Below are 57,030 nucleotides of genomic sequence, written 5' to 3' on the forward strand. Positions count from 1 at the left end.
ACCCACCAGGAGCCCCATGAGTCACCCGCACCCCGAGCTCACCCTGCCGCCGGCACTCGCCGACGGCGCCCTGCGCGTCGTCGCACTGGGTGGCCTCGGAGAGGTCGGCCGCAACATGGCCGTCCTCGAGCACGCAGGCCGTCTGCTCGTCATCGACTGCGGCGTCCTGTTCCCCGAGGACCACCAGCCCGGCGTCGACCTGATCCTGCCCGACTTCGAGTACATCAAGGACCGGCTCGACGACATCGAGGCGATCGTCCTCACGCACGGCCACGAGGACCACATCGGCGCCGTGCCGTACCTGCTGCGCCTGCGCCGCGACATCCCGCTGGTCGGCTCCAAGCTGACCCTCGCGTTCATCGAGGCCAAGCTCAAGGAGCACCGGATCCAGCCCGTCACGCGCGAGGTGCGCGAGGGGCAGACCGCGACGTTCGGCGGCTTCGAGTGTGAGTTCATCGCGGTCAACCACTCGATCCCCGACGCCCTCGCCGTCGCCGTGCACACGTCCGCCGGCACCGTCCTGCACACGGGCGACTTCAAGATGGACCAGCTGCCGCTCGACGGCCGGATCACCGACCTGCGGGCGTTCGCGCGCCTGGGCGAGCGCGGCGTCGACCTGTTCATGGTCGACTCCACCAATGCCGAGGTGCCCGGGTTCGTGTCGCCCGAGCGGGGGATCGGCCCGGTCCTCGACCAGGTCTTCGCCGACTCCACCAAGCGGATCATCGTCGCGTCGTTCGCCTCGCACGTGCACCGTGTACAGCAGGTGCTCGACGCCGCGTACACGCACAACCGCCGCGTCGCCCTGGTCGGTCGGTCGATGGTGCGGAACATGGGCATCGCGTCCGACCTCGGCTACCTGAAGGTCCCGGACGGCGTGCTCATCGACCTCAAGCAGGTCGAGACGCTGCCCGACGACGAGATCGTCCTCATGTGCACCGGGTCGCAGGGCGAGCCGATGGCGGCGCTGTCCCGGATCGCCAACAACGACCACAAGGTCACGGTCGGCCCGGGCGACACGGTCATCATGGCGTCCTCGCTGATCCCCGGGAACGAGAACGCCGTCTTCCGCGTCATCAACGGCCTGACCCGGCTCGGCGCGCGCGTCGTGCACTCGGGCAACGCCAAGGTGCACGTGTCCGGGCACGCCAGCGCCGGCGAGCTCCTGTACTGCTACAACATCCTCAAGCCGCGCAACGTCATGCCGGTGCACGGCGAGATCCGGCACCTCGTGGCCAACGCCGCGCTGGCGGTGCAGACCGGGGTCCCGGCCGACCGCGTCGTGCTGGCCGAGGACGGGATCGTCGTCGACCTCATCGACGGTCGCGCGCGGATCGTCGGCGCCGTGCCCTGCGGCTACGTGTACGTGGACGGCTCGAGCGTCGGCGAGATCACCGAGGTCGAGCTCAAGGACCGGCGGATCCTCGGCGAGGAGGGGTTCATCTCCATCTTCGCGGTGGTCAGCTCCGCCGACGGCAAGGTGCTGGCCGGCCCGCAGATCCACGCCCGCGGGTTCGCCGAGCAGGACGCCGTGTTCGACGACATCCTGCCCGAGCTCACGGCCGCGCTCGAGGAGTCGGCCCGCAACGGCAACTCCGACGCGCACGTCCTGCAGCAGGTCATGCGCCGCGTCGTCGGCCGCTGGGTGTCCAACCGCCTGCGTCGCCGGCCGATGATCATCCCGGTGGTCGTCGAGGCCTGACGCCCGCTCGCACGCAGCGGGGGAATGGGGACAATCAGGTCGGACGGCGGGGATTGCCGAATTGTCTGATTGTGTGGTATGGGCTTCCGGGCCGTACGATCGCGCGAATGCTCTCCCCGCGCGCTCGCTGATCGTCCTGCGCCCGCGGGCCCCGCCGAGAACCAGACGGTGCCCCCACCCCGGCGCCGCGAGAGGTCCGCTGTGCGCAGTCGTCGCCCCGTCCTCGCGACCGCAGCCCTCGCTGCCGCGTCCGCCCTGCTCCTCACCGCGTGCGGAGGCAGCGGGAGCCCGGGCTCAGCGGCGGTGCCCGACGGCGGCAGCTCGCCCCGCTCGAGCGCCATCGTGAAGGTCGACAGCATCGCCGCGCTGGTGCCCACCGAGATCGCCGCCAGGGGCACGCTCGTCGTCGGGACGGACACCTCGTACGCTCCGGCCGAGTACCTGGACGTCGACGACGTCACGCCCGTCGGCTACGACGTCGACCTCGCCAACGCCATCGCGGTCGTGCTCGGGCTGACGGCCGACGTCCGGACCGCCGACTTCTCCAGCATCATCCCGGGCGTCGGTTCCACGTACGACGTCGGCATCTCCTCGTTCACCATCAATGCGGACCGCATGGAGCAGGTGAACATGGTCCAGTACCTCGAGGCCGGCGAGGCCTTCGCCGTCGGCAAGGGGAACCCGCAGGGGATCTCGGCCGACGACCTCTGCGGCAGGACTGTCGCGGTCCAGGCCGGCACGATCCAGGAGGAGGAGCTCGGCACGCTCACCGAGGAGTGCGAGAGCGCCGGCAAGAAGGCGATCCGGCGGCTCGCGTTCGCCACGCAGACGGGGGCGACCGATGCGCTGGTGGTCGGCAGTGCCGACCTCATGTACGCGGACTCGCCGATCATCGCCTACGCGATCGAGACGTCGAGCCAGCTCGAGCAGCTCGGCGAGGCGTTCGCCACCGCCCCGCAGGGCATCGCCGTCTCGAAGGACGACCAGGCGCTGACGGTCGCGATCCAGAAGGCCGTGCAGGAGCTGATCGACAGCGGCGGGTACGGCAGGGTCCTGACCAGCTGGCTCGTGCGCGCCAGTGAGGTCACCACGGCCGAGCTCAACCCCTCGACCGACTGACGTCGTCCGGGCGGCTCAGCGTCAGGACGGGGTGACCTGGGAGTCGCCGTCGGTGGCGAGCGCCTCGTCGACCGTCACGAGATCGACGGGCGGTGCGACGGCGTCCGCCCGCGGCCGGCGTGACGCCGCCGCCGAGCCGAGCAGGATCAGCGCGGTCGCGGCGAGCACCGTGACCGTGATCGCCTCGTCGAGCACGAGCGCGCCGAGCGCGACCGCGACGACGGGGTTGAGGTACGCCACGAGCGTCGACCGCGCCGCCCCGACCTCGACGATGAGGCGGAAGAAGAGCACGAACGCGAGCGCGGTGCACAGGGCACCCAGTCCGACGAGCGCGAGGACGGCGTCGAGGGGCGGCCACGGCTGCCGCCCGGAGGCGACCACGAACGGGAGGTACACGAGCGCCGTGATGCCGAGGCACGTGGCGGTCAGCGGGATCGCCGGCACGTCGCGCAGGGCGCGGTCCGCGATGATCGGCGCGGACGCGTAGCCGAGCGCGGCCAGGAGCACCTGCGCGACGGCCCACGGGTCCCCACCGGCCGCGCCGGGTCCGAGCAGCAGGGCGACGCCGCCGAGGCCGACCAGCAGGCCGACCCAGCGGATGGGCGCGACCGCCCGGCGGTCGCCGACGAACCGGCCCAGCACGACCGCCGCGATCGGGACCGTGGCCACCAGGAGCCCGGTGGTGGAGCTGGACAGGGTGCGCTCGGCGTTGGACAGCAGGATCCACGGCAGGACGATCTCGAGCGTCGCGAACCCGACGACCGCGAGCCAGTGCCCGCGCAGCACCCGCAGCCCGCCGCCGCGCACGGCGAACGGGAGCAGCAGGAGCGCGCCGAGCGCGGTGCGCACGAACACGACGGTGGCGGGTGTGACCTCGCCGACGGCGACCTTGATCAGCAGGTACGGGATGCCCCAGATGACACCGACCGCGAACAGCAGGATCCAGCCGCGGCGACTCACGGGCGGGCCGTGACGAGGCGGTCGGTGACGAGGCGGTCGGTGACGAGGCGGTCGGTGACGAGGCGGCGCGTGACGGGGCGGTCCGTGACGCGGGTCAGACAGCTCAGCATGGGTCCACCGTAGGACGGGCCTCCGACACTCACGGAGCCGTCCGGAAGGCGGCTCGGTGCTGGCGGGGGCTGGTGCGGAACTCTCGCGCGAAGTGCTGGCGCAGGGCGGCCGAGGACCCGAACCCGGCGGAGGCCGCGACCTCCTCCACCGGGTCGTCGGTGGACTCGAGGAGCACCTTCGCCCGCACCAGCCGCTGCCGGAGCAGCCAGCGGGCGGGGCTGACGCCGGTCCGGGCGCGGAAGTGCCGGGTGAACGTGCGCCGCGACTGGTGCACGCTCGCCGCCCAGGTGTCGAGGTCGAGCGGGCCGTCCAGGCGGGCGACGGCCCAGCCCATCGCGACCTCCACGGGGTCGGCGGACGGTTCCGCGGAGACGGGAGCCGGGATGTACTGCGCCTGGCTGCCGTCCCGGTGCGGCGCGAGCACGAGCGCGCGGGCGACGTCCGCGGCGAACGCGGCGCCGTGGTCGCCGCGCACGACGTGCAGGCAGCAGTCCAGCGCGGCGGCGACCCCGGCGGAGGTCACGACGTCGCCGAGGTCGCACCACAGCACGTCCGAGCGCACGATCGCCGACGGGTGCCGGCGGGCGAGCTCGGGAGCCGCCGACCAGTGCGTGGCGACCTCGCGCCCGTCGACCAGCCCGGCCGCGGCGACGACGAACGACCCGAGGCACAGACCCACGACGCGCGCCCCGCGGTCGTGCGCGGCGACGACGGCCGCGACGAGGGCCGCCGACGGCTCGCGTCCGACGTGCCAGCTCGGGATCACCACGGTGTCCGCCTCGGCCAGCGCGTCGAGCCCGCGGGCGACCGCCAGGTCGTAGCCGGCATCCGTGCTGATCAGGCCTGGTTCCTCGGCGCAGACGGTGACGCGGTAGCGGGGCGTCGGCGCGCTGCGGGAGCGCGCCGCGAACACCGTCGACGGCACGGACAGGTGGAACGGGCTGATCCCGGGGAACGCGACGACGGCGACCTCGTGCATGGCCCGATCATAGCGAACGGTGTCCTTTGGGCCACTGGTCGTCGGGGACCGACCGGACGACGCTGGGTTCATGACCTCGTCGATCACCGCCACCTTCGTCGGCGGACCCACGCTGCGCCTCACGTACGCCGGCCTCACGTTCCTCACCGACCCCACGTTCGACCCGCCCGGCGACTACCCCTCGGGCGGCGTCACCCTGCACAAGCTGGTGGGACCGGCCGTGCCGCTCGACGAGCTCGGGCCGGTCGACGTCGTCCTGCTCTCGCACGACCAGCACGCCGACAACCTCGACCACGCGGGTCGCGAGCTCCTCGCTTCGGTGCCGACCGTCCTGTCGACGCCGGATGCCGCCGGCCGGCTCGCGGGCGTGCGCGGCCTGGCGCCGTGGGAGCGGGTGTCCCTCAGCGAGGTGACGGTCACGGCCGTCCCCGCCCGGCACGGTCCCGAGGGTGCCGAGCCGCTCAGCGGAGTGGTCACCGGGTTCGTGCTCGAGGCCGACGGTTGGTCGACCGTGTACGTCTCTGGGGACAACGCCTCCCTGGACGTGGTCGACGCGATCGCGCGCCGGGTGCCGGGGATCGGGATCGCCGTGCTGTTCGTCGGCGGCGCCAACGTCGGGCGGTTCGGGGACGAGCCCCTCACGCTCGATGGCGCGCGTGCGGGAGCGGCGTCGGACCTGCTGCCCGGTGCGCGGATCGTCCCGGTGCACCACAGCGACTGGGGGCACTTCGTCGACCCCCTGGCCGCGGTCGAGGCGCGCTTCGCGGCGGGCGGCCGGCGTGACCGGCTGGTCGTGCTGGAGCGCGGGGTCCCCACCGAGCTCTGAACCGACCCGACCGGTCAGGCGGGCTTCACCCCGCGGAACTCCGCCAGCCGCTGGTGCTCGACGCCGACCGCCGCCCTGGTCCGTGCGGTCCACGGCACCCACTCGTCGAGCTCGAGCCCGAGCGTCTTCCCCGTGGCGCGCGGTCGCCACGTGCCGACGACCTCCCCGTCGACGAGCACGGCACCCGGGCGGCCGATCGTGGGCCAGAGCGCCTTGTGGTGCGCCGTGTCGGGCACCACCAGGGCGCGGTCGCGGCCCTGCAGGAACAGGTCGTACGGGCCGAGCAGCCGCACGACCGTCTTGTCGGGCGGGTCCGCGAGGGCGGGGACGTCGGCGTCGAGCATGGCGGCCGTGGCACCGTCGACGTCCACCTCGACGGCGTCCTGCGGCCACCGGTCCGTGACGTCCCGCAGGGGAGCGTCGAGGTACTCGGCGGCCTGCCTCGGCGTGAGGGGCCCGAGCAGGTGGAGGAGCCCGCGCAGCACGTCGACCGGCCCGTCGTCGCCGGCCGTCGGGCGGTCGAGGACCCCGACCTGCCCGGCGGGCCAGCGCGGTATCCGGCGGACCACCGGCGGAGAGGTGTCAGGCTCCAGCTCGAGCCCGGCGTGCAGGGCGGCCAGGCGGAACGGCATCTCGTACATATGCGTGGCGCTGCAGGCCGGGCACCAGCGCAGGTACGGATCGCTCATCTCGGCGGTCATCCGGGTGGACAGCGTCCCCTTGGCCATCGGCTGGTCGACCACCTCCCGCATGGTCCGCGCGACCGAGGACAGTGCGTCCAGGACCGGGATGCCGGCCGCCTTGAGCGGGCCCGAGGCGTTGATCACCCGCTTGGCCGCGTCGGCCTCGGAGTAGGGGCGCAGCGCCTGCTCGACGGCCCGCAGGTCCCGGCGGCGGTACGCGTGCGGAGCGGCCCTGACCGTCCAGGCGAGGGCGAGCTCGGTCGGCCAATGGTGCGCCCGGACCGGCACGCCCCGCACCGCCAGCGCCCAGAGGGCGCCGTCCGGCCCCGTGTCCTGCACGCCGTGGTCGAGGATCGCGGCGTCGTCGGGCGCCCGGGTGGCGACGACGTCCCGGTCGAGCTGCTGGGCGTGCACGCGGTACCGGAGCACCTGCCGGCGGGTCACGGACATCGACCCACCGTGGCACGGACCACCCACACCGGCTGGTCAGCCGCCGAGGATCCCCGGTCCGGCCGCCCGCAGCGTCCGGGCGTACCGGTCGGCGGACCCGTCCGGCAGCAGCCCGTCCAGCTCGAGCTCGACCAGCCCGTGCACCAGCGCCCAGAGCCCGAGGGCGGGTTCCTGCGCCTGAGCAGGACCGACGTCGAGGACGCGCCCGACCGCGTCGCGGAGCACGCCGAACGTCGCGCTCGCCGTGGCCGGGCCGCGCGACCCGTCCTGGAGCCCGGCACCGGTCGCGCCGAACATCACGCGGTAGAACTGGGGGTCGTCCAGCGCGTGCTGCCGGTAGGCGAGGCCCAGGCCCAGCAGGTCGGCGGCGGGATCGGCGGTCTGCGGGACCGTGGCGAGTCGCCGGGCGAAGCGCGCGAAGGCCTCGTCACCGACCGCGCGGACCAGGTCCTCGCGGCTGCCGAACAGCGAGTAGACGGCCGACGCCGACGTGCCCGCACGGGCGGCGAGGTCCCGGACAGTCAGCCCCGCGGCGCCGGCCGAGGCGACGATCGCCGACGCCTCCTCGAGCAGGCGCACGCGCAGGGCGTCGTCGTGCACGCGGGGTCGGGCCATCCGGCGAGTCTAGGGGGTTGACCAGGGTTTGCGAACGAGGTTCTATAACAGTGTTCGGAAACGAGGAGGGCACATGATCGAGCTCACGGACGCCGCCCGGGTCACGGCGGGCGTCGTCGCCCTGACGGTGGTGGCCATCGAGTCCGGCGGCGCCTTCCTGCTGCGCGTCGTGACCGGCAAGGAGCAGGCCACCGAGTTCCAGAAGAGCTTCTACCGCGCCGGTCACGCGCACGCCGGCGTCCTGGTGACGCTCGGGCTCGTCTGCCTGCTGCTGGGCGAGGCGACGTCGCTCACCGGGATCTGGCGCTGGCTGGCGCAGACCGGGGTCCTGATCGCGGCGATCGTCATGCCGGCCGGCTTCTTCTTCGCCGCGATGGGCCGCGGTCGCGAGGCGCCCAACAGGGCCGTCGTGCTGCTCGCGGTGGGCGCCGTGCTCCTCGCCGCCGGGGTCGTCGCGCTCGGTGTGGGCCTGCTGCTCGGGTGAACGCGTGGGCGACACGCGCCCAGGCACGGCTGTGTCGTCGGCAGCCCCGGCTACTTTGAGGACCATGGCGACTCGTACGTCCAACCCACGCGCCCGGTCCGGTGCGCCGACGACGTCGCGCGCCGCCGGAAAGCAGTCGGGCTCCTCCCGACCGCAGACCCGCAAGCCGGCCCCGCCGCCACACCGACCGGCGCTGCCGGTGCGGATGGTGAAGGGCACATTCATGGGGGCCGCCCACCTCGTCGGCGGCACCGCCCGCCGCGTCGGCCGGGGCGCCAAGGACCTGGACCCGTCGCACCGCCGGGACGGCCTGGCGTTCACCCTGCTCGGCCTCGCGATCATCATCGCCGCCCGGGAGTGGTGGGACCTGTCCGGTACGGCCGGGACCCTCGTGCACAACGTGGTCGCCGGGACGTTCGGCAAGGTCGGCGTCGTCGTGCCGGTCGTGCTGCTCGGGCTGGCCATCCGGCTCATGCGGCACCCCGAGCGCGTCGAGGCCAACGGCCGCATCGTCATCGGGCTGGGCGCCATCACGCTGGCGGTGTGCGGCCTCGTGCAGATCGCCGCCGGCCTGCCGGGCACCGACGACTTCGCCGCGCTGCGTGCCGCCGGCGGCATCGTCGGCTTCCTGGTCGGGACCCCGCTCGCCAGCCTGCTCACGCCGGGTGTGGCCGTCGTCCTGCTGATCCTGCTGGCGTTCTTCGGCGTCCTCGTCGTCACCGCGACCCCGGTGCACCAGGTGATCCCGCGGCTGCGCGGCGTCTACGACCGGCTCACGGGCAACCACCGCGCCCCGGCGGCCGACGCCGACGAGGTCGAGGACGACGCCCCGCTCGTCATCAACGCGCTGCACACCGCCGTGCCGGAGATCGAGGCGCCGCCGGCCAAGCGAGGACTGCTGGCGCGCCGGCGCCGGCGCGCGGAGGCCGTCGAGGAGCCGGAGGACACCCGGCTCGACGGGTACGACGGCGACGAGGCGTTCGCGCGCGCGGCCATCGTCGCCGCCGCCGAGGCCGAGGCCGAGGCGCAGGCGGCACGCGACGCGGCCCCGGACACGGTGCCGACGACGGTGGTCGCCAAGACGCCGCTCGTGGCGCCCGAGACGACGCCGGTCCCGCGGGGCGAGCAGCCCATGCTCGGCGGAGACGTCCTCTACACGCTCCCGGCCGAGGACGCGCTGGCCAAGGGTGCGCCGCACAAGGTCCGCTCGGCCGCGAACGACCGGGTGGTCGAGTCCCTCACGTCCGTGCTCGAGGCCTTCGAGATCGACGCGCAGGTCACGGGCTTCACGCGCGGCCCGACCGTCACGCGCTACGAGGTCGAGCTGGGTCGGTCCGTCAAGGTCGAGCGGGTCACCGCGCTGAGCAAGAACATCGCGTACGCGGTGGCCAGCGCCGACGTGCGGATCCTGTCGCCGATCCCCGGCAAGTCCGCCATCGGCATCGAGATCCCGAACACCGACCGCGAGACCGTGTCGCTGGGCGACGTGCTGCGCTCCAGCGCCGCCAAGCGCACCGAGCACCCGATGGTCATCGGCGTCGGCAAGGACGTCGAGGGCGGCTACGTCACCGCCAACCTCGCCAAGATGCCCCACCTGCTGGTCGCGGGCGCCACCGGCGCGGGCAAGTCCAGCTTCGTGAACTCGATGATCGTCTCGATCCTCATGCGCGCGACGCCCGACGAGGTCCGGATGGTGCTCGTCGACCCCAAGCGCGTCGAGCTGACGGTCTACGAGGGCATCCCGCACCTCATCACGCCGATCATCACCAACCCGAAGAAGGCCGCCGAGGCCCTCGAGTGGGTGGTGCGCGAGATGGAGGCGCGCTACGACGACCTGGCGAACTTCGGGTTCAAGCACATCGACGACTTCAACACCGCGGTCCGGGCCGGAAAGGTCAAGCCGCTGCCGGGCTCCGAGCGCAAGATCGCGACGTACCCGTACCTGCTGGTGGTCGTCGACGAGCTGGCCGACCTCATGATGGTCGCCCCGCGTGACGTCGAGGCGTCGATCCAGCGCATCACGCAGCTGGCGCGCGCCGCCGGCATCCACCTGGTGCTCGCCACCCAGCGGCCGAGCGTCGACGTCGTGACCGGCCTGATCAAGGCCAACGTCCCGTCCCGTCTGGCGTTCGCGACCAGCAGCCTCACCGACTCGCGGGTCGTCCTCGACCAGCCGGGCGCGGAGAAGCTCATCGGGCAGGGTGACGCGCTGTTCCTGCCGATGGGTGCGGCCAAGCCCATGCGCACCCAGGGCGCCTGGGTGTCGGAGTCGGAGATCCACGCCGTCGTCGAGCACGTGAAGAAGCAGCTCAAGCCCGTGTACCGGCAGGACGTCGCGGCGGCCCCGGTGAAGAAGCAGGTCGACGATGACATCGGCGACGACCTCGACCTGCTGCTGCAGGCCGCGGAGCTGGTGATCACCACGCAGTTCGGCTCGACGTCGATGCTGCAGCGCAAGCTGCGCGTCGGGTTCGCCAAGGCGGGTCGGCTCATGGACCTGCTGGAGTCGCGCGAGATCGTCGGCCCGTCCGAGGGCTCCAAGGCGCGCGAGGTGCTGATCCAGCCCGACGACCTGGCGGGCACGCTCGCGATGCTGCGCGGCGCCCCCGGCGAGGAGGAGGACCGGTACGCGACCGTCGACGGGGCCCTGCCGGGCGAGCCGCCGGTGGCGACCGACTACTTCGACGGCGCGGAGGAGGACGACGCCGGACAGTGGTCCGGCGGGGGTCGGTGACCGTCGCGACCTCCGGCCCCCTGGGGGTCGTCAGCACGGTGATCGCCGTCGTGGCGATCGTGGCACTCGTGGCGGTGCTCATCCTCCTGGCCAGGCAGCGCGCCCAGGTGCGCCGCGCGAACGAGCTGCTGGAGCTGTCGCGCGAGCTGCGGCACCGGTACGACGCGCTGCAGGCCGTGACCAAGGAGGGCGTGCTCGTCCAGTCCCTGTCCGGCAAGGTGCTCGACATCTCCGAGCGCGCCGCGGCGATCCTCGGCATCGATGCCGCGTCCTCGGTCGGCCGCTCGGTGGGTGACCTCCCCGTGGTGCTGGTCAACGAGATGGGCCTGGCGATGAACCCGGCGGCGGTGCTGGGCCACCGCAGCGGCGTCGCGCGCGCGGGGTGGACGGTCGACTCCGAGCTGGTCGGCGTGGCGCTGCCCGGCACCGACACCACGCAGGCGCGCATGGTCCAGGTGGCCAGCCAGCTGGTCCCCGCGGGCGACGGCGACGTAGCCGCGGTGCTCACGACGCTGGTCGACGTGACCGGGCGCCGCGAGGTCGAGGCGGCGCTGACCCGCAGCGAGATGCAGTTCCGGGTCGCCATGGAGAACGCCCCCATCGGCATGGCGCTGGTGGACCTCGAGTGGCGCATCGTCGAGGCCAACGCGGCGTTCGCGGAGCTGCTGGGCACCAGCGTCGGCGCCCTGCGCGGCTACCGCATGGAGGACCTCAGCACGCCCGAGGGGCGGCCCGCCGAGCGCCTCGAGGTCGACCGGCTGCTCGGCGGCGGTCAGCACCGGTTCTCCCTCGAGAAGCGCTACCAGCGTGCGGACGGCCACCAGGTCTGGGTCGCGCTCGACGCCGCGCTGGTGCGCACGCCGACCGGGGCACCCGACCACTTCGTCGTCCAGGTCCGCGACTCGACCGAGTCCCGGCTGCAGGCCGAGATGCTCACCCACCGGGCCATGCACGACCCGCTGACCGGACTGGCGAACCGCACGCTCCTGCAGGAGGTCCTGCAGTCGGTGCTCGAGCAGCCCGGCGTGGTCGACCGTGTGGCCGTGCTCGCGTGCGACCTCGACGGGTTCAAGGAGATCAACGACCGGTACGGGCACGCCGCGGGCGACGAGGTGCTGGTGCACGTCGCGGGAGTCCTGCGCGCCGCGACCGCGCGCCGCGGGACCGTCGCACGGCTCGGGGGCGACGAGTTCGTGGTGGTCGTGCAGGACCTGGACGGTCCGCGGGCGGTCTTCGAGGTCGCGGCGGCGATCCACTCGGGCCTCCTGGAGCAGGTCCGCGTCGGCCGTCGCCGCCTGACCGTCGCGGCGAGCATCGGCATCGCGCTGGCGGACCCCGACTCGATCGAGGGCGGTGCCCCGGGGCTGCTCGCCGCCGCCGACGCCGCGCTCTACCGCGCCAAGGGCTCCGGCCGCAGCCGCACGGAGGTCTACGAGCCGTCGATGACCATGGGCTCGGCGTCCGACCTGCACCGCGAGCTCGCCGCGGCGATCTCCAACGACCAGCTGGTGGTCCACTACCAGCCGATCGTCGACCTGTCCGACTCGCGGGTGGTCGGCTACGAGGCGCTCGTGCGCTGGGAGCACCCCACGCGCGGGCTGCTGCTGCCGGCCTCGTTCCTCTCGCTGATCCAGGAGGCGGGCATGTCCGTCGCCCTCGGGCAGCTGGTGGCCACGCGCGTCGTGGAGTTCGTCGCCTCGATCCACGACCGGACGCGCTGGGTGTCGGTCAACGTGTCGGCCGACCAGCTGGGCGACGGCGAGTTCGCGACGACCCTGCTCGGCGAGATCTCCCGGCACCGCCTGACGGCCGGGCGGATCGTCGTCGAGCTCACCGAGTCGTCGTTGGTGGCGTCGGGGACGCGGATCCGGCACGAGCTCACGCAGCTGTCCGCCGCGGGCGTCCCGATCCTGCTCGACGACTTCGGCACCGGCGTCTCGCCGCTGTCGTACCTGCGCGACCTGCCGGTGGCGGGCGTGAAGCTCGACATGTCCTTCACGTCCGGCATCCCCGAGGACCCCACCGCGGGCAAGGTGGCCCGGGCGCTCGGCGCGCTGGCCCGCGAGCTCGCGATGGTGACCATCGCCGAGGGCATCGAGCACGAGGAGCAGGCCGAGTACCTGCACCGCAACGGCTGGCGCTACGGGCAGGGCTGGCTGTACGGCAGCGCGCAGCCGGGCGACATCAGCCGCTGACGCGCTGGACCACGACGGGTGCCGGCCCGGTGGTCGTCAGGGGCGTCGTCCGCTGCGGTGCCTGGGTCCCCGCCGCGGCGACCACCCGGGCCAGGCGGTCCGCCACCTGCGCGGCGCTGAGCGTGCCCGTGCCGCCCGCGATGTCCACGAGCGCGTGCACCTGGTGCCCGCCCAGCCGGTCCACGGTCACGGGCGTCCACTCGACCCCGGTCACGCGTGCGGGTCCGGCCTCGCGCCCCTCCGCGGGGAACGCGCCCGTGCTCTCCACGTGCGCGGTGAGCAGCAGCCCGGAGTCGGTGTTCTCCACGCAGCACTCGCTGTCCTGGTTGGAGATGTAGTTGCCGAGCCCGTAGGCCACCCACATCCCCTCGCCGCGCGGCCCGCCGCTGAGGTGCTCCACCGGCTGGGGCACGTGCGCGTGGTGGCCGATGAGCAGGTCGAACACCCCGGAGTCGGCCAGCTGCTGGTCGAACGCGACCTGCTCGGGCGTCGGCTCGGTGCGGTACTCCACGCAGCAGTGGACGCTCGCGATCACCAGGTCGGCACCGGCCGCGCGCGCCGCCGTCGCCTGCGCCACCATCGCGGGCACGTCGATGAGGTTGACCGACCACGGCTTGTCGGCGTCGATCGGCATGCCGTTGGTGCCGTACGCGGCGGCGATGTGCGCGACGGTGATCGACTGGCCCGCCCGCTCGAGGGTGTACAGCTGCGGTTGCGACTGCTCCAGGGCGCTGCGGGCCGTGCCGACGTGTCCGAGGCCGGCGGCGTCCATGGCGTCCAGCGTGGCCGTGATGCCGGCGAAGCCGCGGTCGACGGAGTGGTTGGACGCGGTCGAGCAGCCGTCCCAGCCCTGCGCCCTCAGCGACGAGGCGATCTCCGCCGGAGAACCGAACAGCGGGTAGCCGCTGGGCGGGGTGCCCTCGGGCGCGACCGGCACCTCGAGGTGGCAGAGCGCCAGGTCAGCGCCCTGGACCCACGGGTCCATCGGCGCGAGCAGCGGTCCGAAGTCGTAGCCCCCGCCGGGCGTCCGCGCGTCGGCGAGGACGGGCAGGTGCGGCAGGACGTCGCCGGCCGCCACGATCGAGAACTCGGCGTCGGGGTCCGCCGTCGGCGTGGGCGTGGGGGTCGGCGTCGGGGTCTGGCTGACCGGCGGCGGCGCGGGCGTGCCCGTCTGCGCGGCGACCGTCGAGTCCCACGGCCGAAGGGCCGCCGCGACGGCGCCGAGGCTCGCGAGCACGAGCAGCAGGATCGCGAGGCCGACGACGACGGGGGAGCGTCGGCCGGCGCGGGCGTGGCGGGTCACACGCGGACTGTAGTTCGTGGACGGCCCACCTCTCGCACCCCTCTAGGCTGTCCGGGTGTCCGACGCCGTGCCTCCAGCGCCTTCTGTGCCCTCCGCCTGGAACCTGGCGAACGCGCTCACGGTGCTGCGCATCGCGATGGTGCCGTTCTTCGCCTGGGCCCTGCTCGTCGACGGCGGGCACAGCACGACCGGCCGGCTCGTCGCGACCGCTCTGTTCGCCCTCGCCGCGGCCACCGACCGCCTCGACGGCTGGCTCGCCCGGCGGTCCGGCCAGGTCACCAACTTCGGCAAGCTGCTGGACCCCATCGCGGACAAGGTGCTCATCGGCACCGCGCTGATCCTGCTGTCGTGGCTGGGCGACCTGTCGTGGTGGGTCACGGTCATCATCCTGATCCGGGAGCTCGGCATCACGGCGATGCGGTTCTTCCTGCTGCGCTACGTGGTGCTGCCGGCATCCCGGGGCGGCAAGCTCAAGACGGTCCTCCAGTCCGTCGCCATCGGCCTCTACCTCCTGCCGCTGGACCAGCTGCCGACGTGGGTGTCCGTGGTCGCGGCGATCCTCATGGCCGCCGCGCTGGTGGTGACGGTCGTGACCGGCCTGGACTACCTGCGGACCGGGCTGCAGATCCGCCGGACCGCCGCCCGGCCGCCCGCCGCCGGGTTGTGACGTGCCGGGCGCTCCCGAGCTGCTCGCGGCCGTCGGCGCCCGCGGCTGGACCCTGGGCGTCGCCGAGTCGCTGACCGGCGGGCTCGTCTGCGCGACGCTCGTCGACGTGCCCGGCGCGTCCGCCGTGCTGCGCGGCGCGGTCGTCGCCTACGCCACCGAGCTCAAGGGAACGCTGCTCGGCGTCGACGCGGCCCTGCTCGCGGCTCGCGGCGCGGTCGATCCCGACGTCGCGAAGGCGATGGCGCTCGGCGTCCGGGAGCGGCTCGGCGCCGAGGTCGGGCTCGCGACGACCGGCGTGGCCGGACCCGACCCGCAGGACGGGCACCCGCCCGGCACCGTCCACGTCGCGGTCTCCACCCCCGACGGGACCGTCGTGCGGACCCTGCGGCTGACCGGCGACCGGGCCACCGTCCGCGCCCGGTCCGTGGACGCCGTGCTGGCGCTGGGGGTGGAATTCGTGGGCCGATCGGGGTGAATCTGCGGCTCGCCCTGGGTGGCGCGCCCGGTCAGCGGGAACACTGCAAGGGGTCGCATCGTTGGAACGACCGTGATGAGCACTCGACCCCCGGCACGACGCCTGCCTTCGCGTGTCGGTGGTGCAAGGTACGGTGGAATCCTCCCGGTGAAGGGTCCGCAGCGGACTCCGGCTCCCGGGGCGGATGTGGCACGTGACGCGAGAGGGGGAGCCCGAATGGTTGTACTACGTCGAGAGATCGGCGATGTGCTGCGGGATGCGCGACAGCGCCAGGGGCGCACCCTGCGTGAGGTGTCGTCGGCAGCCCGCGTGTCGCTCGGTTACCTGAGCGAGGTGGAGCGAGGTCAGAAGGAGGCGTCGTCGGAGCTGCTCAACAGCATCTGCGAGGCGCTCGACGTCCCGATGTCGCTCGTCCTGCGCGAGGTCAGTGACCGCGTTGCAGTCGCCGAGGGTCTGTTGATCCCCGACACGGTGCCCGCGGACCTCGCGGCGTCGGTGGCCGGTGCCGCCGACTCCGGCTGGGCGCGGTCGCGGTCGGAGCTCGCAGCCATCGGCTGATCGACGGCCTCGGCCGTCTTTGCCTGATCGGGCGCGTGTGCCCGATCCACGGGGCACTTGTGGTGCGCCCGTGACGCCGGACGATGGTGTCCGCGCGTCGTCCTGCGCGGTCCGTGGACATCCGTCCGCGGGCCGTTGCTCGTTCCCGAGGAGCTAGCGCGGGCTCTGCTGGCACCGCGGGCAGTAGAAGATCGGGCGCTCCATCGGGGGCTTGCGCGCCTGCGCGACCGCGATCCGGGTGCCGCAGCGGTGGCACGGCTCGCGCAGCCTCCCGTGCACGTGCCCCGGCGGCCGTCCGTCGGCGACGGAGCGTTGCAGCTGGCGGCGGGCCACCGCGAGCAACCGCGCGGGGGCCCCGATCTGGTCGGCCGGGGTCCACGGCCACAGGCGCTCGGCGAACAGGGACTCGGCCGCGAAGATGGTGCCGATCCCCGCGACGACCGTCTGGTCGAGCAGCACCTCCGCGACCGGGGTGGAGCCGCGGGCCGCCCAGCGCCGCAGCGCCTCGTCCACGTCGACGGTCTCGCCGAGCAGGTCCGGGCCCAGGTGGCCGATCACCGTGTGCTCGTCCCGGGTGCGCAGGACGTCGAGCATGCCGAGGTCGAGACCCACGGCGGTCCACTCCGCGTTCCCGAGCACGGCCCGGACGTGCGGCGAGCGTGCCGAGGCGCCGTCGGTGTCGCTCCGCGCGATCCGCCACCGGCCCTCCATGCGCAGGTGCGTGTGCAGGGTGCGGCCGTCGTCGAACCGGGTGAGCAGGTGCTTGCCGTACGACCGGGTCTCCAGCACGGTCCGGCCGACCAGGTCGACGGTCGCGGCGCTGGGCCAGCGCAGGTCCGACCGCGTGACCACCCGGTCGGCGAGAGCGAGCTGGAACCGGTCGGCGGTCCGGCGCAGGATGTCGCCCTCAGGCACGGGCCCGCTCCGTCACGACCGGACCCGCCGGCGCCGGGCCGTCACGACCGGACCCACCGGTCAGGCCGGGCGGTCACGGCCGGTCCCGCAGCCGCAGGCCCCGCGGGGTGGTCGCGAACCCGGCGGCGACGAGCGCCTGCCCGAGCGTGCCGTGCAGGGCGCCGGCGAGGACCTCGACGCCGTCGACCCGCACGATCGTGAGCTGGCCGCTGCGTCGCGCGCGCACGGTCGACGCCAGGCCGTCGGCGGCCGCCGTGAGGACGCGGGCGTCGGTGGTGAACGACAGGACCGTGCGGCCGCCGCGCTCGAGGTAGAGCACCAGGGCACCGTCGACGAGCACGACGAGCGCCCCGCCCTTGCGGCCCGGTCGGTGCCGACCCGTGCCGGCGTCCTCGGTCTGCGGCCCCGGAGCCGGCCACGGGAGCGAGGCGCCGTACGGGTTGGCGGGGTCGGTCGCGGCGAGCACGACGACCTGGTCCTCGTGGGGCGCGTGCTCGTCCGCCGACCGCTCGATGACCTGCGCGTCGACCCGGAGCCGGTCGACCGCCCCCGGTAGCGCGAACTGGGAGCCGCCGAGGCGCTCCACGAAGTAGCCGCGGCGCACCTGGCCGCCCTGCTCGAGCGCCGACAGCACGCGGTACACGTCGGCGAACCGGGCGCCGATGCCCTCGGCGGGCGCGACGGCGCGGGTGAGGATGCCGTGGCGGTCGAGCAGCTGCGCGGCGAGCGCGTGAGCCCGGAGCGTGGGGTCGACCTCGCGCGCGGGGAGCAGCGACCACCGGCCACCGCTCGCGGCGCCGTCGAGGCCGAGGGCGGACGACCGGGTGCCGGGGTCGCCGGCCAGCTGGACCGCGGCGCGCAGGCCGAGCCGCGGGCGCAGCGGACGACCGCGGGGAGTCGCGGCACGCGTCCGGTGCGCCGTGCTTCCGCTGCCCAGCCACGCGCGCAGCGGCGCGAGGCCGTCGTTGGTCACGTGGCCGGTCCAGACCAGGTCCCACACCGCCGCGGCCACGTCCGCCTGGCTGGGCGAGGCCTCGTCGGGTCGCAGCCGGCGGAGCCGCTCGGCCAGCGCGCCGAGGAACCACGCTCCTCCGCCGCCGAGGGCGTCGAGGATCGCGGCGTGCAGGGCCCCGTCGGGGGCCGGCGCGACCGGGGGGAGCGTGAGGTCGGCGACGCCCGCCGGGTGCAGCGAGATCAGGCCGTCGTGCCCGGCGAGCGACCCGTGGCCGGCCCACACCACCTCGCCCGCCGCCGTCAGCTGGTCGAGCATCGCCGGGTCGTAGTCGGTCACGCGCGCGGGCAGCACGTGGGTCTCGAGCGCCGACGCGGGCAGGACCGCGCCGGCCAGCTGCTCGACCACCCGGGCGACCCCGTCGACGCCCCGCAGCGACCCTGTCGCCGAGCTGCGGCCCGACCGTCCGACCGGCTGGACGCCCTGCCAGCGGGGCAGGAAGACCCCGAGCGCCTGCGGGGCGACCGGCTCGACCTCGGCCCGCAGCGCGGCGAGCGAGCGGCGGCGCAGCGTCCGCAGCACGTCGGCGTCGCAGAACTCGTCGCCGGTCCCGCCCAGCACGTCCGGGCGCAGCCGACCCTGGACCAGCACCCCGAGGCCGTCCAGGCGGCGCAGCGTCTCCGTCACCACGGCGACCCCCCAGCCGAACCGGGCGGCGGCCTGCGCAGCCGTGAAGGGCCCGTGCGTGCGGGCGTGCCGGCGCAGCAGGTCCCCGATCGGGTCGGGCACGACCTCGGTGAACACCTCGGGAACGCCCACGGGCAGCGCGACACCCAACGCGTCGCGCAGCCGCCCGGCGTCCTCGACCGCGGCCCACTGCTCGGCGCGCTCCGGGGCCACGCTGCCCAGGCGCACCCGGATCAGCCGGCGGGCGCCCTCGAGCTCCGTCAGCCACGCCGGCACCTGGTCACGCACCTCGGGCTTCGTGCGCTCGGCCAGCTCGGCGGCGGTGAGCGGCCCGTGGCGGCGGACGGCATCGGCGAGCTGCTCGAGCGTGCCGGCCTGGCGGTCTGGGGCACGGCCGCTCAGCTCGGCCTCGGTCCGCAGCACGGCGTCGGGGTCCAGCAGGTCGGCCAGCTGCGACTCGCCGCCCTGGCCGAGCAGCTCGGCGAGCAGCGTGGGGTCGAGGGTCAGGGCGGCCGCGCGGCGCTCGGCCAGCGGGGCGTCGCCGTCGTAGAGGAACTGCGCGGTGTAGCCGAAGAGCAGGGACTGGGCGAACGGCGACGGCTGCGTCGTGGTGACCTCGACCACCCGGATCCGCCGGGCCGCGACGTCCCGCATGAGCGTGGTGAGCGCGTCGGTGTCGAAGTCGTCCTGCAGGCACTCGCGGACGGCCTCCAGCAGGATCGGGAAGTCCGGGTACTCCGAGGCCACCGCGAGCAGCTGGGCCGACCGCTGGCGCTGCTGCCACAGCGGCTGGCGGCGGTCGGGGCGGCGGCGGGGGAGCAGCAGCGCGCGGCCGGCCGCCTCGCGGAACCGAGCCCCGAACATCGCCGACGAGCCGAGCTCGGCCCGGACCGCGTCCAGCACCTCGTCCGGCTCGATCAGCAGGTCGGCCATGTCGATCGCCGGACCGGTCGAGTCCGCCCACGGGTCGTCCACGCCGAACCCGAGGTCGCCGCCCGCGTCGAGCATGTCGGGCAGGCGCAGCACGATGCCGTCGTTCGAGTGCATGGCCGCGGCGTCGACCCCGTACCGCTCGCGCAGGCGTGCGCCGATGACGATCGCCCAGGGGGCGTGCACCCGCGCGCCATACGGGGAGTGCACGACGACACGCCAGTCGCCGAGCTCGTCGCGGAACCGCTCGACCACCAGGACCGCGTCGGACGGGACCTCGCCGGTGGCCTCGCGCTGCTCGGTCAGGTAGGTCAGCAGGTTGTCCGCGGCCCACGGGTCCAGGCCGGCGCCCTCGATCCGCGCGCGGGCGCCCTCGGGGCTCAGCGTGCCCAGCTCCCGCACCCACGCGCCCATCGCCTGCCCCAGCTCGGCCGGGCGGCCGGGGGCGTCGCCCTTCCAGAACGGCAGCCGCCCGGGCACGCCGGGGGCGGGCGTGACCAGCACGCGGTCGGGCGTGATGTCGTCGATCCGCCATGTGCTGGAGCCCAGGGTGAACATGTCGCCGACGCGCGACTCGTAGACCATCTCCTCGTCGAGCTCGCCCACCCGCTTGCCGCCGCGGACCGCGCCGCCGGCACGCTCGGCGTCGACGGGCACGTCGCTGGTGGTCGCGCTGCTGGCCAGGAAGACGCCGTACATGCCCCGGTCCGGGATGGTCCCGCCGCTGGTCACCGCCAGGCGCAGAGCCCCCGGCCGGCCGCTGAGCACGTCGCGCACGCGGTCCCACACGAGCCGGGGCCGCAGCTCCGCGAACTCCTCGCTCGGGTACCGACCCGCGAGCATGTCGAGCACCGCGCGCAACGTCGCCTCGCCCAGCCCGGAGAACGGCGACGCCCGGCGCACGACGGCCGACAGGTCGTCGAGCGACCAGTCCTCCACCGCGACCATCGCGACGATCTGCTGCGCGAGCACGTCGAGCGGGTTGTGCGGGATCCGGAGGGCCTCGAGGGCCCCGTCCCGCATGCGCTGCGCGGTCACCGCCGCGGGCACGAGCTCGCCGCGGAACGTCGGGAACACGATCCCGCGCGACACGGCACCCACCTGGTGCCCGGCACGGCCGACGCGCTGGAGCCCGCTGGCGACCGACGGGGGCGATCCGACCTGCACCACGAGGTCGATGGCGCCCATGTCGATCCCGAGCTCCAGCGAGCTGGTCGCGACCACCGCGGGCAGCAGACCGGCCTTGAGCTCGGACTCGGTGCGGGTGCGCTCCGCGCGGCTCATCGAGCCGTGGTGTGCGCGCGCCAGGATGGTCGCCGCCTCCCGGGTGTCGACGCCGACGGCGGTGCCCGACTGCCCCGGCACGGCGGCCGCGCGGAACGTGGCGGGATCGGGCACGTCCGCCCCGGACCGTTCGGCCCACACCTCGTTCATGCGGGCGGTGAGCCGCTCGGCACCCCGGCGCGAGTTGGTGAAGACGAGCGTGGAGCGGTGCTGCGCGACGAGGTCGACCACGCGCTCCTCGACATGCGGCCAGATGGACGGGCGCGGGAGCTCGCCGGCCGCGGCGCCGGTCAGGTCCTCCTCGGCCGGCCCCGCGCTGCGCAGGTCGGACAGGTCCGGGACCGGGACCACGACGTCGACCACGATCTTCTTGGTCGACGGGGGCTGCACGACGACGACCGACCGCCCCCGGTCCTCGCGTGAGCGGTTGCCCCCGAGGAACTCCGCGACGGCCTCGACCGGCCGCACGGTGGCCGACAGCCCGATCCGCTGCGCCGGGCCCGGGCCCCCGGGGTGGTCGAGCATCGCGTCGAGGCGTTCGAGCGAGAGGGCCAGGTGCGCGCCGCGCTTGGTCCCGGCGACGGCGTGGATCTCGTCGATGATCACCGTGCGCACGCCCGCGAGACCCGCGCGGGCGCCCGACGTCAGCACGAGGTACAGCGACTCGGGCGTGGTGATGAGGATGTCCGGGGGCTTCGTCGCGAAGGCCCGTCGCTCGTTCGGGGGGGTGTCGCCGGTGCGGATCCCGACGCTCACGTCGGGCAGGGTCAGCCCGAGACGGGTGGCGGCCTGCCGGATGCCGACCAGCGGGGAGCGCAGGTTCCGTTCGACGTCCGTCGCCAGGGCCTTCAGCGGGGAGACGTAGACGACGCGGCAGCGCTCGACCGGGTCGTCCGGAGCCTGCCCCGTCAGCAGCCCGTCGAGCGCCCACAGGAACGCCGCGAGCGTCTTGCCGGACCCCGTGGGGGCGACGACGAGCGCGTGGTCGCCGCCGGCGACCGCGGACCACGCGCCCAGCTGGGCGGCCGTGGGCTCGGCGAACGCACCCGTGAACCACGTCCGGGTCGGCTCGGAGAAGCTCCTCAGCACCACCGGGCCATTCTGTCGGCCACCACCGACACCTGCGCGCCCCGCGGGGTGGCAGTGTGTCCCCGTGAGGCTTCGAGAGTTCTGGCAGCTGGTGGACGAGGTGCTCGGCAACGCGCACGGCCGGGAGCTCACGCGTGAGCTCGTGCTGCGGGGGCTGGACCAGCGCACCGCGATCCAGGCGCTCGACGACAACGTCGAGCCGCGCACCGTGTGGCACGCCCTGTGCGACGAGCTCGAGATCCCCGAGAACGCACGCTGGGGGGCCGACGCCCGCCGTCCGGCGCCCCCGCGGGCCTAGGAGAGACCCCTGATGACGTCGACCGGCACCCGCACCCCCACCTGGGTCCCCACCCTGCGCGACATCGGGGAGGCCGTGCTCACGCTCGTCACGACCACCCTGGGCCTCGCCGTCGCCGTGTGGCTGATCGACGGCGTCCGCGCCGACGACCCGTGGGCGGTCGTGCTCGCGGCCGCCGTCGTCGCGGTGGGCGACCTGCTGCTCCGCGCGCCGCTGCGCTTCCTCGCCCGCCGGGGCAGTGCCGCGCTGGCCCTGGGTCTCGGCCTGCTCGCGCAGGTCGCCGTGCTCTGGGCCGCGCTCTCGCTGGTCCCCGGCATCGACGTCGACAACCTGTGGTCCGTGCTCGGCGTGCTCCTGCTCACCGCGATCGTCATGGCGATCGGCCGATGGGCGATCGGCGCGAGCAACAGCGACTACGTCGTGTCCGACCTCGTGCGGCGGGCGCGTCGGCAGGCGCGCCGCGAGGGCGTCCGGGCGCCGACGGCGGGCGAGCCACGTCCGGCCGGGATGCTGGTCGTGCAGCTCGACGGGGTGGCCGAGCCCGTCCTGCGGGAGGCCATCGAGGCCGGGCTCGCGCCCAACGTGGAGCGCTGGATCAGCACGGGCAGCCACTCGCTCGAGGGCTGGTGGGCCCGGATCCCGTCGACCACCCCCGCGAGCCAGGCGGGGCTGCTGCACGGCGACTCGTCGCAGATCCCGGCGTTCCGCTGGTGGGACCGGGACCTCGGCCGGCTCGTCGTCACCAACCACCCGGAGGACGCCGCCCTCGTGGAGCAGCGACTCACCACCGGCAAGGGGCTCCTCGCCGGCGGCGGGACGGCCGTGTCCACCATGTTCTCGGGCGACGCCGAGACCGCCTTCGTGGTGATGAGCCGGTCGCGCACCAAGGGTCCGGAGGGTGGCCTCGGTCCCGGTCCGGCCTACGTGCGCTTCTTCGCCAGCCCCTTCGTCCTCGCCCGGGCGCTGAGCCTGTCGGTGGGCGAGATGTTCAAGGAGCTCTACCAAGCCCACCGCCAGCGGGTGCGCGAGGTCGAGCCGCGCATCTCGCGCGCCGGCTGGTACGTCGTGCTGCGGGGGATCACCAACGTGCTCCTGCGCGACCTGAACACCTCGCTGGTCGCCGAGGCCCTGCTGCGCGGCGCCCCGACCATCTACGTCGACCTCGTGGACTACGACGAGATCGCGCACCACGCCGGACCCACGCGGCCGGAGTCCCTGCGGTCGCTCGAGGGCCTCGACCGGGTGCTGGGCACGCTGGAGCGCGTGGTGGCGGTCGCGCCGCGCGACTACCAGATCGTCGTGCTCTCCGACCACGGCCAGGCGCTGGGTGCCACGTACCAGCAGCTCGGGGGGGAGACGCTGCTCGAGTCGGTGCGCGCGCTCATGGCGGAGCCCGCCGCGGACGGTGTCGAGAGCGACACCGGCGAGGACTGGGGCCTGCTCAACGCCCTGGTCAACAGCGCCCTGAACCTGTCCCGCGGCTCGACCGTCCTCGGCCCCGACCAGGGTCGCCCGAAGCAGCCGGCGGGTGGCGACGACCTGCCCGACGTGGTCACCGTCGGCTCCGGGAACCTCGGTCTCGTGTGGTTCCCGCAGGTGCCGCACCGGCTGACGCTCGAGGACTTCCAGGCGCGCTGGCCCGGCCTGGTCACCGGGCTCGCCGAGCGGTCGGGGGTCGGCGTCGTCGTCGTCGACACCGAGGCACGCGGGCTCGTCGCGATCGGCCCCCGCGGGCTGGTGCTGCTGGAGCAGCCGGGCGCCGAGCCCGAGGGCGAGGACCCGCTGGCGCCGTACGGCCCGCGCGGTCGCGCCGACCTCGTGCGCGCGGCCCGGCTGCCGCACACCGGGGACCTGCTCCTGATCTCGACCGTGACCGACCGCGGGCACGTGCACGCCTTCGAGGGGCAGGTCGGCTCGCACGGCGGCATCGGCGGCGCGCAGAACCACGCCTTCCTGCTGCACCCGACGGCCTGGCAGATGGCCGACGAGCTGCGCGAGCCGGTCGGCGACGACGAGATCCTGGTCGGCGCGGAGGCGGTCCACGAGCAGCTGGTCCGCTGGGCGGACGCCGCCGGTCTGCGCCCGTGACCCTGCTGGTCCGCTGGCTGGGTCACGCGAGCACGGTGCTCGACCTGGACGGGGTGCGGGTGCTCACCGACCCGCTGCTGCGGCGGCACGCGGGACTGCTGCGTCGTCGCGGGGCGGCCCCCCAGCCGGCCGACTGGCAGGGGACCGACGCTGTCCTGATCTCCCACCTGCACCACGACCACGCGGAGCTCGGCTCGCTGCGCCTGCTCGACGACGTCCCGGTGCTCAGCGCCCCGGCGAACGCGCGATGGCTGCGGGGTCGCGGCATCTCCGGGGCGCTGGGGCTGACGGACATCGAGTGGTACACGGTCCCGGGCTCCTCGCTGCGGGTCCGCCTGGTGCCGGCGATCCACGTGGACCGGCCGATGCCGCACCGGCCCAACTCGACGCACGGCTTCGTGGTGGCGACCGACGACGTCCGCATCTGGTTCGCCGGGGACACCGCGCCGTTCGCGGCGATGGCCGACGTCCCCGCGCTCGCGGGTGGGCCGATCGACCTCGCGCTGGTGCCGGTCGGCGGCTGGGGTCCGCGCCTGTCGGGCGGGCACATGGACCCCACGCAGGCCGTGCGGGCCTGCGTGGCGGTCGGCGCTCGTGCGGCGATCCCGGTGCACTGGGGGACGCTGCACGCACCCGTGTCGCGACGCCTGCCGCCGGGCTGGATGGACCGCGCGGGACCGGCCTTCGCCGCGGCCGCGGCACGCGTCGCGCCCGACCTGCAGGTGCACGTGGTGATGCCCGGGGAGCAGATCGAGGTGTCCGCGACACGCTGACGGCGTGTCGCGCGCATCGAACATCTGTTCGGCTAGTGTGGTTCTGCGGGTGAGCGACCGAGCCTCCCACAGCCCCTTCCGGCGGACGTCGGATCCACGGGGTCGAGGGTGGCCCGGTCGGGATGTCGGTGGTCGGACATAGCGTCACTCGCGACGAGACCAGCCCCCGTACCGCAGCGAACCGCTGCTCGAGACAGACGAGGTCGGACATGCCCGCACCCCAGGATCGTGCCAAGGCCCTCGAGGCCGCACTCAGCCAGATCGACCGCCAGTTCGGCAAGGGGTCGATCATGCGCCTCGGCGACGACGGGCGTGCCCCCGTCGAGGTCATCCCCACCGGCTCCATCGCGCTGGACGTCGCGCTCGGCATCGGCGGGCTGCCCCGCGGCCGCGTCGTGGAGATCTACGGCCCGGAGTCCTCGGGCAAGACGACCGTCGCGCTGCACGCCGTGGCCAACGCCCAGCGGGCCGGCGGCATCGCCGCCTTCATCGACGCCGAGCACGCGCTGGACCCGGAGTACGCCAAGAAGCTGGGCGTCGACACCGACGCGCTGCTCGTCTCGCAGCCGGACACCGGTGAGCAGGCGCTCGAGATCATGGACATGCTGATCCGCTCCGGCGCGATCGACGTCGTCGTCATCGACTCGGTCGCCGCGCTGGTGCCCAAGGCGGAGATCGAGGGCGAGATGGGCGACAGCCACGTCGGCCTCCAGGCCCGCCTCATGTCGCAGGCGCTGCGCAAGATCACCGGTGCGCTCAACCAGTCCGGCACCACGGCGATCTTCATCAACCAGCTGCGCGAGAAGATCGGCGTGTTCTTCGGCTCGCCGGAGACCACCACGGGTGGCAAGGCGCTCAAGTTCTACGCCTCGGTCCGCCTGGACATCCGCCGCATCGAGACCCTCAAGGAGGGCACCGAGGCGGTCGGCAACCGGACGCGCGTGAAGGTCGTCAAGAACAAGATGGCCCCGCCCTTCAAGCAGGCGGAGTTCGACATCCTCTACGGGGTCGGCATCTCGCGCGAGGGCAGCCTGATCGACATGGGCGTGGAGCACGGCTTCGTGCGCAAGTCGGGCGCCTGGTACACGTACGAGGGTGACCAGCTGGGTCAGGGCAAGGAGAACGCCCGGTCCTTCCTCAAGGACAACCCGGACCTGGCCAACGAGCTCGACAAGAAGATCAAGGAGAAGCTCGGCATCGGCGCCCGCGTCGACGCGCCGGCCGACCCGACTCCTGTCGTCGACTTCTGAGTCCTGGCATGACGAGTGGTACCCGACGTCGGGGGTGGAGCGGGAGCGAGCCGCCCCCGACGGGCTCGGCGGCACACGATGCCGAGCCGGACCAGGAGTCCGTGGCGCGGGCGATCGCGCTGCGGCTCCTGACCTCGTCGGCGCGCAGCCGGTCCCAGCTCGCCGACGCGATGGCCCGCAAGGACGTCCCCGAGGACGTCGCGCACCGGGTGCTCGACCGGTTCACCGAGGTCGGGCTGATCGACGACGCCGAGTACGCGCGGATGCTCGTCCGCACCCGCCACTCCGAGCGCGGACTGTCCCGACGGGCGATCGCGGTCGAGCTCCGGCGTCGGGGGATCGACGACGAGCTGGCCGGTGAGGCGCTCGAGCAGGTGGACTCCGACGACGAGGAGACCGCCGCCCGGGACCTCGTGCGCCGCAAGCTGCGGTCGACCTCGGGGCTGGACGCGCAGACGCGCGCCCGCCGGACCCTCGCCGCGCTCGGCCGCAAGGGGTACTCGCCCGGGCTCGTCGCACGGCTGGTGCGCGAGGAGCTCCCGGGGGTCGACGGCGTGGACGGCCTCGACGGCTCGGACCCGGTCGGCTGACCGTCCGGCTCCGGGAACCCCAGGTCCGGCCGGGTGGCGTTGTCGCAGGGAGTGGGTCCGCGTGAGGGAGAATGGCCCGACCGCGCACCGGCCCCGATGCGCGTCGGACGTGGCCGGACCAGGAGAACGACGTGGATGCAGGCGCGATCGCGACCATCGTGGGGCTGCTCGGCGCCTGTCTCGTCGCCCTCGTGCTCGTGCTGGTGGCTCGCCGGGAGGCGGGCGTGCAGCGTGCCCGCGCGGAGCGGGACGTCGCCTCGATCAAGGACGACGCCCGCACGATGCTGGCCGACGTCGAGCGGCGTGAGGGCCGGCTGACGGAGCGCGAGCAGGTGCTGGCCGGCGACCGGGCCGAGGTCGACGAGCTGCAGCGTCGTGCACGCGTCGACGCCGAGGCAGCGGCCGAGGCGCGCCGGGCGAGCGCTCGGCTGGTCGAGGACGCCGAGCGCGCGGCAACCGTGCGCGCGACGGAGGCGGAGCGTGCCGCGCTGGCGGAGGTCGAGTCCGTCGCGGGCCTGACCGCGGAGGACGCGCGTGCCGAGCTGACCCGACGGATCGTCGAGGACGCCCAGAACGACGCCGCCACGCAGGTGCGGCGAGCCGAGGCGCAGGCGCGGCGCACGGCGGAGGGGCGCGCCCGGCGCATCGTGACGACCGCGGTCCAGCGGCTCGCCGTCCCGACAAGCACCCAGTCCGCCCTGACCGTCCTGGCGCTCCCCTCGGACGAGATGAAGGGCCGGATCATCGGCAAGGAGGGCCGCAACATCCGGTCCTTCGAGGCGCTGACCGGCGTGAACGTGCTCATCGACGACCAGCCGGACGCGGTCGTGCTCTCCTGCTTCGACACCGAGCGCCGGGAGGTCGCCCAGGTGGCGCTCGAGGCGCTCATGGCCGACGGTCGCATCCACCCCCAGCGCATCGAGCAGGCGTACGCCGAGGCGCTGGCCGGGGCGGAGGAGCGGACCGACGCCGCAGGCCACGACGCCGCCGAGCGCGCGGGCGTGCGGGGCCTGCACCCGACGCTGGTCCGGACGCTGGGACGGCTGCGGCTCCGCACGTCCTACGGGCAGAACGTGCTCGAGCACCTGGTGGAGTCGGCCGTGCTCGCCGCCGCGATCGCCGCGGAGGTCGGCGCCGACGTCGAGGTCGCTCGTCGCGGCGCGCTCCTGCACGACCTGGGCAAGGCACTGACGGCCGAGGTCCCGGGCACGCACGCCCTGGTGGGTGCGGACTTGGCGCGTCGGCACGGGGAGTCGGCGACCGTGGTCAACGCGATCGCCGCACACCACGACGAGGTGCCGCCGGAGACGGTCGAGGCGGTCCTCGTGCAGGTCGCGGACGCGATCTCGGCCGCCCGCCCCGGGGCTCGGCGCGAGGAGCTGGACCAGTACGTCGAGCGCATCGACAAGCTCGAGCAGCTGGTCACCGCGCACGCGGGGGTCCGTCGGGCGCTTGCCATGTCGGCGGGCCGCGAGGTCCGGGTCGTGGTGGAGCCGTCCGAGGTGGACGACTATGCGCTCCCGCAGCTGGCCGTGGCGATTGCCCGGCACATCGAGGCGGACCTGGCCTACCCGGGCGAGATCAAGGTGACGGTCGTCCGGGAGATGCGCGCGAGCGCGACGGCGGGCTGACGCCCGAGCAGGTCGTCCTTGGGCCGGGGTCAGTCCTTGCCGGTCGCGACGACGAGACTCGGTGCCTCGGCCCGCGGCCGCCCGGCGGTGCGCTTCCCGACCCGTCCGGCGAGCAGGGACGCCAGCCGCGTCAACGCGTAGTTGATGACGATGAAGATGAGCGCCGCGACGACCAGCGACTGCAGGATGTTCCCGTTCCCGGACCCGAACCGCCGGGCGGCGTCGAGCAGCTCCGGGTACGTGATGATGACGCCGAGCGCGGTGTCCTTGAGGATCACGACGAGCTGGCTTGCGATCGCGGGCAGCATCGCGATGAGCGCCTGCGGGACCTCGACGATCCGCAGCGACTGACCGTCCCGGAGCCCGATCGCCAGGGCGGCCTCGCGCTGTCCCCGCGGCAGGCTGTGCACGCCGGACCGGACGAGCTCGGCGAACACGGAGCCGTTGTAGAACGTGAGACCGAGGACGACCGCGACCAGCGGCACGTCGGACGGCTCGAGCACCCGCATCTGCCCGAGACCCAGGTAGAAGAAGATCATCATGAGCAGCACCGGGACGGCGCGGAAGAACTCGACGATCGTGCCGCTGACCGTGCGCACGGCGCGCGACGCGGAGAGCCGTCCGAGCCCGAAGACGAACCCGAAGATCGCGGACGTGACGATGGAGATCCCGGCGGCCTTGAGGGTGTCGCGCAGGCCGGGGAGCAGGTAGTTGGTCCACGGGTTGGCGGTGAGGAACGGCTTCCAAAGGGCCGGGTCGAGCTGCCCCTTGGCGCCCAGCCGCGCCAGCACCCAGACGCCGATCCCGACCACGACGACGGTCGCCGCGATGTTGACCCAGACCATGCGGCGACGGGCGACCGGGCCGGGGACGTCGAACAGGGTGCTCATCGGGCCACCGCCAGACGTCGGGAGAGCGCGGTGGTCGCCAGGCCGATCGGCACGACGATGAGCACGAAGCCCAGTGCGAAGGTGAGGAAGATCGCGACGATGACGTCGGGCCGGAACTCGATCATGGTCTTCATCAGGCCGGACGCCTCGGCGACGCCGGCTGCGGACGCGACCGTCGAGTTCTTGGTGAGCGCGATGAGCACGTTGCCCAGCGGTGCCACGGAGCCGCGGAACGCCTGCGGCAGGATGATCAGCCGCGCCGCGGGCCAGAACGACAGCCCGATCGCGCGCGCCGCCTCGGCCTGACCGACGGGCACGGTGTTCACGCCCGACCGCAGGGCCTCGCAGACGAACGCGGCGTGGTAGACGGCCAGGGCGAGGATGGCGAGCCGGAAGAAGTTCGTCTCGAAGCTGGCCGAGAGCGTGAACCCGAGCTGCCCCCAGAGTCCCAGGACGCAGAACACCATGATGATCGTCAGGGGCGTGTTCCGGAGCAGCGTGACGTAGGTCGACCCGGCCCAGCGCAGGCTCGGGACGGGGGAGATCCGCATGGTCGCCAGCAGGGTGCCCAGGACCAGGGCGAGGATGCCCGCGTAGAAGGTCAGCTGGATGTTGACCCAGAACGCGGCGGGCACGTCGAACTCGCCGAACAGCGACACGAACTGCTGGAGGAAGCCGTCGTCCACCGGCGCTCCTTGCTCTCGGAGGTCCCGGGGGCCCGCGCGATCACCGCGCGAGCCCCCGGGAGGAGGGTCAGGCGCAGGCGGCGGGCGTCGGGGGGTTCAGCGCGTCGTTGGCCTTGTAGCCGGAGGCGCCGACGTTCTTGTCGAGCAGCTCCTGCCAGGTGCCGTCGTCGATCATCTTGCTGATGGCCGTGTTGATGGCCTCGCACTGGTCGCTGCCCTTCGGGATGCCGACCCCGTAGTTCTCCTCGGAGAACGGGTTGCCGACGACCTTGACCTTCCCCTTGTTGGCCGGCACGGCGGCCAGGCCCGCCAGGATGATGTCGTCGGTCGTCACGGCGTCGACGGTCCCGGCGGTCAGGGCCGTGACGCACTCGGCGTACCCAGGCTGCTCGAGCAGGTTGGTGCCGGTGGCGTAGTCGTCCTTGATGCGCTGGGCCGACGTGGACCCGGTCACCGAGCAGAGGTTCTTGCCCTCGAGGTCCTCGGGGCCGGTGATGGAGTCGTCATCGGCGGCGACCAGGAGGTCCTGCCCGGCGACGAAGTACGGACCGGCGAAGGAGACGACCTCCTTGCGCTTGTCGGTGATCGAGTAGGTGGCGAAGATCATGTCGACCTGGCCGTTCTGCAGCAGGGTCTCGCGCTGGGCGGACGGCGACTGGACCCACTCGATCTGGTCCTCGCCGTACCCGAGCTCGCCCGCGACGTACTTCGCGACGTCGACGTCGAAGCCGGTGTACTCGCTGCCGTCCTGGTAGCCCAGGCCGGGCTGGTCGAACTTGATGCCGATCTTGATCGTGCCCTCGGCGCCTCCGCTGCTGGCCGACGAGTCGCTGGTCGAGCCCGCCTCGTTGTCGTCGTCGCCGCTCGAGCAACCGGCCAGGGAGAGCGTGGCGGCTGCCGCCAGGGTGAGTACCAGTCGTCCTCTACGCATGATGTGTCCCCTTGTTGTGTGTGTGTGTGTGCGGTGTCGGTTCGTCCGGGGTCTCGTCGGGCCTAGTGGGTGAGGATCTTGGAGAGGAAGTCACGGGCGCGGTCGCTCGCCGGGGCCGTGAAGAACGTCTCGGGGTCCGCCTCCTCGACGATCTGGCCGCCGTCCATGAAGACGACGCGGTTCGCGGCCTTGCGGGCGAAGCCCATCTCGTGGGTGACGACGATCATGGTCATCCCGTCGCGCGCGAGGCCGACCATGACGTCGAGGACCTCGTTGATCATCTCGGGGTCGAGCGCGGACGTCGGCTCGTCGAAGAGCATCACCTTCGGCTGCATGGCGAGGGCACGCGCGATGGCGACCCGCTGCTGCTGACCGCCGGAGAGCTGCGCCGGGAGCTTGTCGGCCTGGTCCCGGACGCCGACGCGGTCGAGGAGGTCGAGCGCGATCTCGCGGGCCTTCGCCGGCTTGACGCCCTTCGCCTTGACCTGGCCCAGCACGACATTCTGCAGGACGGTCTTGTGCGCGAAGAGGTTGAAGGACTGGAAGACCATGCCGACGTCGGCCCGCAGCCGGGCGAGCGCGCGCCCCTCCGCGGGCAGGGGCTCGCCGTCGAGGCGGATGGTGCCGGAGTCGATGGTCTCCAGGCGGTTGATCGTCCGGCACAGCGTGGACTTGCCGCTGCCCGACGGCCCGATGACGACGACGACCTCGCCGCGACGCACGGTGAGGTCGATGTGCTGCAGCACGTGCAGTGAGCCGAAGTGCTTGTCGACGCCCCGCAGCTCCACGAGGGCGTCGCTCGGATGGTCGGTCGGCGCGTCTGAGTGGTCCCCCATTGATCGAACCTAGGGCGGAACGTCCGATCTGGCGAGCGCTTACAGTCACGATCCGGCCACCGGATCGTCAAGGGACGTGCTCGATGCGGGACCTCCGACGCGGTCGCCGTACCCTGGTAGGTGATGTCCACGACCCTGCACACCGCCCTGCCGCACGTCCCGTCGGCGACCCCGGTGGCGCGCACCTATCTGGTCAAGACCCTCGGCTGCCAGATGAACGTCCACGACTCCGAGCACATGGCGGGCATGCTCGAGCAGGCCGGCTACGTGGCCGCCAGCCCGGCCGACGCCGCGGCGGAGGACGCCGACGTCATCGTCATCAACACGTGCGCGGTGCGCGAGAACGCCGCCGACAAGCTCTACGGCAACCTGGGCCGGCTGGCCGGCACCAAGCGCGCCCGGCCGGGCATGCAGATCGCCGTGGGCGGCTGCCTGGCGCAGAAGGACCGCAACGGGATCGTCGAGCGGGCGCCGTGGGTCGACGTCGTGTTCGGCACGCACAACCTCGACGTCCTGCCGACGCTCCTGGAGCGGGCCCGGCACAACGCCGAGGCGCAGGTGGAGATCGAGGAGTCGCTGCAGGTCTTCCCGAGCACGCTGCCCACGCGCCGAGAGTCGGTCTTCGCCGGCTGGGTGTCCATCAGCGTGGGCTGCAACAACACCTGCACGTTCTGCATCGTGCCCCACCTGCGGGGCAAGGAGCGCGACCGCCGGCCCGGGGAGATCCTCGCGGAGGTCGAGGCCCTGGTGTCGCAGGGCGCCATCGAGGTGACCCTCCTCGGGCAGAACGTCAACTCGTACGGCGTCGAGTTCGGGGACCGCGGCGCGTTCGCCAAGCTGCTGCGGGCGGTGGGTGCGATCGAGGGGCTGGAGCGGGTCCGCTTCACGTCGCCGCACCCGGCCGCGTTCACCGACGACGTCATCGCGGCCATGGCCGAGACCCCCACCGTGATGCCGCAGCTGCACATGCCGCTGCAGTCGGGCTCCGACCGCGTCCTGCGCGCGATGCGCCGCTCGTACCGGTCGGACAAGTACCTCGGCATCCTCGACCGCGTCCGGGCCGCGATGCCGCACGCCGCGATCACCACCGACATCATCGTCGGCTTCCCGGGCGAGACCGAGGAGGACTTCGCGCAGACGCTGCGCGTCGTCGAGGCCTCGCGGTTCTCGTCGGCCTTCACGTTCCAGTACTCGCCCCGACCGGGCACGCCGGCGTTCGACCTGCCCGACGAGATCCCCAAGGCGGTCGTGCAGGAGCGGTACCTGCGCCTGACCGCGCTGCAGGAGCGGATCTCGCTGCAGGAGAACCAGGCGCTCGTCGGCCGGACCGTCGAGGTGCTGGTCGCCGAGGCCGAGGGCCGCAAGGACGACGCCACCCACCGGGTCACGGGCCGCGCCGCCGACAACCGGCTGGTCCACCTCGCGCTCCCCGTCGACGCCGAGGCGCCCCGCCCCGGCGACCTGGTCACCGTGACGGTCACGCACGCGGCCCCGCACCACCTCGTGGCCGACTCCGCGCTGACCGGCGGCACGTTCGCGGTGCGACGCACGGCGTCGGGCGACGCGTGGGAGCGCCGGCAGAACGGCGAGGACGAGCACAGCCACGGCAGCGCGGGCGACTCGTGCGGCACCGGCGGGCCCGCGGGTCCGGTGGTGCTCGGGCTGCCGACGATCGGGCGCCGCTGAGCGGCTAGTTGTCCGGCACGTCCGGCGGCGGGGCGCCGTCGTGGGGGAGCACGGCCTCGAGCGACGAGAACATCTGCACGCCCGTGCCCAGCCCGCACGCGAGCAGCTGCGCCAGCTGGGGCTCGGTCACGCCGGGCTCGAAGTCGGCGGAGACCTCGCTGTACAGCGCGAGCACGCCCTCCTCCTCGCGCAGGTAGGCCTTGGGCCAGATCCGTTCGCGGTTCCAGTCGTTGACCGCCAGGGACGCGATCTCGCGCTGGTCCAGGGGCAGGCTGCGGTGCCAGCGGCCGCGGACCTGCAGGATCTCCTGCTGCTCGCCCAGGAGCAGGAACCAGAACCGGCTCCCGTCCCACGTGCCGGTGAGGTCGCCGTCGTCGTCGATCACGAACCGGTAGCCCCGGCCGACCAGGTAGTCGGCGATGCGCTCGCGGGTCAGCGGACCCGGCGGCTCGTCGTCCGGTGTCGGCCGCTTGGTGGGCTTGGGCAGCCCGCCGAGCACCCGCAGCAGCCAGCCCGGGCCGCTCACGGCGCCACTCCCGCCGGGTCCGGGTACCGCTCGTCGAGGGCGTCGAAGAACATGCTGCCGGTGGACAGGCCGCAGAAGAGCATCTGGCTGAGCTGGGCGTCGGTGGCGCCGTGCTCGAGGTCGGTGGCCACCTCCGAGACGACGTGCACGCGGCCGTTGTCCCGCACGCGGACGTACGCCTTGGGCCAGATGCGGTCGGCGTTCCACTCGTTGCAGACGTCGAGCACCTCCTCGAGCCGCTCGATGGCGACCTCGCGGTGCCACTGCCCGCGGACCTGGAGGATCTCCGACTTCTCGCCGAAGAGGAAGAAGTAGAACAACCGGCCGCGCCACAGCCCGCCCAGGTCGCCGTCGTTGTCGACGAAGTAGCTGAACTGGTTGTTGGTCATCCAGGCGGCGATGCGCGCCGGGGTGACGTCCGTGGGCAGGTCGACCGCCGGTTCCGCCACGCCCAGCTCCCGCGCGAGCAGCTCGGCCACGCGGTCGTGGAGCTCGTCGTCGTCGGGTTCCGGTGCCGGCAGCCGATCGGCTGCCTCGGGCCGCGAGCGACCCGGGAACCATCGCCGCGCACGCTCCCCGAACGACCCCATGCGCACGACAGTACCGGCGGTCGCCCACACAGGGAGGCCGTCATCCGGGTGGCGCGCGGTCTCGCGTAGGTTCTGGGCATGCTCGTCCGCGCCGCTCTCGTGCCCGACACCGCCCTCCTCGTGCCCGGCGCGTCGGGGTCGGCGCAGGTGCTCGCCGGGCTGCGCGAGGCGGCGCTGCGCGCGGTGGCCGAGGTGGTCTCGGGCGACGTCGCGACGGTCGTCGTGGTGGCGCCCGGGCCGGAGCCCCGTGAGCTCACCGGCGTGGTGCTGCCGTCGCTGGCGGCCGCCGGGGTCCCGGACGAGCTGCTCGGGTGGCCGGTCGCGGGTATCCGGCTCCCGCCAGGCCCGGCCACGAACCCGTCGGTGTCCAGCGCCGTCGCCCTGCACCTGGTGGCCCGCGCCGGGCGGACCACCGGCCTGCGTGTGGTCGAGGTGTCGGGCCGGCAGCACGCGGACGACCTGGCCGCCCTCGGGGCCGCCCTCGTGGGGGACGGGCCGACGGGCCTGGTCGTCGTCGGCTCCGGGAGCGGCCGGCACGGTCCCGACGCCCCGCTCGCCGACGACCCGCGCGCCGTCGGCCACGACGCCCGCGTGCTGGCGGACCTGACCGACGCCGGCCCCGCGGCGCGGGCGCGCCTCGCGCAGGACGACCCGACGCTGGCCGACGAGCTCGCCGTCCGCGGCTGGGCGCCGTGGCAGGTGCTGCTGGGCGCGGTCGGCGACCGGCCCGTCGACGCCACCCTGCTGGCGGCCGGCACCGAGCTGGGGGCGCAGCACTCCGTGCTCGTGTGGGTCGCCGGGTAAGGTCTCGCTGTCCATCCCCTGACACCCGAGGTCCCGATGTCTGCCGACGCGCCCGTGCCCACCCTTCCGCCGCTGACGATCGACCGCGTCGCCGCGCGGCTCGACGCGCGCGGCTCCGTCTACGGTCGGGACTCCGACGGGGACCTGGTCGGCCGGTGGGACGGGCACCCGTTCTGGTTCATCACGATGGGCCGCGCCAAGGAGTACTTCCAGGTCCGCGGCCGCTGGGCGCGCCAGGTGCCCGCCACCGAGTTCGGCAACGTGCTGCTGGGCGTCAACGCGTGGTCGGAGACGATGGTCTGGCCCAAGCTCTACGTCCGCATCGAGTCCGAGCAGGTCGCCGTCTACACCGAGCACACGGTCGACTACGAGCACGGCGTCAGCGACGCGCAGCTGGACCTCCACATCACGGGCGGCATCGCCACGGCACTGCGGTTCTTCGCCAAGCTCGACGAGATGTACCCCGAGGCCGCGGCGACGCAGCCCCTCCAGCCGCAGGACGCCCCGCCGATCGCGTACGACGACCCGGCTCGGCCGACGTTCGAGTGACCTCGGTGCCGCTCGTCGTCGCCCTCGTCGGCCCGACGGCGACCGGCAAGTCCGACCTCGGGCTCGGCCTCGCGCACGCGCTGGACGGCGAGGTCGTCAACGCGGACGCGATGCAGCTCTACCGGGGCATGGACGTCGGCACCGCCAAGCTCACGGTCGCCGAGCGGCAGGGCGTCCCGCACCACCTGCTCGACGTGCTCGACGTGCACGAGGACGCCTCGGTCGCCGACTACCAGGCCCGGGCGCGAGCGGCGCTGGACGACATCGGGTCGCGGGGCAGGAGGCCGGTCGCCGTGGGCGGCTCGGGGCTCTACGTCCGCGCGCTGCTCGACCACATGGAGTTCCCCGGCACCGACGCCGAGATCCGCGCGCATCTCGAGGCGCGGGTCGAGGCGGAGGGGGCGCGGGCCCTGCACGCCGAGCTCGTCCGGGTGGACCCGGTCGCGGCCGACGGCATCGGCCCCCGCAACGCGCGCCGGATCGTGCGTGCGCTGGAGGTCATCGCGATCACCGGCCGCCCGTACTCGGCCAGCCTGCCGCAGCACGTCTACGAGGTGCCGGCCGTGCAGATCGGCCTCGACTGCGACCGCGCGGTCCTCGACGAGCGCATCACGGAACGGGTGGACCGGATGTGGGCGCGCGGCCTGGTCGAGGAGGTCGAGCGCCTGCGTGCGCACGGTCTGGGTCGCACGGCGTCGCGCGCCGTGGGCTACGCCGAGGTGCTCGCGATGCTCGACGGCGACCTCACGGCCGACGAGGCCCGGGCCGCGACCGCCGCGGGCACGCGACGGCTCGCGCGCAAGCAGATGGGCTGGTTCGGCCGGGACCCGCGGGTGCACTGGCTCGACGCGCGCGACCCGGACGTCGTCGCGCGCGCGCTCGACCTGGTGGCCGCCGCCGACGCCGGGGAGCTCGGGCCGGCCACGGACGACCCCACACCACGACGTAGCCTGGGCTCATGACCGTCGTGGCCACCCCGACTCTGCACGTGACCAAGGGTCACGGGACGCAGAACGACTTCGTGCTGCTCGACGACCGTGCGGCGAGCGTCGACCTGTCGGCCCAGCTGGTCCGCGAGCTGGCGGACCGCCGCGCGGGCGTCGGCGGCGACGGCGTGATCCGGGTCGTCGCGAGCGAGCTGGTGCCCGAGGGCGCGGCCGCGCTGGCCGAGGAGCCTGCCGCCCGGTGGTTCATGGACTACCGCAACGGCGACGGCTCGGTCGCGGAGATGTGCGGGAACGGCGTCCGGGTGTTCGCGGCCTACCTCGAGCGGCTCGGGCTGTGGGACGCCGCCGACGGCGAGCTGGCGCTCGGCACGCGCGCCGGGGTCCGGCGGGTCCGGCGCGTCCCCGTGCCGGCGGGCATCGGCGACGACGTCTGGTACGCGGTCGACATGGGCCTCTGGCACCTGCCGGGCGGCCCCGGCGCCGCACGGGCCGGTGCGGACGCCGAGGTGGAGGTCGCCGGGCTGCAGGTCGCCCGGGCAGGGCTGAGCGTGGACGTCGGCAACCCGCACGTCGTGCTCGCCCTGATGGACGAGGGGGAGCTGACCGCGGCGGACCTGACCAAGGCCCCACAGGTCACCCCGGTCCCGCCGAACGGCACCAACGTCGAGCTGGTGGTCCCCCTCGGCGAGCGGCACGAGCCCGACGGCTCGCTGCTCGGCCGGGTGCGCATGCGCGTGCACGAGCGGGGCGTGGGGGAGACCCGGTCCTGCGGCACCGGCGCGTGCGCCGCGGCGCTCGCGGTCCGCACGTGGGCGGGGGTCGGGGCGCCCGACGTGTGGCTCGTCGACGTGCCCGGCGGGACGGTGCGGGTCAGCGTGCTGCCGGACGGTCATGTCGAGCTCGCCGGGCCGGCCGTCCTCGTCGCGTCCGCGGACGTCGACCTGTCCGCGCTGACCGCCGGCCGATGACCACCCGGCTGACGACGTCCGACCTGGGCTCCGCGCTGGGCGAGCGCGCGACGGTCGTGCAGTTCTCCAGCACGTTCTGCGCGCCGTGCCGGTCCACCCGCTACGTCGTCGAGCGGGCCGTCGCCACCACGCACGGGGTGGCCTACGTCGACCTCGACGTCGCCGACCACCTCGAGCTGGGCGAGCGGCTCGACATCGACGTCACGCCCACGGTGCTGGTGCTCGATGCGCACGGAGTCGTGGTCCGGCGGGCGTCCGGCATGCCGACGCTCGCTCAGGTGCGCAGCGCGCTCGATGCGGCGGCGTCGGTGCCGTCCGGCGTCTGACGCCGCCCGCCGCCCACCCGCGGCGCCACCAGGGCCGCGCCCACGGCGAAGACCGCGGCGACCGCGAGGGCCGCCGTGAACGGGAAGCCGTCGGCCGTCGCGAACGCCAGCCCGGTCAGCGCGAGGGCGATGGCGCCGCCGATGGAGTCGGCGATCGAGAGCGCCGAGCTGTTCACCCCCTGGGTGCCCGGCGCCGAGTACGCGAGCACGAGCACCGTCAAGCGGGCGTACCCGAGCCCCATGCCGGCGCCCGCGAGCGCCCACGACGTGATGGCGACGGCCGGCGGGAGGTGCCACGCGGCGGTGACCAGCGACCCGGCCACGGCCAGCACGACGAGCACGGTGCCGATGACGACGGCGTCGCGGCTCGGCAGGCGGTCGCCGAGCCGCCCCTGGAGCCAGGCCGTCGCCACCCACGCGACGCCCGCGACGGTCAACGAGATCCCCGCGGTCGTCGGCGCGAACGCGTACCGCTCCGTGAGCAGGTACGGCAGGTAGACCTCGGCGCCGAAGAACGCCCCCGCGACCAGGCCGCGCACGGCGATCACGCTGGGCAGGCCTCGGGCGGCGCGCAGGGTCCCGGTGGGCACCACCGCGCGCAGGGCGACCAGGGCGACGGCGCACGTGCCGACGGCGAGCACGACCGACCAGGGTTCCGGCAGGTGCGAGGCCAGGTTGAGGCCGAGCACCGCCGCGGCCGCGAGGGTCGCCCAGGCGAGCCGGCCGCGCGGGGCCGGCTCGCCCGGCGTCTCGGGCGGACCGATCGCGCGCAGGGGCGCGACCAGGGCGAGCGTCGCCGGCACGACCAGCACGACGACGCCGAGGAACACCCACCGCCAGCCGAGGTGCTGCGCGACGGCGCCCGCACCGGACGGCCCCACGAGCGAGGGGACCAGCCAGGCGGCCGCGAACCACGCGAAGATCCGGGGGTGCAGCGCCGCCGGGTACAGCCGGGCGACCACGACGTACAGCGCGACGGTCATCGCCCCGCCGCCCAGGCCCTGGACCAGCCGCCCGACGACGAGGACCTCCATCGTCGGCGCGAGGCCCGTGATCGCGAGCCCCGCCGTGAAGAGACCGACCGCCGCGAACAGGGGCGCGCGCGGGCCGCTCCGGTCGCTCCACGGGCCCGCCACGACCATGCCGACGACGCCCGTGGCCAGCGGGCCGGCGAACGCGAAGGCGTACAGGGCGGCACCGTCGAGCGCGCGCGAGACGGTCGGCATCACGGTCGTGACCGCCATCGACTCGAACGCGACCATGAAGAGCAGCGCGCACATGCTCCACGTGGTGGTGCGCAGCTCCCGCCAGGTCATCGGTCGCGCACGGCGAGCACGCGGAACCCCTTCGCGCTCGCGGTCCGGTCGACCACCACGCCCAGCTCGGCCGCGATCCAGCGCTGCAGCGAGTCGGCGCCGAGGTTCTTGCCGACGACCAGCTGCGCCTCGCCGCCCGGTGCGCGCCGCCCGAGCCAGAGCGTGAGCATCGCGTGCAGGGCCTCCTTGCCGACGCGGATGGGCGGGTTGGACCAGATCGCCGCGAACGCGACGTCGTCGGGGACGCCGTCGGGGGTCACGGCGTGCAGGTTCGTCACGTCGAGCCGCTCGGCGTTGCGCCGCGTGAGGTCCAGCGCGCGCTCGTTGACGTCGACCGCCCAGACCCGGGCGCCGGGCGACTCCAGGGCGAGCGTGAGCGCGATCGGGCCCCAGCCGCAGCCGAGGTCGAGCAGGTCGCCGTCCGCCGGGGGAGCCGGCACGTGGTCGAGGAGCACGCGGGTGCCGAGGTCGACGTGATCCGGCGAGAAGATGCCGCCGGCGGTCTCCACCTCGACGTCCCGGCCAGCCAGGCGGACGCGCAGGAGCCGCCGCTCGTCGGGGGAGGCCGGCTGCGCCGTGAAGTAGTGGTCGTGCTGGCTCACGGCGCCGACGATACCCACGACCGCGCGCTCGGCCCGCAGCGAAATGCCTCGTCGGCGTCCGACCGGGCGTGCGACCCTGGAGGCACCGTACGAGAAGAGGAACCCCTTGACCGACCCGCAGCACACCACCCGCGAGACCGACGAAGCCCCGCTCGAGCGCTCTGCGCAGGACGTGGCCGACGACGTCGTGGCCCGGGTGCTCGCCAGGGCGGGGAGCTCGCTGCACGCCGGCGGGACGGTGCACTCGTCGTACGACGGCGACCAGCTCGAGCTCGAGGAGCGCACGTCGCTGCGCCGCGTGGCCGGTCTGTCCACCGAGCTCCAGGACGTCACCGAGGTCGAGTACCGCCAGCTGCGGCTGGAGAAGGTCGTCCTGGTGGGGGTCTGGGGCTCCGGCACGGTCACGGACGCGGAGATCTCCCTGCGCGAGCTCGCGCAGCTGGCCGAGACGGCCGGCTCCGAGGTGCTCGACGGGCTGCTCCAGCGGCGCCAGAAGCCGGACCCGGGCACGTACCTGGGCTCGGGCAAGGCGTCCGAGCTGGCGGCGCTCGTCGCGAGCGTCGGCGCGGACACGGTCGTCGTCGACGGCGACCTGGCTCCGTCGCAGCGGCGCGCACTCGAGGACATCGTCCGCGTCAAGGTCATCGACCGGACCGCGCTGATCCTCGACATCTTCGCCCAGCACGCCAAGTCGCGGGAGGGCAAGGCCCAGGTCGAGCTCGCGCAGCTCGAGTACCTGCTGCCGCGCCTGCGCGGCTGGGGCGACTCGATGTCCCGGCAGGCCGGTGGCCAGGTGGGCGGCGCCGCGGCGGGCATGGGCTCGCGCGGTCCCGGTGAGACCAAGATCGAGCTCGACCGCCGGCGCATCCGCAACCGGATGGCCAAGCTGCGCCGCGAGATCGCCGCGATGGAGCCGGGCCGCGTGACCAAGCGCGCGTCGCGCAAGAAGCACGCGATCCCGTCGGTCGCCATCGCCGGCTACACCAACGCGGGCAAGTCCTCGCTGCTCAACCGGCTCACGCACGCCGGCGTGCTCGTCGAGAACGCGCTGTTCGCCACGCTGGACCCCACGGTCCGCCGGGCCGAGACGGTCGACGGACGCATCTACACGCTCGCGGACACGGTCGGTTTCGTCCGGGCGCTGCCGCACCAGCTGGTCGAGGCGTTCCGCTCCACGCTGGAGGAGGTCGCCGACGCGGACCTGATCCTGCACGTCGTCGACGCGTCCCACCCGGACCCCGAGGGGCAGATCGCGGCCGTCCGGCACGTCTTCGCCGACATCCCGGGCGCCATGGACGTGCCCGAGATCATCGTGCTCAACAAGGCGGACCTGGCCACCCCCGAGGCGATCGCCCGGCTGCGCTCGCGCGAGGTGCACTCGATCGTCGTCTCCGCGCACACCGGCGAGGGCATCGACCAGCTGCAGGCCCTGGTCGCCGACCAGCTCCCGCGGCCCGGCGTCGCGGTCGACCTCGTCGTCCCGTACCACCGCGGCGACCTGATCAGCCGCGTGCACGAGCACGGCGACATCCAGATCGAGGAGCACACGGCCGACGGCACGGCGATCCGGGCGCGCGTCGACGCCGGGCTCGCCGCCGAGCTCGAGTCGGCCGCCCTGCCCCGTCCGTGAGCGTCGCCGGCCACCACTAGGCTGACGCGGTGCCCGACGCCGACCCCTCCGTCGAGAACCTGCTCGACGTCGCGGTCCAGGCCCTCGGCGGCGTCCGTCGCGACGGTCAGCACCAGATGGCCCTGGCCGTCGCGGAGACCATCGACAAGGGCGAGCACCTGCTCGTGCAGGCGGGGACGGGCACCGGCAAGTCGCTCGGGTACCTGGTGCCGGCGTTGCGGCACGCGGTCCTCGAGAACGAGCACGTCGTGGTCTCCACGGCCACCCTCGCGCTGCAGCGGCAGATCATCACGCGGGACCTGCCGCTCGTCGCCAAGGCCCTCGAGCCGCACCTGCCCCGCACGCCGTCGATCGCGCTGCTCAAGGGCTGGCACAACTACCTCTGCGTGCACAAGGTCGCCGGCGGCTACCCCGAGGACGACGCGGGCACCCTGTTCGACCTCGGCGAGCACGCGGGCGCGGCCGAGCACCCGGCGCCGGCGCGCACGGGGGCGACCGGCCCGTCGGAGAGCCTGGGCGAGCAGGTGCTGCGGCTGCGCGAGTGGGCGGAGGAGACCGGTACTGGGGACCGCGACGACCTGGTGCCGGGCGTGACCGACCGGGCGTGGCGACAGGTCTCCGTGACCTCGCTCGAGTGCCTGGGCAGCAAGTGCCCGATGCTCGCGGAGTGCTTCCCCGAGAAGGCCAAGGCGGCGTCGCGCGAGGCGGACGTCGTCGTCACCAACCACGCGATGCTCGGCATCGCCGCGTCGGGGTCGCCCGGCGTGCTGCCCGAGCACCAGGTCCTGGTCGTCGACGAGGCGCACGAGCTCACCGACCGCGTGACGGCCCAGGCGACCTCCGAGCTGTCGGTGGGCACCATCGAGCACGCGGCGCGGCTGGCCCGTCGGCACGGCGGCGTCCCGACGACGGACCTCGACTCCGCGAGCCAGGCCCTGGCCACCGTGCTCGTGGGGCTGCCCGAGGCCCGGTTCCGGGACGGGCTGCCGCCCGCGGCCCGCGATGCCGTGGCCGGCGTGCGCGACGCCTCCCGCACCCTGCTCAGCGTGCTCAAGCCGGAGACCGGGCCCAACGCGCCACCCGAAGGCGGCCGCAAGATGGCACAGGCGACCATGCTCGCCCTGCACGAGGTCGCCGACCGGATGGCCGCCGACCCCGACGACAACCGGCACACGGTCCTGTGGTGCTCCCGCAGCGAGGACCGCCGCGGCGGCGTGCAGACCCGGTTGTTCGCGGCGCCCCTGGCCGTCAACGGGCTCATCCGCACGCACCTGCTGGCCGGCCGGTCGGGCGTCCTCACGTCCGCGACGCTGGAGCTGGGCGGCTCGTTCGACCCGATCGCGCGCGCGGTCGGCCTCGAGGTGCGTCCCGACGCCGAGCCCGTCGGCCCCACGTCCCTGGATGGTGGGCCGGCCGCGCCGCCGAAGGGCGCGCCGTGGCACGGGCTCGACGTCGGCAGCCCGTTCGACTACCCGAAGCAGGGGATCCTCTACCTGGCGCGGCACCTGCCGAAGCCCGGCCGCGAGCCGGCCACGGAGGCGCAGCTGGACGAGATCGCCGAGCTGGTGACCGCGGCCGGCGGCCGGACGCTCGGCCTGTTCTCCTCGCGACGCGCCGCGAACGCCGCCGCGGCCGCCATGCGCGAGCGCCTCGACGTCCCGATCCTCGTGCAGGGCGACGACCAGCTGCCCACGCTCGTGTCGCAGTTCATCGCCGACGAGCCCACGTGCCTGTTCGGCACCCTGTCGCTGTGGCAGGGCGTCGACGTGCCCGGTGCGACGTGCCGGCTGGTCATCATCGACCGCATCCCGTTCCCGCGGCCCGACGACCCCGTGAGCTCGGCCCGGTCCGACGCGATCGAGGCGGCGGGCGGCAACGGCTTCCTCGCCGTGTCGGCGACCCACGCCGCGCTGCTGCTGGCCCAGGGTGCCGGCCGGCTGATCCGGACCAGCGAGGACCGCGGGGTCGTCGCCGTCCTCGACCCGCGGCTCGCGACCGCCGGCTACGGCAGCTTCCTCACGCGGTCGCTGCCTGCGTTCTGGCGGACCACCGACCGTGCCGTCGCAGTCTCGGCCCTGCGTCGGCTCGCGACCTCCGGATAACCTCGAGGGATGACCGAGAGCCTGGACATGGAGGACGTGGGCCTGACCCCGTTCCGCACGCCCCGTCGGACCTCGAAGCTCGCGATCGTGGGGGCAGGTGCCGTCGGGTCGACGATGGCGTACGCGGCGCTCATGCGGGGCGCCGCCCGCTCGGTCGCCCTCTACGACATCAACGCGGCGAAGGTCCAGGCCGAGGCGCTCGACCTCGGGCACGGCATCCAGTTCATGCCGATGGCCGAGGTGGTGGGGTCCGACGACATCGCCGTGTGCGCCGACGCCGACATCGTGATGTTCACGGCGGGTGCCAAGCAGAAGCCCGGGCAGTCGCGGCTCGAGCTGGCCGAGGCGACGATCGGCCTGGTCCGCGCCGTGCTCCCGTCGCTGGTGGAGGTCGCGCCGGACGCGGTGTACGTGATGGTGACCAACCCGGTCGACGTCGTCACCTACGCCGCCCTGCAGATCTCCGGCCTGCCGAGCACGCAGCTGTTCGGCTCGGGCACGGTCCTGGACTCGTCCCGACTGCGCTACCTCATCTCGCAGTACACCGGCGTGGCCGTGCAGAACGTGCACGCGTACATCGCGGGGGAGCACGGCGACACGGAGCGGCCCCTGTGGGGCTCGGCGACCATCGGGTCGGTCCCGCTGCTCGAGTGGTCGGGCCCGGACGGGAGCCTCGCATTCACCCCCGAGGTCCGCGAGGAGATCGCCAACGAGGTGGTCGGCTCGGCGTACCGGATCATCGAGGGCAAGGGTGCGACCAACTACGCGGTCGCCCTGGCCGGCTCGCGGATCATCGAGGCCGTGCTCAAGGACGAGGGGCGGGTGCTGCCCGTGTCGTCGCTGCTCGACGACTACTACGGGATCAGCGACGTCTGCCTGTCCGTGCCGACGATCATCGGTGCGCACGGCGTGGGCAAGCAGCTGCCGGTGCCGCTGTCGGACGACGAGCTGGCGGGGCTGCGGACCTCCGCCGACGCGGTGCGCGCGGTGGCGCGGCGGTTCGGGTTCTGAGCCGCCGGCGCCGGACCGTGGTCCGGCGCCGGCGGGACGTCAGAGGCTGCGCAGCACGCTGACGACGCGGCCGAGCACCGTGGACTCGTCGCCCGGGATCGGCGAGTACGCCGGGTTGTGCGGCATCAGCCAGACGTGGCCGTCGATGCGCTTGAGGGTCTTGACCGTGGCCTCGCCGTCGATCATCGCCGCGACGATCTCGCCGTTCTCCGCCACCGGCTGACGGCGGACCACGACCCAGTCGCCGTCGCAGATCGCCGCGTCGATCATCGAGTCGCCGCTGACCTTGAGCAGGAACAGGTCTCCGTCCCCGACCAGCTGGCGGGGCAGCGGGAACACGTCCTCGACGACCTGCTCCGCGAGGATGGGGCCGCCCGCCGCGATCCGGCCGACGACCGGGACGTAGGACGGTGCCGGCATGCGCTCGCCGTCGCCCGTGTCGGGGAAGCTGGACCGGCTGCCGTCCGGCGCGGTCCACGTGCCGACGCCCCGCGAGTCGTCCGCGTGCACGACCTCGATGGCGCGCGGGCGGTTGGGGTCGCGGCGCAGGTACCCCTTGCGCTCGAGTGCCGTGAGCTGGTGCTTCACGCTCGACGGGCTGGTCAGGCCGACGGCCTCCCCGATCTCGCGCATGCTCGGCGGGTAGCCGCGGGACTCCACCGACGTCCGGATCGTGTCGAGCACGAGCCGCTGGCGGGCCGTGAGGCCGTCCGGGCCCGGCGCGCCGTCGGGCAGCGCGTGGATCGTCGCCAGGTCCTTCTCGGGCTGGGACGTGTCCCGTGAGTCCGTCACTGCGCTCCTCCTCCGTCCGGCGGCCGCCTCGCGGCCTTCTCCGCCTGCTCCAGCCGGCGTCCCGCGTGCCCTGACCTGCGGCGACGGGGGCTGCCCGGCGGTCGTGTCAGTGGCTCGTGGTCCGCTTGTGCTGCATCGCCAGCCTAGGGATGTCGGGACGGAAGATCAAACATCTGTTCGATCGTGTCTCGACAGTGTCGGTGGATGCTGGTAGACATCGTACAGACGTTCGACGAACAGGCGTTCGACGATCAGCGGTACCCCGGGACCCCCGGGCCGAGCAGGAACGAGAGACGCGATGAGCGCGATGGTGATGGGACCCGCGATGCCGAGGATCGCGACGTCGAGCACCCGCAGCACCCGCAGCACGGCGGGCGCCCCGAGCGCCCGCACTGCCGATGCCGGCCGGTCCGCGGCGCACCTCCGGCTGACTGCACGCGGCCGGGCCGTCCTGTGGGTCCTCGCCGTGCTCCTCGTCGCGGTCGTGACGCTCATCGGCGGCCGGGCGGCCGCCGACGGACCGGTCGGCGCGCAGGAGGTCGTCCGGCACACGGTCGCGCCGGGGGAGACGCTCTGGCAGATCGCCGAGACGGTGGCGGGCCCGTCGGACGACGTGCGCGACGTCGTGTTCGACCTCGTGCGCCTGAACGAGCTTCCGGACGCCGGCCTGATGGCCGGCCAGGTGATCGTGGTTCCTGCCGGTTGAGCACTGGTGCCTGGGACGCCTGCCGTGCCGGCGAGATCCGCGCGCGTGGTTGCTGGGTCCCGATCGCTCGGCTAGGTTAGCCTTACCTCACTAGGCGAGCTGGGGGGCTTGCCCGAGGTGCGGGACGACGGGGCGCGAGCTCCGGCACGGACCCGCTGTACAGCGCGGCGCCGAGGCGAGTCGGCCCGTGACCAGGGACGGGGGCGTCCCCGCGAGGGCGGTCATCCATGGATGGCCGCCCTCGTGCGTTCCTGGCTGAGCGGGACGTGCCCGCCGCCACCGGGAGTGCGTGCGAGGATCGCGGTGCGTGTCGCCGCCGACGACCTTGCACCGCCGCAGAGCGTGGCCTAGCGTCACGGGGGCGTCCACGACGCCACCGCCGCCGGTCGACGTCCGACCCCGGCGCGCCAGCTCGAAGGGGATCACGGTGCACTGTCCGTTCTGCCGTCACCCGGACTCGCGGGTCATCGACTCGCGGACCTCGGACGACGGGTCGACCATCCGGCGGCGACGCCAGTGCCCGCACTGCAACCGCCGCTTCACCACCGTCGAGACCGCGAGCCTCTCCGTCGTCAAGCGCTCCGGCGCCACCGAGCCGTTCAGCCGCGAGAAGATCGCCGGCGGTGTGCGCAAGGCGTGCCAGGGGCGTCCCGTCAGCGAGGACGACCTCGCGCTGCTCGCGCAGAAGGTCGAGGAGACGCTGCGCAGCGCCGGCTCGGCCGAGATCGACGCCTACGAGATCGGGACGGCGATCCTCGGACCGCTGCGCGAGCTCGACGAGGTCGCCTACCTGCGGTTCGCCAGCGTCTATCAGGCGTTCGACTCGCTGGAGGACTTCGAGGCCGCGATCACGGTCCTTCGTGCCGAGCGCGAGGGCGCCGACGACGGCGAGCTCGCCGACGGATCCGTGGACTCCGAGGACTCCCAGGACGCACGGACCAGCTGAAGGCGACCGGGTCAGTTCGATCCGTCGGTTCGATTTCTGTCGGTGGCAGCACGTAGGTTCGTCCGGTGCTTCCTGCTGACCTCGAGCTCCTCCACGTCCCCGGCGCCCCTGCCGTCCTGCCGGACGGCAGCCGCGCGATCGTGTCGGTCGTCCGGCCCGACCTCGCCACCGACGAGTACACCGGCCACCTGTGGTCGGTCGACCTCGTCGGCGACCAGGCGCCCCGCGCGCTGACCCGCGGCTTCCGCGACACCGCACCGGACGTCTCGCCCGACGGGCGCTGGGTGACGTTCCTGCGGTCGGAGCGCGACGGCAAGCCTCAGGTGTTCGTCGTCGAGTCCGCCGGGGGCGAGCCCGTGCAGCTGACGGACGCCCCGCTGGGTGCCGCGGAGCCCCGGTTCTCGCCCGACGGCACGCGGATCGCCTACGTGGCCCGGGTCCCGGAGCCGGGTCGTTACGAGCCCGACGGCAAGCCCGGGTCGGAGGGTCCGCGGCACATCACCGAGCTGAAGTACCGGGCCGACGGCATCGGGTTCGTCCGGGACCGGCCGCAGCACGTGTTCGTCGTCGACGTGCCGGTGGACGGCGAGCGTCCGGCGACGCTGCCGGATCCGGTGGCGCTGACCGCGGGGGAGGTCGCGGTGTCCGGCCCCCGGTGGCTGCCCGACGGCACGGCGCTGGTCGGTGTCTCCGCGCGGCACGAGTCGCGCGAGTCCGACCTGCGCAGCGACGCGGTGCTGATCGAGGCGTCGCCCGACGGCGACCCGGCGCCGCCGGTGCCTCTCACGGATGCCGACGCGGGCAGCACGCTCGGAGTCGAGGCCGTCCTGCCGTCGCGCGACGGGAGCACGCTCTGGCTGCTCGCCGGCGACCTCGGCACGTCGGGACGTGACTTCGTGGCGTCGCAGGTGGGGCTGTTCCGCCTCCCGCTCAACGGTTCCACGGGCGGGGCCGGTGTGCCCGAGCGGCTCACCGACCTCGAGGCCGACCAGCTCACGGGCGTCCTGGTCGAGGTCGACGGCGAGCCGGTCGTCGGGGTGGAGCGCCGTGGCGCCCAGCACCTCGTCCGCATCGCGCCCGACGGGACGCCGACCACGCTCGTCGGCGGCACGTCCGTCGTGACCGGCGCGGCGGTGGCCGCGGGTGCCGCGCGCGCCGTGGTGGTCGCCGCGTCGCCGACGTCCTCGGGCGAGGTGCTGGCCGTCGACCTCGGCACGGGAGCCGTCGACGTGCGCACGGAGCTCTCGGGCCCGCTGCAGGCCACTGGTCGGGCGCGGGTGCCTGCGGAGCTGCTGGCGACCGGGCCGGACGGCTACGAGGTGCACGGATGGCTCGTGACGCCCGACCCCGAGCGGTTCGGCGCCGGGCCGCACCCGACGATCCTCATGATCCATGGCGGCCCGTTCGCGCAGTACACGCACGGTCTGTTCGACGAGGTGCAGGTGTTCGCCGAGGCGGGGTACGCGGTCGTCTACGGCAACCCGCGGGGGTCGTCCGGGTACGGGCGGTCCCACGGCCTGGCCATCCAGGGCGGCTTCGGCACGGTCGACACCGAGGACGTCCTGGCGCTGCTCGGTGCCGCGCTGGAGGACCCGGCGCTGGACGGCGAGCGGGTCGGCGTCATGGGCGGCTCCTACGGCGGCTACCTCACCGCCTGGCTGACCACGCGCACCGACCGGTTCGCCGCCGCGATCGTCGAGCGCGGCTTCCTCGACCCGGTGAGCTTCGTCGGGTCCAGCGACATCGGCTGGTTCTTCGGCACCGCGTACCTCGGCGACGCCGCGGACGAGCACGGTGCCGCGGCGGTGGCGGCGCAGTCCCCGATGGCGCACGTCGGGTCCGTCCGCACGCCCACGCTGGTCATCCACTCCGAGCAGGACTGGCGCTGCCCGGTCGAGCAGGGCCAGCGGTGGTTCGTCGAGCTGAAGCGCCGCGGCGTCGAGGCCGAGCTGCTGCTGTTCCCGGGCGAGGGGCACGAGCTCACGCGGTCGGGGAGCCCGACGCACCGGCAGGTGCGGTTCGAGCACGTGCTGCGGTGGTGGGAGAAGCACCTGCCCGTCGGGGGCTGACCTACCGGTCGCTCGAGCGCACGCCCCACATGTTGATCCCGGCGTCGACGGCGTGCGGCTCGATCGCGGCGATCTCGTCCGGGGTCAGCGGCGCGAGCTCGACGGCGGCGAGGTTCTCGTCCAGCTGGTCGACGGTCCGGGCGCCGACCAGCACGGACGTGATCCGCGGGTCCCGGAGCACCCACGCGAGCGCGAGCTGGGGCAGGGTCCGGCCGCCGGAGCGGGCGATCCCGTCGAGGGCGCGGACGTGACCGAGCGCCTCGTCGGTGAGCCACTCGGTGCGCAGCGGGCCGCCGCGCGCGGCGCGCGAGTCGGCGGGGACCCCGTGCAGGTACCGGGTGCTGAGCATCCCCTGGGCCAGCGGGGAGAAGGCGACGACGGCCATGCCTGCCTCGTCGGCGACCTCCAGCAGGGAGCGTCCGTCGGGCCCCGGCTGCTCGATCCAGCGGTTGAGCATCGAGTACGCGGGCTGGTGCACGGCCAGGGACAGGCCGATGGAGCGCGCCACCGCGAGGGCCTCGGTCGTCCGCTCGGCCGAGTACGACGAGATCCCCGCGTACCGCGCCTTGCCTGCCCGGACGGCGCGGTCGAGGGCGCCGAGCGTCTCCTCGAGCGGAGTCGACGGGTCGAACCGGTGGCTGTAGAACACGTCGACGCTGTCCAGACCGAGCCGCCGCAGGGACTCGTCGAGCGACGCGCGCAGGTACTTCGCCGACCCGTGCTCGCCGTACGGCCCGGGCCACGCGCGGTAGCCGGCCTTGGTCGTGACCAGCAGCTCGTCGCGGTGCCCCCGCAGGTCACGGGCCAGGAGGCGGCCCACCGACTCCTCGGCGGCGAACGGCGGCGGGCCGTAGTTGTTGGCGAGGTCCAGGTGCACGACGCCGCGGTCGACCGCGTGCAGGACGAGCCGGCGCTGGTCCGCGAACGGGGTGGCGGCACCGAAGTTCTGCCAGAGGCCGAGGGAGACGACCGGCCACGACAGGCCGCCGGCCCGCCGGTGGGGGAGCTGAGGGGCATCGAGCACGTCGCCGACGCTACCCGCCGTGAGAAGAGGTGGCGCCGCGGGCGCGAGTCGGTCAGGCTGAGCGGGTCGCGGGCGCAGACGTCCGTCGGCACACAGCACCGCATCGGAGGAGACGCCATGGCGAAGGACGACGAAAAGGCGACCACGGAAGCGGCGGTGAGCGAGGACACCAAGGCGAAGTACCGCGAGGCGCTCGAGCGCAAGAAGACGAACCAGCACCGGACCTCGGACGGCTCGGCCAACACCGGCCAGGTGCACGGCTCGGAGACCGCGGGCCCGTCGCAGCGGCGCTTCCAGCGCAAGTCCGGCTCCGCCTGACGGACACAGCAGAAGGGCCCGACCGTGTGGTCGGGCCCTTCGGCATGACAGCCCTCAGAGGGCAGGCGCGGGTCTCAGGACAGCAGGCGCAGCCGCACCGACTCGGGTCGCGACGAGAGCGCCTCGACGACCGCGGCGTCGACGGGGGCTCCGGCGTCGGTGACCACGTAGCCCAGCTCCCCGCGGGTGGTGAGCAGCTGGCCCTCGATGTTCACGCCGTGCTCGGCGAGCGTCGCGTTGACCGCGGCCAGGACGCCGGGCACGTTGCGGTGCAGGTAGGCGAGGCGGTGCACGCCCGGACGCTGCTCGAGCGCGAGGTTGGGCAGGTTGACGCTCAGGGTGGTCGAGCCCGTGGCCAGGTAGTCGCGCACCTTGTTGGACACGAACTGCCCGATGGCCTCCTGCGCCTCCTCGGTGGAGCCGCCCGTGTGCGGCGTGAGGATGACGTTGGGCAGGCCGCGCAGCTCGGACTCGAACGCGTCGCCCTTGCGCTTGGGCTCCACGGGGAACACGTCGACCGCCGCGCCCGCCACGTGGCCGGACACGATCGCGTCGCGCAGCGAGGCGTAGTCGACGACGAACCCGCGCGAGAGGTTGAGGAACACCGAGCCGGGCCGCATCTGCGCGAACTGCTTGGCGCCGAACAGGCCCGCGTTCCCGCTGCGGCCGTCGACGTGCAGCGTGACGATGTCCGCGGTCTCGAGCAGCTCGTCCAGGGTGTCCATGCGGCGGGCGTTGCCCAGCGCCAGCTTCTCGGCGGTGTCGTAGAACACCACGGACATGCCGAGGTTCTCGGCCAGCACCGACAGCTGGGTGCCGATGTTGCCGTAGCCGATGATCCCGAGCGTGCGTCCGCGGATCTCGTGCGCGCCGGTGGCCGACTTGTTCCAGATGCCGTCGTGCATGGCGCGGTCGAGCTCGGTCTGGCGGCGCGTCAGGGAGATGATGTCCGAGATCGCGATCTCCACCACCGAGCGCGTGTTGGAGAACGGCGCGTTGAACGTGGCGACTCCGCGGGAGGCGGCCTCGGCGAGGTCGATCTGGTTGGTGCCGATGCAGTAGGCGCCGATCGCCACCAGGGACGGGGCGTTCGCCAGCACCTCGGCGGTCACGTGGGTCTTGGACCGGATCCCCAGCAGGTGGACGCCGTCGAGGGCCTCGATGAGCTCGGCCTCGTCGAGCGCCCCGGTACGGGTGGTCACGTCGAAGCCGGCCGTCTCGAGGATCGAGCGAGCCTGGGGGTGGAGGTTCTCGAGCAGCAGGGCCTTCAGCACGCCCCTATGGTGCGCCTCACAGCGCCGACGGCCCACAGCGGTCCGGCCCTCGGACACACGTGAGACGCCTGCGTCAGCCCTCGTTGCCCCAACCGCGCGGGAGCGGGCGGTCGTGCAGGACGTGCAGCGCGCGCGTCGGACGGGTCATGGCCACGTACAGGTCGCCGGCGCTGGCGTCGATCACCTCGGCCGGCTCGACCAGGACGACGACGTCGAACTCCAGCCCCTTGGCCTCGCGCGGGGTCAGCACCACCAGCGGGGCGTCCAGGTCCGCCGCGCTCGAGCCGGTCCCGATCGCGGGTCGCAGGCCGGCGGCGCGCAGGGCCGTCGCGACGGCCTCGAGCCGCCCGTCCACCGCGATCACGGCGATGCGCCCGGCACCGGAGGAGTCCGTCACCTCGGCGACGAGCTTCTCGGTCCGCTCGGTCACGGCGGCCAGGACGTCGGCGGTCCGCTCGACCACCAGGGAGTCGTCGACGTCGCGCGCCGACGTGAGCGGGCTGACCGGCAGCCCGGCCGCGACAGCGACCCGACGCGCGGTGTCCGCGACCTCGGCGGGCGTCCGGTAGTTCACGGTGAGCTCGTTGAGCCGCCACGACGAGCGCAGCACGGGGTCCAGCTGGGCGGCCCAGCTGTGGGCGCCGGCGGTCGCGGTGGTCTGCGCGACGTCGCCGACGATCGTCAGCGACCTCGTCGGCACCCGGCGCAGCAGCGACCGCCAGGCCATCGCGGACAGCTCCTGCGCTTCGTCGACGACGACGTGCCCGTAGGTCCAGGAGCGGTCGGCCGCGGCGCGCTCGGCGGTGGTGAGCGTGGGGCCGGTCGTCGCGAAACGGTCCGCCAGCATCTCCGCGGACACCATCCCGCCGCTGCCCGTCGACTCGAGCACCTGGCGGGCGTACGCGAGCTCGGAGACGCGTCGGTCGGCGGCGGCCCGCGCCTCGGCCCGTGCGGCCTGGTCGTCCTCGCCCAGCAGCTCGGCGGCCTCGTCGAGCAGCGGGACGTCCGCGGGGGTCCACGGGGCGTCCGCGTCGCGCACGAGCATCGCGCGCTCCCGCGGCGTCAGCTGGGGTGCGGCGGACGCGAGGCGGTGCGGCTTGGACCACAGGTCGGCGACGAGCTTCTGCGGGGTGATCGGCATCCACGCCAGGTTGAGCGCGACCCGGATCTCGCGGGTGGTGCGCAGCTCCTCGACGATCTCGCCGCGCTCGTCGGACGGCACGTCCTGCCCCAGCTGCTCCACGTACTGCTCGGCCAGCCGGCCCAGCATGTCGCGCACGAACGACACGCGGGCCTGGTTGTGCGGCTTGTGGTTGCGCCGGGCACGCGCCATGGCGGACGCGACGTCGTTCGGCCGGATGACCAGGTCGTGGCCGTCGACCCGCACGTGGACGGGCTGCGAGGGGATCCGCTCGCGGTCCCGCACGGCGCGCGCGATCACGCTGCCCCACAGCGCGCGGCCCTTGAGCTCGGCGACGGCCTCGTCCTCGGTCGCCGTCGCCTGGATGCCGGGGTACAGCTCCGCGACCGTCGTGGTGACCACACCGGTCTCGCCGAGGGACGGCAGCACCTGGTCGATGTACCGCAGGAACGTGCGGCTCGGGCCCACCAGCAGCACGCCCGAGCGCTCGAGCATCCGGCGGTGCGCGTACAGGAGGTAGGCGGCCCGGTGGAGCGCCACGGCGGTCTTGCCGGTGCCGGGGCCGCCCTGCACGACGAGCGCGCCGTTCAGCTCGGACCGGATGATCGCGTCCTGCTCGCCCTGGATCGTCGCGACGATGTCGCCCATCCGACCCGTGCGACCCGCGGCCAGGCCCGCCAGCAGCGCGCCCTCGCCCGACAGGCCGCTGAGGCGCTCGCCGGAGTCGTCGGTCAGCAGGTCGAGGTCGAGCACCTCGTCCTCGACGCTGGTGACCGTGCGGCCCCGCGTGACCACGTGCCGCCGACGGACGACGCCGTCGGGGTGCGCCGCGGTCGCCCGGTAGAACGCCTGCGCCGCGGGAGCGCGCCAGTCGGTGAGCAGCTGGGTCTGCTCCTCGTCGGTGAGCCCGAGCCGGCCGATGTAGCGGCGCGAGTCGTCGTCGAGGTCGAGCCGGCCGAACACCAGGCGCTCCTCGACCGCCTCGAGCTGCGCGATGCGGTCCTCGTAGAGCGTGGCGAACGCGTCGCGCTCCGAGCGGTTCTGCGGCGAGCCGGACGGGCCCTCGCGACGGACGTCGGCCAGCCGTGCCCGCATCTGAGCGCGCAGGTCGTCGAGCCGCCCGTAGAGCTGGTCGACGACCCGCTGCTCACCGGTCAGCTCGTTGTCCATGCCTGCCACCTGGGCGATCTCCGTTCCGCCGGGACGACCCGGCCGTGCGTCGCGCCGTACCAGGCCGGCCGAGGGACGGCACGGCGCGCGGAGCGGCCGTCCATTATCCGTTGTCCGCGGCCCCGTCGCACACGTCCGTCCGGGTGGCGCTCGCGCGGAGCGGGTGAGACGGCGCGCGGAGGCCGGGCGGGGACCCTACGCTTCGGTTGTCCTGTCGAGAAACGGCAGGGGCGCAGCCGGGAGGAGGTCCGTTGAGCGAGGCACGAACGACGGTGGACGCCCCGCCACGGACGATGGCCCCGCCGATCCGCCTGCTGCTGGTCGAGGACGACGAGGGCGACGCCGTCCTGGTGCGTGAGCACCTCGCCGACGCTGGACTGGACGTCGACCTGGCCTGGGTCCGCACGCTCGACGAGGCCCTCGTCCGGCTGGACGTCGACCTGGTCCTGCTGGACCTCGGGCTGCCGGACGCGATGGGCATCGCAGCCCTCGAGCGGCTGCTCGCCGCCGGCGCTCCCGCCGTGGTCGTGCTGACCGGGCTGGCGGGCACCGACGTCGGTGTCGCGGCCGTCGCCGCCGGCGCGCAGGACTACCTCGTCAAGGGCGAGGTCGACGGCGAGCTGCTCGGGCGCTCGGTCCGGTACGCCATCCAGCGCCGCCGCCTCGAGGACACCGACCGCGCGCTGTACCGCAGCCTGATCCGGGCCGAGGAGGTCAACCGTCTCGAGCGCGCGCTGCTGCCGACGCCGTCGGTGGTGGACCAGCGCCTCGAGGTGCGGGTCGGCTACCGAGCCGGACGCGACGGCGTGCTCGGCGGCGACTTCTACGACGTCGTGGAGCGCCCGGACGGGTCGGTCCTCGCGCTCGTCGGCGACGTCTGCGGACACGGTCCCGACGAGGCGGCGCTCGGCGCCACCCTGCGCACCGCCTGGCGGACCCTCGTCCTGGCGGAGGTGCCGACCGTCGAGATCCTCGGGCTGCTCGAGCGCGTCCTGGTCTCCGAGCGGGCGCGGCCCGAGATCTTCACCACGGTCTCGATGCTCGACGTCGCAGCCGACCGCAGCTCCGTCGACCTCTACCTGGCCGGGCACCCCGTGCCGCTGCTGCTCGGCGAGCCCTCGACGCTGCTGCCCACGCACGGCCGCGGGCGTGCGCTCGGCATCCCCGTGTCGGGCGGCTGGCAGCCCGTGCGGCTCGAGCTCGCCGCGTCGTGGCGCATCCTCCTGTACACCGACGGGGTGCTCGAGGCCACGATCGCCGGCGGGTCCGACCGGGTCGGCAAGACCGGGCTGCTGAAGATCGTCGACGGCGCGGTGAGCGCCGCGCCGCGCGGTGACCTGGTGGACCGTGTGCTGCACGACGTGCGGGCGCTGCACGGCGGCGACCTCGTCGACGACGCCGCCGTCGTGGTTCTCGGCTGGTCCGCGTGAGCGCTGGCACGACGCCCGCGCGGCGTTCCTCCACCCTGCGCCGACGCCTGCGGACGACCATCGTCGCGGCCGGCGCGGCCCTGCTGGTGGTCGTGCTCGGCACCGCCTTCGTCCTCGTGCGGCTCGTCGACCGCCAGGAGGCGGTCACCCAGACCTACTTCGACGCCATCACGCTCGCCGACGGCGCCTACATCCAGCTCATCGACGCCGAGACCGCGGTCCGCGGCTTCGCGCTCACGGGCGACCCGATCACTCTCGAGCCCTACGACCGGGCCATCGCGGACGACCTGTCGTTCCGCACCCTGGCGGCCCAGGCTGCGACGGGGGGCGACAAGGAGGTCGCGACCGCCGCGCAGGCCGCGGCCGACGCCGCCAAGGCGTGGAACGACGAGTTCGCCGTCCCGGTGATGGCCGAGGTCCGCGCCGGCGGCAAGGGTGCGGTGACGGCCGACGAGATCGAGCAGGGCCGGGTGCTCTTCGACCAGGCCCGGGCGGCCGCTGAGAGCTACACGGACCTGCTGCGCGAACGTCGCCAGGACGCGCTCGACGAGCTGCACGTGTGGACCACGATCGCGGGGGCCACCGTCGGCGTCCTGGTCCTGGCGGCCGTCGCCCTCGGCATCTCGCTGTGGGTGACGTTGCGGCGCTGGATCCTCGAACCCCTGGACGCCCTGGCCTCCGACGCGCGCGCGGTGTCGTCGGGCGACCTCCTGCACCCCGTGGAGAGCGTCGGGCCCGGCGAGATCGCCGCGCTCGCGGGCGACGTCGAGAGGATGCGCGTGGCGCTCGTCGACCAGCTGCAGGTGCTGGAGACCTCGCGCGCCGAGATCGAGGGCGCCCACGAGCTGCTCACCGAGCAGGCCGAGGAGCTGCGCCGCTCGAACCGCGACCTCGAGCAGTTCGCGTACGTCGCCTCGCACGACCTGCAGGAGCCGCTGCGCAAGATCGCGAGCTTCACCCAGCTGCTGCAGAAGCGCTACGGCGGCCAGATGGACGAGCGCGCCGACCAGTACATCGCGTTCGCGGTCGACGGCGCCAAGCGCATGCAGCAGCTCATCCAGGACCTCCTGGGCTTCTCCCGCGTGGGCCGCGTCGGCGGTGAGGTCACGGACGTCGACCTCGGCGCGGCGCTCGACGTCGCTCTCGACAACCTGAGCGAGGCGGTCGCGGAGTCCGGGGCCGTGGTGACGCACGACGAGCTGCCGACCGTCCGCGGGGAGGAGCCGCTGCTGGTCCAGCTCTTCCAGAACCTCGTCGGGAACGCGGTGAAGTTCCGCCACCCCGATCGGCTGCCGGCGGTCCACCTCAGCGCGCGACGCGTGGCAGACTCCTGGGAGCTCGAGTGTCGAGACAACGGCATCGGAATCGACCAGCAGTACGCGGAGCGGGTGTTCGTCATCTTCCAGCGGCTG

The 57,030-nt window shown here is 73.9% G+C and carries 49 protein-coding genes (1 of these 49 only partly in view); 30 read left to right on the top strand and 19 right to left on the bottom strand.

Annotation, left to right across the window (positions count from 1 at the left end; genetic code table 11):
• Positions 1–16: 16 nt before the first annotated feature.
• Both AC1DWH_RS09945 and AC1DWH_RS09950 read left to right on the top strand, forming a co-directional pair.
• A complete protein-coding gene (locus AC1DWH_RS09945) occupies positions 17–1,702 on the top strand; it encodes a ribonuclease J (RefSeq protein WP_477093523.1) in 1,686 nt (561 codons plus the stop codon).
• 201 nt (positions 1,703–1,903) lie between these two features.
• Positions 1,904–2,821 carry an ABC transporter substrate-binding protein gene (locus AC1DWH_RS09950; protein ID WP_477093524.1) on the top strand — a complete coding sequence of 306 codons (918 nt, stop codon included), beginning with the start codon at positions 1,904–1,906 and terminating at the stop codon, positions 2,819–2,821.
• 21 nt (positions 2,822–2,842) lie between these two features.
• On the opposite strand, the gene AC1DWH_RS09955 is transcribed toward AC1DWH_RS09950, so the two are convergent.
• Together AC1DWH_RS09955 and AC1DWH_RS09960 are read right to left on the bottom strand one after the other, a co-directional pair.
• Complete coding sequence (locus AC1DWH_RS09955) at positions 2,843–3,781, bottom strand: DMT family transporter (RefSeq protein ID WP_477093525.1); 939 nt, start codon at positions 3,779–3,781, stop codon at positions 2,843–2,845.
• Between the two features lie 139 nt (positions 3,782–3,920).
• Complete coding sequence (locus AC1DWH_RS09960; RefSeq protein WP_477093526.1) at positions 3,921–4,871, bottom strand: GlxA family transcriptional regulator; 951 nt, start codon at positions 4,869–4,871, stop codon at positions 3,921–3,923.
• A gap of 70 nt (positions 4,872–4,941) precedes the next feature.
• On the opposite strand from AC1DWH_RS09960, the gene AC1DWH_RS09965 reads away from it, so the two are divergent.
• A complete protein-coding gene (locus AC1DWH_RS09965) occupies positions 4,942–5,697 on the top strand; it encodes an MBL fold metallo-hydrolase (RefSeq protein WP_477093527.1) in 756 nt (251 codons plus the stop codon).
• Between the two features lie 14 nt (positions 5,698–5,711).
• Here AC1DWH_RS09965 and AC1DWH_RS09970 read toward each other — a convergent pair whose 3' ends face one another.
• Together AC1DWH_RS09970 and AC1DWH_RS09975 are read right to left on the bottom strand one after the other, a co-directional pair.
• Positions 5,712–6,830, bottom strand: a complete 1,119-nt coding sequence (locus AC1DWH_RS09970) for a winged helix DNA-binding domain-containing protein (RefSeq protein WP_477093528.1) — start codon at positions 6,828–6,830, stop codon at positions 5,712–5,714.
• Between the two features lie 36 nt (positions 6,831–6,866).
• Positions 6,867–7,445, bottom strand: a complete 579-nt coding sequence (locus tag AC1DWH_RS09975) for a TetR/AcrR family transcriptional regulator (RefSeq protein WP_477093529.1) — start codon at positions 7,443–7,445, stop codon at positions 6,867–6,869.
• Positions 7,446–7,518: 73 nt separating this feature from the next.
• Here AC1DWH_RS09975 and AC1DWH_RS09980 point away from each other — a divergent pair, with 73 nt between their 5' ends.
• The 3 genes from AC1DWH_RS09980 to AC1DWH_RS09990 all read left to right on the top strand — a co-directional run bounded on the left by AC1DWH_RS09980 (position 7,519) and on the right by AC1DWH_RS09990 (position 12,858).
• On the top strand, positions 7,519–7,929 hold the full coding sequence (locus AC1DWH_RS09980) for a hypothetical protein (protein ID WP_477093530.1): 411 nt from the start codon (positions 7,519–7,521) through the stop codon (positions 7,927–7,929).
• 205 nt (positions 7,930–8,134) lie between these two features.
• A complete protein-coding gene (locus AC1DWH_RS09985; protein ID WP_477093531.1) occupies positions 8,135–10,663 on the top strand; it encodes an FtsK/SpoIIIE family DNA translocase in 2,529 nt (842 codons plus the stop codon).
• Positions 10,660–12,858 carry a putative bifunctional diguanylate cyclase/phosphodiesterase gene (locus AC1DWH_RS09990; protein ID WP_477093532.1) on the top strand — a complete coding sequence of 733 codons (2,199 nt, stop codon included), beginning with the start codon at positions 10,660–10,662 and terminating at the stop codon, positions 12,856–12,858. Before AC1DWH_RS09985 ends, AC1DWH_RS09990 begins: the two co-directional genes overlap by 4 nt.
• Here the strand turns inward: AC1DWH_RS09990 and AC1DWH_RS09995 are convergent.
• Entirely contained in the window at positions 12,848–14,161 is a 1,314-nt protein-coding gene (locus AC1DWH_RS09995; RefSeq protein WP_477093533.1) for a CapA family protein, read from the bottom strand. The genes AC1DWH_RS09990 and AC1DWH_RS09995 overlap by 11 nt on opposite strands.
• 55 nt (positions 14,162–14,216) lie before the next feature.
• On the opposite strand from AC1DWH_RS09995, the gene pgsA reads away from it, so the two are divergent.
• The 3 genes from pgsA (at position 14,217) to AC1DWH_RS10010 (ending at position 15,861) form a co-directional block, all read left to right on the top strand.
• Positions 14,217–14,828, top strand: a complete 612-nt coding sequence (gene pgsA, locus AC1DWH_RS10000) for a CDP-diacylglycerol--glycerol-3-phosphate 3-phosphatidyltransferase (protein WP_456844836.1) — start codon at positions 14,217–14,219, stop codon at positions 14,826–14,828.
• Between the two features lies 1 nt (position 14,829).
• Positions 14,830–15,303 carry a CinA family protein gene (locus AC1DWH_RS10005; RefSeq protein ID WP_477093534.1) on the top strand — a complete coding sequence of 158 codons (474 nt, stop codon included), beginning with the start codon at positions 14,830–14,832 and terminating at the stop codon, positions 15,301–15,303.
• A gap of 216 nt (positions 15,304–15,519) precedes the next feature.
• Positions 15,520–15,861 carry a helix-turn-helix domain-containing protein gene (locus AC1DWH_RS10010; RefSeq protein ID WP_056021088.1) on the top strand — a complete coding sequence of 114 codons (342 nt, stop codon included), beginning with the start codon at positions 15,520–15,522 and terminating at the stop codon, positions 15,859–15,861.
• Between the two features lie 153 nt (positions 15,862–16,014).
• On the opposite strand, the gene AC1DWH_RS10015 is transcribed toward AC1DWH_RS10010, so the two are convergent.
• Positions 16,015–16,776 carry an Fpg/Nei family DNA glycosylase gene (locus tag AC1DWH_RS10015; protein ID WP_477093535.1) on the bottom strand — a complete coding sequence of 254 codons (762 nt, stop codon included), beginning with the start codon at positions 16,774–16,776 and terminating at the stop codon, positions 16,015–16,017.
• Positions 16,777–16,849: 73 nt separating this feature from the next.
• A complete protein-coding gene (locus tag AC1DWH_RS10020) occupies positions 16,850–21,721 on the bottom strand; it encodes an ATP-dependent helicase (protein WP_477093536.1) in 4,872 nt (1,623 codons plus the stop codon).
• 61 nt (positions 21,722–21,782) lie between these two features.
• On the opposite strand from AC1DWH_RS10020, the gene AC1DWH_RS10025 reads away from it, so the two are divergent.
• The 6 genes from AC1DWH_RS10025 to rny all read left to right on the top strand — a co-directional run bounded on the left by AC1DWH_RS10025 (position 21,783) and on the right by rny (position 28,348).
• Complete coding sequence (locus tag AC1DWH_RS10025) at positions 21,783–22,016, top strand: DUF3046 domain-containing protein (protein ID WP_456846759.1); 234 nt, start codon at positions 21,783–21,785, stop codon at positions 22,014–22,016.
• Positions 22,017–22,028: 12 nt separating this feature from the next.
• Positions 22,029–24,104 (top strand): alkaline phosphatase family protein, encoded by a 2,076-nt coding sequence (locus AC1DWH_RS10030; RefSeq protein WP_477093537.1) that lies wholly within the window; start codon positions 22,029–22,031, stop codon positions 24,102–24,104.
• Entirely contained in the window at positions 24,101–24,877 is a 777-nt protein-coding gene (locus AC1DWH_RS10035; RefSeq protein ID WP_477093538.1) for an MBL fold metallo-hydrolase, read from the top strand. Before AC1DWH_RS10030 ends, AC1DWH_RS10035 begins: the two co-directional genes overlap by 4 nt.
• Before the next feature lie 209 nt (positions 24,878–25,086).
• The gene (gene recA / locus AC1DWH_RS10040) at positions 25,087–26,127 is read left to right on the top strand and encodes a recombinase RecA (RefSeq protein WP_456846756.1); all 1,041 of its coding nucleotides are present in this window, start codon (positions 25,087–25,089) and stop codon (positions 26,125–26,127) included.
• A gap of 101 nt (positions 26,128–26,228) precedes the next feature.
• Positions 26,229–26,717 (top strand): regulatory protein RecX, encoded by a 489-nt coding sequence (locus AC1DWH_RS10045; RefSeq protein WP_477093539.1) that lies wholly within the window; start codon positions 26,229–26,231, stop codon positions 26,715–26,717.
• 131 nt (positions 26,718–26,848) lie between these two features.
• Positions 26,849–28,348 (top strand): ribonuclease Y, encoded by a 1,500-nt coding sequence (gene rny / locus AC1DWH_RS10050; RefSeq protein WP_477093540.1) that lies wholly within the window; start codon positions 26,849–26,851, stop codon positions 28,346–28,348.
• A 29-nt stretch (positions 28,349–28,377) separates the two neighbouring features.
• Here the strand turns inward: rny and AC1DWH_RS10055 are convergent, their stop codons facing one another.
• The 4 genes from AC1DWH_RS10055 to AC1DWH_RS10070 form a co-directional block, all read right to left on the bottom strand.
• Complete coding sequence (locus tag AC1DWH_RS10055) at positions 28,378–29,238, bottom strand: amino acid ABC transporter permease (RefSeq protein WP_477093541.1); 861 nt, start codon at positions 29,236–29,238, stop codon at positions 28,378–28,380.
• Complete coding sequence (locus tag AC1DWH_RS10060) at positions 29,235–29,924, bottom strand: amino acid ABC transporter permease (protein ID WP_477093542.1); 690 nt, start codon at positions 29,922–29,924, stop codon at positions 29,235–29,237. Before AC1DWH_RS10060 ends, AC1DWH_RS10055 begins: the two co-directional genes overlap by 4 nt.
• A gap of 67 nt (positions 29,925–29,991) precedes the next feature.
• On the bottom strand, positions 29,992–30,855 hold the full coding sequence (locus AC1DWH_RS10065) for a glutamate ABC transporter substrate-binding protein (RefSeq protein WP_477093543.1): 864 nt from the start codon (positions 30,853–30,855) through the stop codon (positions 29,992–29,994).
• A gap of 62 nt (positions 30,856–30,917) precedes the next feature.
• Positions 30,918–31,691, bottom strand: coding sequence for an amino acid ABC transporter ATP-binding protein (locus tag AC1DWH_RS10070; protein ID WP_477093544.1), 774 nt, complete (start codon positions 31,689–31,691; stop codon positions 30,918–30,920).
• A 123-nt stretch (positions 31,692–31,814) separates the two neighbouring features.
• On the opposite strand from AC1DWH_RS10070, the gene miaB reads away from it, so the two are divergent.
• Positions 31,815–33,377, top strand: a complete 1,563-nt coding sequence (miaB, locus tag AC1DWH_RS10075) for a tRNA (N6-isopentenyl adenosine(37)-C2)-methylthiotransferase MiaB (protein WP_477093545.1) — start codon at positions 31,815–31,817, stop codon at positions 33,375–33,377.
• A gap of 4 nt (positions 33,378–33,381) precedes the next feature.
• Here the strand turns inward: miaB and AC1DWH_RS10080 are convergent, their stop codons facing one another.
• Together AC1DWH_RS10080 and AC1DWH_RS10085 are read right to left on the bottom strand one after the other, a co-directional pair.
• Positions 33,382–33,903 (bottom strand): type III secretion system chaperone family protein, encoded by a 522-nt coding sequence (locus AC1DWH_RS10080; RefSeq protein ID WP_456847338.1) that lies wholly within the window; start codon positions 33,901–33,903, stop codon positions 33,382–33,384.
• A complete protein-coding gene (locus AC1DWH_RS10085; RefSeq protein ID WP_456847339.1) occupies positions 33,900–34,493 on the bottom strand; it encodes a type III secretion system chaperone family protein in 594 nt (197 codons plus the stop codon). The genes AC1DWH_RS10080 and AC1DWH_RS10085 overlap by 4 nt, the downstream gene beginning before the upstream one ends.
• 78 nt (positions 34,494–34,571) lie before the next feature.
• Between AC1DWH_RS10085 and AC1DWH_RS10090 the strand changes: the two genes are divergently transcribed.
• From AC1DWH_RS10090 to AC1DWH_RS10110, 5 genes are read left to right on the top strand one after another with little or no spacing between them, the layout of a single operon-like run.
• A complete protein-coding gene (locus AC1DWH_RS10090; RefSeq protein WP_477093546.1) occupies positions 34,572–35,297 on the top strand; it encodes a class III extradiol ring-cleavage dioxygenase family protein in 726 nt (241 codons plus the stop codon).
• Positions 35,298–35,333: 36 nt separating this feature from the next.
• Entirely contained in the window at positions 35,334–35,846 is a 513-nt protein-coding gene (locus AC1DWH_RS10095) for a type III secretion system chaperone family protein (protein WP_477093547.1), read from the top strand.
• Positions 35,847–35,851: 5 nt separating this feature from the next.
• Positions 35,852–36,808, top strand: a complete 957-nt coding sequence (gene miaA / locus AC1DWH_RS10100; RefSeq protein ID WP_477093548.1) for a tRNA (adenosine(37)-N6)-dimethylallyltransferase MiaA — start codon at positions 35,852–35,854, stop codon at positions 36,806–36,808.
• Positions 36,805–37,761, top strand: coding sequence for a diaminopimelate epimerase (gene dapF / locus AC1DWH_RS10105; RefSeq protein WP_477093549.1), 957 nt, complete (start codon positions 36,805–36,807; stop codon positions 37,759–37,761). Before miaA ends, dapF begins: the two co-directional genes overlap by 4 nt.
• Complete coding sequence (locus AC1DWH_RS10110) at positions 37,758–38,087, top strand: TlpA family protein disulfide reductase (RefSeq protein WP_477093550.1); 330 nt, start codon at positions 37,758–37,760, stop codon at positions 38,085–38,087. Before dapF ends, AC1DWH_RS10110 begins: the two co-directional genes overlap by 4 nt.
• Here the strand turns inward: AC1DWH_RS10110 and AC1DWH_RS10115 are convergent.
• Both AC1DWH_RS10115 and AC1DWH_RS10120 read right to left on the bottom strand, forming a co-directional pair.
• Positions 38,036–39,403: an MFS transporter gene (locus AC1DWH_RS10115; RefSeq protein WP_477093551.1), complete on the bottom strand. Its 1,368-nt coding sequence runs from the start codon at positions 39,401–39,403 to the stop codon at positions 38,036–38,038. The two genes, AC1DWH_RS10110 and AC1DWH_RS10115, sit on opposite strands and share 52 nt — an antisense overlap.
• A complete protein-coding gene (locus AC1DWH_RS10120; protein ID WP_477093552.1) occupies positions 39,400–40,005 on the bottom strand; it encodes a class I SAM-dependent methyltransferase in 606 nt (201 codons plus the stop codon). The genes AC1DWH_RS10115 and AC1DWH_RS10120 overlap by 4 nt, the downstream gene beginning before the upstream one ends.
• A gap of 106 nt (positions 40,006–40,111) precedes the next feature.
• Between AC1DWH_RS10120 and hflX the strand changes: the two genes are divergently transcribed.
• From hflX to AC1DWH_RS10135, 3 genes are read left to right on the top strand one after another with little or no spacing between them, the layout of a single operon-like run.
• A complete protein-coding gene (gene hflX, locus AC1DWH_RS10125; protein ID WP_456846115.1) occupies positions 40,112–41,635 on the top strand; it encodes a GTPase HflX in 1,524 nt (507 codons plus the stop codon).
• Positions 41,636–41,664: 29 nt separating this feature from the next.
• Positions 41,665–43,737, top strand: coding sequence for an ATP-dependent DNA helicase (locus tag AC1DWH_RS10130; RefSeq protein WP_477093553.1), 2,073 nt, complete (start codon positions 41,665–41,667; stop codon positions 43,735–43,737).
• 9 nt (positions 43,738–43,746) lie between these two features.
• On the top strand, positions 43,747–44,748 hold the full coding sequence (locus tag AC1DWH_RS10135; RefSeq protein ID WP_477093554.1) for an L-lactate dehydrogenase: 1,002 nt from the start codon (positions 43,747–43,749) through the stop codon (positions 44,746–44,748).
• 39 nt (positions 44,749–44,787) lie between these two features.
• Here the strand turns inward: AC1DWH_RS10135 and lexA are convergent, their stop codons facing one another.
• Positions 44,788–45,540, bottom strand: a complete 753-nt coding sequence (lexA, locus tag AC1DWH_RS10140) for a transcriptional repressor LexA (protein WP_477093555.1) — start codon at positions 45,538–45,540, stop codon at positions 44,788–44,790.
• Positions 45,541–45,838: 298 nt separating this feature from the next.
• Here lexA and AC1DWH_RS10145 point away from each other — a divergent pair, with 298 nt between their 5' ends.
• The 3 genes from AC1DWH_RS10145 (at position 45,839) to AC1DWH_RS10155 (ending at position 49,261) form a co-directional block, all read left to right on the top strand.
• Positions 45,839–46,246 (top strand): LysM peptidoglycan-binding domain-containing protein, encoded by a 408-nt coding sequence (locus AC1DWH_RS10145; RefSeq protein WP_477093556.1) that lies wholly within the window; start codon positions 45,839–45,841, stop codon positions 46,244–46,246.
• Between the two features lie 427 nt (positions 46,247–46,673).
• Complete coding sequence (gene nrdR / locus AC1DWH_RS10150; protein ID WP_477093557.1) at positions 46,674–47,192, top strand: transcriptional regulator NrdR; 519 nt, start codon at positions 46,674–46,676, stop codon at positions 47,190–47,192.
• Between the two features lie 65 nt (positions 47,193–47,257).
• Positions 47,258–49,261, top strand: a complete 2,004-nt coding sequence (locus AC1DWH_RS10155; protein ID WP_477093558.1) for a S9 family peptidase — start codon at positions 47,258–47,260, stop codon at positions 49,259–49,261.
• Position 49,262: 1 nt separating this feature from the next.
• On the opposite strand, the gene AC1DWH_RS10160 is transcribed toward AC1DWH_RS10155, so the two are convergent.
• Positions 49,263–50,285, bottom strand: a complete 1,023-nt coding sequence (locus AC1DWH_RS10160; protein ID WP_477093559.1) for an aldo/keto reductase — start codon at positions 50,283–50,285, stop codon at positions 49,263–49,265.
• 117 nt (positions 50,286–50,402) lie between these two features.
• On the opposite strand from AC1DWH_RS10160, the gene AC1DWH_RS10165 reads away from it, so the two are divergent.
• Positions 50,403–50,603 (top strand): DUF5302 domain-containing protein, encoded by a 201-nt coding sequence (locus AC1DWH_RS10165; protein ID WP_456847175.1) that lies wholly within the window; start codon positions 50,403–50,405, stop codon positions 50,601–50,603.
• Between the two features lie 74 nt (positions 50,604–50,677).
• Here AC1DWH_RS10165 and serA read toward each other — a convergent pair whose 3' ends face one another.
• Positions 50,678–51,877 carry a phosphoglycerate dehydrogenase gene (gene serA, locus AC1DWH_RS10170; RefSeq protein WP_477093560.1) on the bottom strand — a complete coding sequence of 400 codons (1,200 nt, stop codon included), beginning with the start codon at positions 51,875–51,877 and terminating at the stop codon, positions 50,678–50,680.
• 73 nt (positions 51,878–51,950) lie between these two features.
• Positions 51,951–54,188 carry a HelD family protein gene (locus AC1DWH_RS10175; protein WP_477093561.1) on the bottom strand — a complete coding sequence of 746 codons (2,238 nt, stop codon included), beginning with the start codon at positions 54,186–54,188 and terminating at the stop codon, positions 51,951–51,953.
• Between the two features lie 251 nt (positions 54,189–54,439).
• On the opposite strand from AC1DWH_RS10175, the gene AC1DWH_RS10180 reads away from it, so the two are divergent.
• Both AC1DWH_RS10180 and AC1DWH_RS10185 read left to right on the top strand, forming a co-directional pair.
• Entirely contained in the window at positions 54,440–55,618 is a 1,179-nt protein-coding gene (locus AC1DWH_RS10180) for a PP2C family protein-serine/threonine phosphatase (RefSeq protein WP_477093562.1), read from the top strand.
• Positions 55,615–57,030 carry the 5' portion of a sensor histidine kinase gene (locus tag AC1DWH_RS10185; RefSeq protein ID WP_477093563.1) on the top strand. It continues 153 nt past the right edge of the window, so 1,416 of the gene's 1,569 nt are visible here — the first part of the coding sequence; it begins with the start codon at positions 55,615–55,617; its stop codon lies off the right edge, out of view. The genes AC1DWH_RS10180 and AC1DWH_RS10185 overlap by 4 nt, the downstream gene beginning before the upstream one ends.

The sequence above is a fragment of the Cellulomonas sp. P2_F12 genome (assembly GCF_056403775.1).

Excerpts from the sequence above, each read along its gene's own strand:
- AC1DWH_RS09945 (WP_477093523.1), top strand. The coding sequence starts at position 17 with ATGAGTCACCCGCACCCCGAGCTCACCCTGCCGCCGGCACTCGCCGAC.
- AC1DWH_RS09960 (WP_477093526.1), bottom strand. The coding sequence starts at position 4,871 with ATGCACGAGGTCGCCGTCGTCGCGTTCCCCGGGATCAGCCCGTTCCAC.
- AC1DWH_RS09965 (WP_477093527.1), top strand. The coding sequence starts at position 4,942 with ATGACCTCGTCGATCACCGCCACCTTCGTCGGCGGACCCACGCTGCGC.
- AC1DWH_RS09970 (WP_477093528.1), bottom strand. The coding sequence starts at position 6,830 with ATGTCCGTGACCCGCCGGCAGGTGCTCCGGTACCGCGTGCACGCCCAG.
- AC1DWH_RS09975 (WP_477093529.1), bottom strand. The coding sequence starts at position 7,445 with ATGGCCCGACCCCGCGTGCACGACGACGCCCTGCGCGTGCGCCTGCTC.
- AC1DWH_RS09980 (WP_477093530.1), top strand. The coding sequence starts at position 7,519 with ATGATCGAGCTCACGGACGCCGCCCGGGTCACGGCGGGCGTCGTCGCC.
- AC1DWH_RS09985 (WP_477093531.1), top strand. The coding sequence starts at position 8,135 with ATGGTGAAGGGCACATTCATGGGGGCCGCCCACCTCGTCGGCGGCACC.
- AC1DWH_RS10010 (WP_056021088.1), top strand. The coding sequence starts at position 15,520 with ATGGTTGTACTACGTCGAGAGATCGGCGATGTGCTGCGGGATGCGCGA.
- AC1DWH_RS10030 (WP_477093537.1), top strand. The coding sequence starts at position 22,029 with ATGACGTCGACCGGCACCCGCACCCCCACCTGGGTCCCCACCCTGCGC.
- recA (WP_456846756.1), top strand. The coding sequence starts at position 25,087 with ATGCCCGCACCCCAGGATCGTGCCAAGGCCCTCGAGGCCGCACTCAGC.
- AC1DWH_RS10055 (WP_477093541.1), bottom strand. The coding sequence starts at position 29,238 with ATGAGCACCCTGTTCGACGTCCCCGGCCCGGTCGCCCGTCGCCGCATG.
- AC1DWH_RS10065 (WP_477093543.1), bottom strand. The coding sequence starts at position 30,855 with ATGCGTAGAGGACGACTGGTACTCACCCTGGCGGCAGCCGCCACGCTC.
- AC1DWH_RS10070 (WP_477093544.1), bottom strand. The coding sequence starts at position 31,691 with ATGGGGGACCACTCAGACGCGCCGACCGACCATCCGAGCGACGCCCTC.
- miaB (WP_477093545.1), top strand. The coding sequence starts at position 31,815 with ATGTCCACGACCCTGCACACCGCCCTGCCGCACGTCCCGTCGGCGACC.
- AC1DWH_RS10085 (WP_456847339.1), bottom strand. The coding sequence starts at position 34,493 with ATGGGGTCGTTCGGGGAGCGTGCGCGGCGATGGTTCCCGGGTCGCTCG.
- AC1DWH_RS10090 (WP_477093546.1), top strand. The coding sequence starts at position 34,572 with ATGCTCGTCCGCGCCGCTCTCGTGCCCGACACCGCCCTCCTCGTGCCC.
- AC1DWH_RS10095 (WP_477093547.1), top strand. The coding sequence starts at position 35,334 with ATGTCTGCCGACGCGCCCGTGCCCACCCTTCCGCCGCTGACGATCGAC.
- dapF (WP_477093549.1), top strand. The coding sequence starts at position 36,805 with ATGACCGTCGTGGCCACCCCGACTCTGCACGTGACCAAGGGTCACGGG.
- AC1DWH_RS10110 (WP_477093550.1), top strand. The coding sequence starts at position 37,758 with ATGACCACCCGGCTGACGACGTCCGACCTGGGCTCCGCGCTGGGCGAG.
- AC1DWH_RS10115 (WP_477093551.1), bottom strand. The coding sequence starts at position 39,403 with ATGACCTGGCGGGAGCTGCGCACCACCACGTGGAGCATGTGCGCGCTG.
- AC1DWH_RS10135 (WP_477093554.1), top strand. The coding sequence starts at position 43,747 with ATGACCGAGAGCCTGGACATGGAGGACGTGGGCCTGACCCCGTTCCGC.
- AC1DWH_RS10145 (WP_477093556.1), top strand. The coding sequence starts at position 45,839 with ATGAGCGCGATGGTGATGGGACCCGCGATGCCGAGGATCGCGACGTCG.
- AC1DWH_RS10165 (WP_456847175.1), top strand. The coding sequence starts at position 50,403 with ATGGCGAAGGACGACGAAAAGGCGACCACGGAAGCGGCGGTGAGCGAG.
- AC1DWH_RS10175 (WP_477093561.1), bottom strand. The coding sequence starts at position 54,188 with ATGGACAACGAGCTGACCGGTGAGCAGCGGGTCGTCGACCAGCTCTAC.